Below are 56211 nucleotides of genomic sequence, written 5' to 3' on the forward strand. Positions count from 1 at the left end.
GGCTCACCCCGTTCACCGGGGCGCTCGCGCTCGGCATCGCCGGCATCGGCACCCAGGGCAAGTGGGTGTACGAGACGATCGAGTCCGTGCAGGAGGGAGCATCGGAGGCTGTCCGCGCCGCGGGCGGTGGCACGGCCGAGGTCACCCGCTGGGCGCTCTGGCCCGCCGCCGCCCCTGCCCTGCTCTCGCTCGCGCTCTACCGTTTCGAGATCAACCTGCGCACCTCGGCGGTCCTCGGGCTCGTCGGAGCCGGCGGGATCGGCAGCATGCTGGCCAACTACACCAACTATCGGCAGTGGGATACAGTCGGGATGCTGCTGATCGTGGTGGTCGTGGCCACCATGACGATGGACGCGATCTCGGGGGCGATCCGCCGCCGGATCACCCAGGGGCCGGGCGCCCGGCCCACGCGCACCACCCGCACCACCCGCACCACCCTTCCCGCCCGCACGACGAGGAGCCGCAATGTGGACAGGGTCGGCTGACGCCCCACCGACGGCGCGCATCGCGATGCTCGCGCCGTCGCTGCAACCGAGCGAACGACGCGTGGCCGAGACGGTCGCCGTCGACATCGAGGCGAGCATCGAACGCACCGCGCAGGAGGTCGCCGACCTCGCCGGGGTCGGGCGGGCGACCGTCATCCGGACGGCGCAGTCACTCGGCTACGAGGGCTACCCGCAACTCCGGGTCGCCCTCACCCGCGAGGTCGCCCTCGGCACGCCGGCGGCGCGGAACGACGGCGACGACACCATGCTCGGCTCGTTGCGCGGAGCCATCGACCGGTTCGCCGGTCGGCTCGGGCAGACGACGTCGGCCATGACCGAGGAGACGCTCGAGCGCTTCGTCCAGGTGCTCGACGAGGCCCCGCGGCTGCTCATCGCCGCGAACGGCCTCTCCTCACCCCTCGGCTCGGACCTCGCCATGCGCCTCATGTCGGCGGGGCGCCCGGCCGAGTACCTGCCCGACACCATCGGCCAGCGGATCGCGGCGACCCACCTGGGGCCGGGTTCGGCGTGCCTCGTCCTCTCCGGCTCGGGGGCGAGTCGCGCGTCCGTCGAGGTGGCCGCCGCCGCCCGCGCCAGCGGTGCCACGGTGCTCGCGATCACCTCGTTCCCCCGATCCGCGGTCGCCGAGCTCGCCGAAGTGGCGCTCATCGTCGCCCCCATCGACGCCACCTTCCGGGACGAGCTCGTGCACACCTCGCGGGCCGCCATCATGCTCGTCACCGAGTCGGTCGTCGGCCTGCTCGTCGCCCGGCGCGGCGAGCGCGCGCAACGCGCCCAGTCGGCCACGCTCGCCGTCATCAGCGACTCGCTCTCGGACGACGCGTCGGGGTGATCCCGGGCCGGGGTCCCGATCGGCGAGAATGTTCCCCATGCCCCAACACCGAGTGCGTCGTCAGCTCCTCACCGCCGCGATCGCCGTCGCCGCCCTCGTCCTCACCGGCTGCACCGGCCCCTCGGCAGCGCCGACCCCCGACGCCGACGCCACCCTCCGGGTCGGGCTCGTCCTCGAACCGTCCGATCTCGACATCCGCACGACCTCCGGTGCCGCGCTCGAGCAGATCCTCATCGACAACGTCTACCAGGGGCTCGTCTCCCGCGCCGAGGACGACCGCATCGTCGACACGCTCGCGACGAGCCACGAGATCAGCGCCGACGGCCTCACCTACACCTTCGTCCTGCGCGACGGGGTCACCTTCCACGACGGGGCTCCGCTCACCGCCGCGGACGTCGTCGACTCACTCACCCAGGTGCAGCAGGACGCCTCGTTCGTCGACCACCTCGCGCTGGAGCAGGTCGAGAGCATCACCGCGGTCGACGAGGGCACCGTCCGATTGCAGCTCGGCTCCCCCGACGCCAACCTGCTGTGGGCACTCACCGGCCGCGCGGGCCTCGTGTTGCAGCAGGGCGCCACGAACGACCGCTCCACGACCGCCGTCGGCACCGGGCCGTTCACGCTGCAGGCCTGGAAGCAAGGGGACAGCATCACCTTCGAGCGCAACGACGCGTACTGGGGCGACGCCCCGAAGCTGCGGGAGGTCGTCTTCAGCTACATCCCCGACGCCGCCTCAGCCGTGAACGCGACCCTCGCGGGCGAGCTCGACGCGCAGATCGGCCTCGACGCCAACCTGCGGGACCAGGTCGCACGCGCCGAGGGCTTCACCGTCACCGAGGGCAAGACGACCGACAAGTACACCCTCGCCTTCAACAACCGGCGCGCGCCGCTCGACGACCCGCGCGTGCGTGAGGCGCTCCGCACGGCGATCGACCACGCCGCGATCGTCGAGGCCGTCGGTGGCGCCGCCGTCGAACAGTACGGTCCCATCCCCGAGCTCGACCCCGGCTACGAGGACCTCACCGGGGTCGTCGACTACGACCCCGATCGGGCGAAGTCGCTCCTCGCCGAAGCCGGGCAGGACGACCTCGCCCTCACGCTCGTCATCCCGAACCACTACGGGACCGCGGCGTCCAAGGTGCTGGTCTCCCAGTTCGCGGCCGTCGGCGTCACCCTCACCGTCGACAGCGTCGAGTTCCCCACCTGGTTGAACGACGTGTACACGAACCACGACTACGACCTCAGCTTCGTGAACCACGTCGAGGCCCGCGACTTCCAGAACTGGGCGAACCCGGATTACTACTACGGCTACGACAATCCGCGGGTGCAGGCGCTGGCCGCCGAGGCGAGGACGGCGACCGACCCCGCGACGGCGGACGCGAAGCTGCGGGAGGCCGCCGCCCTGGTGTCGAACGACCACGCCGCCGACTGGCTCTACACCGCGATCACCCTCACCGTGGTGCGCGACGGGGTGACCGGCTTCCCCACGGACTTCGTGAGCGAGCACCTCGACCTGTCGGACGTCGCGGTCGCCGACTGATCCAGGAGCCGCTCGTGCCGCTCGTCCTGCTGTCTGCTCGGACTACCGGGGCGTGAGCGGGGTGATCGACCGGCTGGCCGGGACGGTCTCGCCGTTCTTGCTGCCGCCGATCACCTTGCCCTCGTCGCGGTTGTAGACGAGGTCGTACTCCGTGACCTCGTCGGAGAGCCAGGCGCCGATCCACCCCGTCTGGGTCTTCCCGGCGGGAACCGCCTGCAGCGGGGTGTAGCCGGCCGCGGACATCGCCGTCACGAGCTCCTTCGGGTTGCCGAGGCCGAGGGAGATGTAGTCGAGGTTGCCGTTGCGGCGCGTGATGGAGGCCACCGAGGGGTGGACGCTGCCGCCGTAGACGTCTCCCGCCTCGAGCTTCACCTTGATGAGCACCGGGTGGATACCCGCCGTAGAGCCTGCCGGAGCCGGGAAGTCGGTGACGATCGCCAGCGGGGTCACCTTCGTCCCGTCGATGTCGTCAGACAGGGTGGTCTCCACGACCGGGGTGCTCGGCGGTTCGGACACGGTCGGGGTGGCCGACGCCGTCGGTGAACCCGCTCCGGCACCACCCGGCGAGGACGCGCATCCGCCGAGGGCGAGTGCGGAGATCACGACGATGACGGGGAGGAACCGGGTTCGGGCGGTGTGCGAGCGCATCGACCCATCCTGTCATCCGATGGGCCAAGCCCACCAGCGCGGCCACTACCCGCGCTGTCCACCCCGGGTCGCCGAGGACGCCAGGTCGTCCTTCGGGAGCACCGTGCCGTCGGCCAGTGCCCGCGCCCACGCGTCGGTCGTCGCGACCGCGGCGAAGTTCGAGTCGAGGATGGCCATGAGGGTGGTGTGGACCGTCTCGGCGGTCGCCGACCCGGCCGCGTTCTCGATCGCGATCGCGCCGGTCGCGTCGGACAGCACCTCGACGGCGATGCCGAGCTCCTCGGCCGCCGCTGCGGACGCGATGATGCAGTTGTTCGTCATGTAGCCGACCAGGGTCACCGTGTCCGCGCCCTGCTCGCGGAGCCAGGCCTCGAGGTCCGTCCCGGCGAAGACCGAACCGTACTGCTTCACGACGGGCTTCCAGGACGGCTGCGCCCGACGCGCGACCTCGGGATGCAGCTCGAAGGCTGCGGTGTCCGGGTCGAACACGGGAGCGCCACGGCCGGCGGAGTGCTGGACGACGGCGACCGGGAGGCCGGCGTCCGTCGCAGCGTCGATGGCCGCGCCGATCCGTTCGACGGACTCATCGCGCGGCGGGTACTGGATCGCGAGTGGACCCGCGAAGTACTCCTGCTGGACGTCGACCAGGACCAGGGCGCGGCGGGTGGTGTTCACGGGGTGTCTCCTCTGTTCGGTGCTGGCGTCAGGACGACGACCGGTCCATCGTCTCCCGGAGCCGACGGCCACACCATTGGCACGAATGCACAATACTGATGAGATCAGGCCAGATCGGAGCCGACCATGCGCATCGCCATCCACGCCTTCGACGACGTCACCATGTTCCACCTGTCCGTGCCGCAACTGGTGTTCGACGAGGTCCGCCATCAGGGCCTCGCCGACTGGGAGTCGTTCCTCCTCGCCGACCATGCGGGATCGATCCGCACCGCCGAGGGATACACGATCGCCGACGTCCGGGGGTTGGCGGCGATGACCGACGCCGACATCGTCGTCCTCCCGTCGTGGACGGAAGACGGGAGCGCGGTGTCGCCGGAGCTCCGGGCGGCCGTCCTCGACGCCCACGGACGCGGCGCCACGATCGTCGGGCTGTGCCTCGGAGCGATCGCCGTCGCCGACACCGGACTCCTCGACGGCCGGACGGCTGCGACCCACTGGCACGCCGCGGGGCACCTGGCGGAGCGGCACCCGGCGGTGACCGTGGACGCGACCGCCCTCTACGTCGATCACGGCGACGTCCTCACCTCGGCCGGTACCGCCTCGGGTCTCGACGCCTGCCTGCACCTCGTCCGCACCCGGCTCGGTGCGGAAGCGGCGAACCGCGTCGCCCGGAGCCTCGTCGTCGCTCCGCACCGCGAGGGCGGCCAGGCGCAGTTCATCGAACGACCGGTGCCGCGGGCCGAGGCGCAGGATCCGATCGCGGTAGCGACGGCGTGGGCGTCGGCCCACCTCGACGAACCGCTCACCGTCGATCGCCTGGCCACTGAGGCACATCTCAGCCGGCGGTCCTTCGTGCGCGCCTTCCGGTCGGCGATCGGCACGACCCCGGCCGCGTGGGTCCGCGCGCGTCGCCTCGACGAGGCCAGACGGCTCTTGGAGACCACCGACCTCCCGGTCGACCAGGTCGCCGTGGCATGCGGATTCACCCCGGTCACGTTCCGCCAGAACTTCGTCGCCGCGTTCGACAGCACGCCGTCGCGGTATCGACGCCGGTTCGACGCGCGCCACCGATAGTCTCGGCGCATGGGGATCAGGGGCGAGGGAAGACGGTCGTTCGGCATCGGTGCGGGGATCGCGGTGGTGGTCGTGTTGACGGCCTCGTCGTGCGCCTCGACGGCGGCTCCGGGCGCGTCACCGACGTCCGAGGCTCCGAGCTCCTCGACATCGACCGAGCTCCTGGCGTGCGATGATTTCGCGACGCTCGACACCGTCGCCGCCGTCCTCGCCGCCGAACCGGCCGACGTCGTCGAAGCGGTCCAACCGTCCGACGCCGTGGACCAGGCCGTCCTGACCGCTGCCGGTGGGCTCGCCTGCTCGTGGCGGGTGGGCACCGCTCAGCAGTCGATCGGCGACGGCGCCGGCGACTGGGCCTACCTCTCGATCGAGATCCTGCCGGACGCAGCCGACGACTGGGCCCCGCCCTACGCCGGCGACACCCCGTCGGAGGACACGAGGACGATCGCGGGCGTCGAAGCGACCACCGCGTCGGGCGAGACCGGCTGGCGTGTGTCCGCGCCCGTCGGCGAGGCCTGGGTCGATCTGTCCATCACCGCCGCGGGACTCACCAGCACCGGGAGCCGCTTCGACGACGCGCCCGCCGGTGAAGTCCTCGACAACCTCGCCATCGCCGCCGAGTCGACCTTCACGACGGTGGAGCCTGCCTCGAAGGCCCAGCTCGCCTGGCCCACGCTGACACCGCGGGAGGGCGACGCCACCTGTGACGGCGGGCTTGACGAAGCCGGCATCGCGGCAGCGCTCCAGTACGGCGACACCCCCACGACGTACACGGTCATCGATCCACGCACCCAGCCGATCGTCGATCTGGAGGATGCGGCGAGCGCACGCGTCGGTGCGTTCAGCTGCGAACTCTTCGCGGAGGGCTTCGGCTACACCGACATCCTCGTGGTCCGAGGCGGTGCCACGATCATCGACGGGCTGGCAGCGCAGCCCGACATCGCGGCGGCGCTCGAGCCCGTCGCCCTCGAGGGTGCGGTCGACGGTGAATCAGCCCTCGTCGCGCGTCGCAGCGACGGCCCGCGCTCCCCGCTCTCCTTCACCGTCGGTGACACGTTCTACACGGTGAACTCCGGCGACGGTGCGCGGACGGTCGCGGAGGCGATCATCGCGCAGACGCGGTGACGGCACTCGTCGCCTGAGCGGCGCTCCCAGGTGTACGTGGTCCAGAGCGCCCCGACGGGATCGATCCCGACGCCGTGATCCGGCTGATCGCCGTGTAGATTTCGATCCACACCATCACCCCGGAAAGCAGGCGACGTGCCACTCCTGGAACACGAGGCGACCCGACCGGGTCGGCTCCGGGTCTTCCTCCGCGCTCAGCTGCCGTTCACCGTCGCGACCGCCGTCGTCGCGGTCGCGATCGTCCTCGCGCTCCCGCAGCACGCCACCTCGCCGCTGTTCCTCGGTGGCCTGTCGGTGGCGGCGCTCAGCACCCTGCTGTCCGTCCTCGTGCCCTGGGAACGGTGGTCGAGCAACACCATGGCGTGGATCGCCCTGCTCGACCTCGTCGCCGTGGCGTTCCTCCGCACCGAGCTGGTCCACGTCGTGCCGGCGGTCAGCTTCCTCTGCGTCTTCCCGATCCTCTGGCTGGCCTACGGCTTCACCCAGCGGATGATGGTGGTCGCCGTCGCCGGTGCACTGCTCATCGCCGCGTTCCCCTTCATCGTCGAACGACGCGTCCCGACCACCCCGCTCGACTGGCTGAGCCTTCTCCTCCTGCCGTTCCTCACCATCGGGATCGCCATCGCGGTGAACATCGGCGCCCGGCAACTCCGGCGGACACAACGCGCCGTGCGTCAACACGCCACCGAGGTGGAGGAGTCGCTCGCCCGCGCACTCGACGCCGAGACGCTGGCGGACGCCATCCTCAACACCGTCGAGGCGGGCGTCGCCTTCTACACCCCTGACGGCCAGCTCAGACTGTCGAACCAGCGAGCGGCCGACATGGTCGCCGCCGTCGGCTTCCGGCTCGACACGCCCCCGTACGCGGGCACGCACGTCCTCGCCGCCGACCGCAAGACGACCATCCCCGCCGAGGAGCAGATCATCCCGCGAGCCCTTCGTGGCGAGGAGATCGCCGGACACATGGAGTGGTTGGGCCCGGTCGGCGAGCAACACGCGATCCTCGCGACCTCGAGCCGGGTGGTCCGTCCCGACGGCGAACTCCTCGGGACGGTCGTGGTCGCGCACGACGTCACCGAGCTCGCGAACGCCGTCAGCGTGCGCGAGGAGTTCCTCACCACCGTCTCGCACGAGCTGCGCACGCCGTTGACGTCCATCCACGGCTACCTCGAACTCGTCACCGACGACGCCGAGGTCGACGCTCCGCAGTTGCTGCCCGCGCTCGCCGTCATCCGGAGGAACGCCGAGGCACTGGAACGCCGGGTCCAGGAGTTGCTGACGGCCTCGGACACCACCGTCGTGCTGCAGCGGAGCGACGTCGACCTGGCCGTCGTCGCCGCGGAAGCCGTCGCCGCTGCGGAAGCCACGGCTCCGAACGCGACCATCACGCTGTCCGCCGACGGGCCGCTCGTCGCCGCCGTGGACGCCGTCCAGGTCCGCCGGGCGGTCGCCGAGCTCGTCGTCAACGCCGCGAAGTTCGCCCCCGACGGCCGCATCCAGGTGACGCTCACCAGGGCGGAGCAGTCGGTGCAGCTCCGCGTCGCCGACGACGGGGTGGGGATGACCGCGGACGAGCTCCGTCAGGCCTTCGACAAGTTCTACCGCACGCCGTACGCGAACGAGCGCGCCGTCCAGGGGGTCGGGCTCGGCCTGCACGCCGCTCGGGCCATCGCCGAAGCGCACGGCGGATCGCTCGTCCTCGCCAGCACGCCCGGTGTCGGCACCGAGGCGACGTTCACGATTCCCGCCGCGGGCCCTGCGGCCCCATAAGCCGACCAGGCCCGCCGTCGCGGATGGGCCCGCGAATGGGACGGCCGGCGGATGCCGAGGGGCGGACGAGCGGCCTGCCACGACGACCAGGGGCACCCCGCTCACGCGGGACACCCCTGGCAAACACTCGCCTCGATTACGCCTTGATGAACGCGAGGAGGTCCGGGTTGATCACGTCGGCATGCGTCGTGAGCATGCCGTGCGGGAAGCCCTCGTAGATCTTCAGGGTGGAGTCGCTCAGCAGCTCGTGCTGCTTGAGCGCCGCGTCCTTGTAGGGCACGACCTGGTCGTCGTCACCCTGCATGACGAGCACCGGCACCGTGATGGCCTTGAGGTCCTCGGTCTGGTCCGTCTCCGAGAACGCCTTGATGCCCTCGTAGTGCGCGATCGCACTGCCGGTCATCCCCTGGCGCCACCAGTTGGCGACGACGGGCTCCGACAGCTCCACACCCTCCCGGTTGAAGCCGTAGAACGGGCCGGAGGCGACGGCCTGGAAGAACTCGGCACGGTTCGCAGCCAGGGCGCTGCGGAACCCGTCGAAGACCGAGATCGGCGTGCCCTCGGGGTTCGCGTCGGTCTGGACCATCAGCGGGGGCACCGAGGAGACGAGGACCGCCTTCGCGACCCGGCCCTGCGGCTGCCCGTACTTTGCGACGTACCGGGCGACCTGTCCGCCGCCGGTCGAGTGGCCGATGTGGATCGCGTCGTGCAGGTCGAGGTGCTCGACGACGGCCGAGACGTCGCTGGCGTAGTGGTCCATGTCGTGCCCGGTGCCGATCTGCGAGGAGCGCCCGTGCCCGCGACGGTCGCTCGCGATCACCCGGTAGCCCTCGGCCAGGAAGAACAGCATCTGCGCGTCCCAGTCGTCGGACGACAGGGGCCAGCCGTGGTGGAACACGATCGGCTGGGCGTCGGTGGAGCCCCAGTCCTTGTAGTAGATTTCTGCGCCATCGTCCGTGGTCACAAACGGCATGATCAACCTCCGCGTTCGAGTCGGCCCCGAACCGCTCGGAGCCAGTGGGTGAGTGGTGTCCCCGCTCCCCGGTGGATGAGCAGGCGCTTCACGATATCCAGCTGGATCGGGGCGCGCCCGGGCCTGCAGGGATGTCTCGACAGCTGTCGAGACGAGCTGCTGACCCCGTCGGATCGGGGCGGGGTTGCGAAGCCTCCGTCGGGCGGATAGCATCACGTCATACGATTAACCGACTCGACGACGAGGACCCCATGGCACGCAGGAAGCAGACGGTCACCATGTGGCAGGTCGCCGAGCGCGCCGGGGTGTCGCAGGCGACGGTCTCCCTCGTCCTCAACAACATCGAGGGCAATCGGGTCGCCGAGGCCACCCGGAACCGTGTCCTCGACGCCGTGAAGGACCTCGACTACCGCACGAACGCGTTCGCGAAGTCACTGCGCAGCGGCGAGTCCGGCATGATCGGCTTCATCTCAGACGAGGTCGCCAGCGCACCGTTCGCCGGCCAGCTCCTCAAGGGCGCCCAGCTCGCAGCCTGGGAGACCGGGAATGTGATCCTGAGCGTCGACACCTACAACGAGCCCGACCTCGAGGCAGCGGCGATCGACATGATGCGGTCCTACCGGGTGCGGGGCGTCGTCTACGCGTCGATGTACCATCGCCTCGTCGAGCTGCCCGCGTCCCTCGACGGGATCCCGACCGTCATCGTCAACGCCCAAGACCGCGCGGGCACCGTTCCGAGCGTCTTCCCCGACGAGGAGCTCGGCGGGTACGCGGCGACGCGGCACCTGCTCGAGGCTGGCCACACCCGCATCGCCATGATCAACATCCAGGACGTCGACAGTGACCTGCCCGCCGGGATCGGCCGCCTGGCCGGGTTCCGGCGAGCCCTCGCGGAGGCCGGCGTCCCCGAGCAGCCGGAGTGGATCAGACACGGTTCGGGCATCGTCGAGGACGGCCTCGAGATCACAACCGCGCTGCTCACCGCCGATGACCGCCCGACCGCGATCTTCTGCGGCAACGACCGCACCGCGTGGGGCGCGTACCGAGCCATCGAACGCCTCGGCCTCTCCGTACCCGACGACTGCGCGATCGTCGGCTTCGACAACCACGAGATGATCGCGCCCTACCTCGACCCCGGACTGACGACCGTCGAGCTGCCCTATGAGCAGATGGCGCGCGCCGGTCTCGAGATCCTGCTCGCCGGAGGCGGCGAACAGCCCAGCAGAACCCCGATCGAATGCTCACTGATCCCCCGCGGATCCGTGTCGAAGGCGAAGGTGCCATCATGACCACCGCATCACCACCCCGCGTCAGCGCGAAGCCGCGAGCCGTACGGCCCCGTCGAGGGCCGCGCGAGCATCTGAAACGAGCCCTGCGAAGTTGGCAGTTATACGTATTACTGCTGCCGGCGACCATCTCCGTGCTGCTCTTCAAGTACTGGCCGATGTACGGCGCGCAGATCGCCTTCCGCGACTACAACCCGGCGGACGGGTTCGCCGGCAGCCGGTGGGTCGGACTCGAGCACTTCGCGCGCTTCATCGAGTCGTTCCAGTTCGAACGCCTGCTGGCCAACACGCTGACGATCAACGGCCTCGGGCTGCTCATCGCGTTCCCGGTGCCGATCATCCTCGCGCTCATCGTGAACCAGCTGCAGAGCGAACGGTTCAAGAAGTTCACGCAGACCGTGCTCTACTCCCCCTCGTTCATCTCGGTGGTGGTCGTCGTCGGCATGATCCACCTGCTGTTCTCACCACGAGCGGGCATCGTCAACAACGCCCTCGTGGCGTTCGGCGGGGAACCGATCTTCTTCATGGGCTCACCCGACTGGTTCCGTCCGCTCTACATCGGCTCGGACATCTGGCAGAACGCGGGGTTCTCGATGATCGTCTACCTGGCGGCGCTGACCGCGATCGACCCGGCACTCCATGAGGCGGCGCGCGTCGACGGCGCCAACAAGTGGCAGCGGATCCGCCACATCGACATCCCCGGGATCCTCCCGGTGATCACGATCCTGTTCATCCTCGCCATCGGCAACCTCTTCAACCTCGGGTTCGAGAAGGTCCTGCTCATGCAGACCGACCTCAACCTGCCGACGTCCGAGGTCATCCAGACCTACGTCTACAAGGCCGGATTGCAACAGGCGCAGTTCAGCTATTCGGCCGCGATCGGCCTCTTCAACTCCCTGATCAACCTGGTCCTGCTCCTGACGTTCAACTGGATCGCCAGGCGAGCAGGCCAATCGAGCCTTTGGTGATGACGCGATGACGCACACGATCTCCACCCCGCCCCAGCAGTCTGAACGGCGCACCGTCCGGACGCCCGTCCGCCCCGGACCGCCACCCGCGCGGCCGGACCGCCGAGGCCGCCTCGCCGACCCGCTCTTCAACGTGGTCGCGATCGGCACCCTCGTCCTCGCGATCTGCGCCATCATCTACCCGCTGTACTTCATCGTCATCGCGTCGTTCAGCGAACCGGCGGAGATCCTCAACGGCAACGTGTGGCTCTGGCCGCAAGGGTTCACCGTCGAGGGCTACGCCCGGATCTTCGCGGACGCGACCATCTGGCGAGGCTTCGCGAACTCCGTCCTCTACACGGTCCTCGGCACGGCCATCAGCGTGATCTGCATCCTCTGCGGCGCCTACGCTTTGTCGCGCAAGGACCTCTACGGCCGCACCGTCTTCATGCTGTTCTTCATCATCACGATGTTCATCGACGGCGGGCTCATCGCCCGGTATCTCGTGGTCCGCGACCTCGGCATGCTCGACACCGTCTGGGCCGTCGTGCTCCCGGGGGCGGTGGGCGTCTGGAACCTCATCATCGCCCGGGCGTTCTTCGAGAACAACGTGCCGGCCGAGCTCCGCGAGGCCGCACAGCTCGACGGGGCGAACGACTTCCGGTTCTTCCTGCAGATCGTGTTGCCGCTGTCGAAGCCGCTCATCTTCCTGATGATCATGATCCACCTCGTCGCGAACTGGAACGCCTTCTTCGACGCCCTCATCTACCTCGACGACGAGAGCAAGTACCCGCTCCAGCTCGTGCTCCGCAACGTGCTGATCCAGTCCGAGGTCACCTCCGCAGGAGGCACCGGCGGCCTCGACTCCTACGCCGCCGCCCAGCGCATCGGCGAGCTGATCAAGTACGGGATGATCGTGATCTCCAGCATCCCGTTGCTGATCATCCTCCCCTTCATGCAGAAGCACTTCACCAAGGGCGCCCTCCTCGGCGCGGTGAAGAGCTGATCCGGCGCGCCTCCACATCCGCCGCCCGTTCACCGCGGCATCGCCCTCCCACCAGCATCCCCGTGCCAGCAGCACCACCGTCCCAGCACCATCACCACACCGAAGGAAAACCATCATGAGACACCGTCGTTTCACCGCCATCACCGCCCTCGCGGCGGGTGGCGCCCTCCTCCTCGCCGGCTGCACCGGCGGCGGAGGATCCGCCGAGGTCGCGGACAAGTCCGACGACTTCGGCTTCAACCAGACCGGCCTCCCGATCGTCGACGACACCCTCACCCTGTCGTTCGGCGGGACGAAGTCCGCGCTCGCCCCGAACTACGGCGACATGCAGCTCGTCCAGCAGTGGCAGACCGACACCAACATCGCCATCGACTGGAAGAACCTGCCCGAGCAGGTGTACGCCGAGAAGAAGAACCTGATGCTCGCCAGCGACGAGCTCCCGGACGTCCTCTACAACTCGGGGCTCACCGACGCCGAGATCGTCCAGAACGGCGAGAACGGCACGCTGCTGCCCCTCGAGGACCTCATCGAGGAGTACGCACCGACCCTGTCCGGCATCCTCGAGGACCGCCCGGACATCCGCGCGGCGATCACGGCGTCCGACGGCCACATCTACACACTGCCCTCCGTCGAGGAACTCGGCATCCTGCAGTACCCGAACTTCCTCTACATCAACACGGCCTGGCTCGACGCGCTGGGGCTACCCATGCCCAGCACGATCGACGAGTACCATGCCGCCCTCGAGGCGTTCAGGACGCAGGACCCGAACGGCAACGGCAAGGCCGACGAGATCCCGCTGTCGTTCCGGACGGACTCCTTCTGCGCCAACCCGAACGACCTCATCGCGGCCCTCGGTGGCCAGCCCGAGAACAACGACCACCGCATCGTGCGTGACGGCGAGGTCGAGTTCACGGCCAACACCGATGGCTACCGGGCCGGCGTCGAAGCCCTGTCCGACTGGTACGCCGACGGCCTGATCGATCCCGAGTCGTTCTCGCAGGACGACCTCGCCTACCTCTCGAAGGGCAAGGCCGACACCGCGGTCCTCGGCTCCTTCTTCTGGTGGGAACTCAAGGAGATGGTCGGTGAGGACCGGATGGGCGACTACGCCATGCTGGGCGTCCTCAAGGGTGTCGACGGCGAGCAGCTCGCGAGCGTCGCGAACAACCAGGAGATCAACCGCGGCGCGATGGCGATCACCCGGGCGAACCAGTACCCGGCGGCCACCATGCGTTGGGCCGACCGGCTCTTCGACCCGGTGATGAGCGCTCAGGTGAACTGGGGACCGGTCGGGGTCACCCTCGAGGAGAACGCCGACGGCGTCCTCGTGCAGATCCCCGCGCCGGCGGGCGAAGCCGAGGGCGAGCGTCGCCAGAAGGTCGCACCAGGCGGCCCGAAGATCACGACGACCGAGGACTTCGAGACCGTGGTCGCCCCGGAACCGCGGGCGAAGGAGCGTCAGGACCTCGTCAACGAGTTCTACGCCCCGTTCAAGGCCAACGAGGCCTACCCGCCGGTCATGCTCTCCAACGACGAGCTCGACGCGACGTCCTTCGCCGTGACCGACATCAACACCCTCGTCAAGGAGAAGTTCGCCAGCTGGATCGTGAACGGCACCGTCGATGACGAGTGGGACGGCTACGTCTCGCAGCTCGATTCGATGGGGATCGACGACGTCATCGCCACCTACCAGCAGGCCTACGACCGCTTCCAGGACGGCGGCGAGTGACCCGTCGGGGGCGGCGTCCGCGCCGCCCCCGACTCCTCCTCCCCCACCACACCGATCCACCGCCCGCACACCGACCGACATCCGTCAGGAGCACCATGACCACGCCCTCGACCGCCACTGAGCGGTCCCTTCGCCCGACAGCCCACTTCACCGCCGAATCCACCTGGCTGAACGACCCGAACGGGCTGGTGTTCCACGACGGCGTGTACCACCTCTTCTTCCAGAACAACCCCACCGGATCCACCTGGGGCAACATCTCCTGGGGGCACGCGGTGTCCTCCGACCTCGTCACGTGGGAGCACCGTCCCGTCGCCATTCCGGCCGAGGACGGCGAGATGGCCTTCTCCGGGAGCGTCGTCGTCGACCACCGCGACACGGCCGGGTTCGCGATCGACGACCGTCCGGCGCTCGTCGCCGTCTACACCGCGGCCCGCCACCCGGAGGGCGACACTCCCGGCTCCCAGGCGCAGGCCCTCGCGTACAGCACCGACGGCGGGGAGGTCTGGACGCGGTACGCCGGCAATCCCGTCCTCGACATCGGGTCGACCGAGTTCCGGGACCCGAAGGTGTTCTGGTTCGGCGACGACGGCGGCCACTGGGTGATGGTCGTCGCCGATCCGGTGGAGCACCGCATCGGGTTCTACACCTCGCCGAACCTCATCGACTGGACCCTCGTCTCGCACTTCGGCCCGGCGCACGCCACGGGCGGCGTCTGGGAGTGCCCAGACCTCTTCCCCCTCCGCATCCGCGGCACGGACGAGGTCCGGTGGGTCCTCGTCGTGAGCCTCAACCCGGGCGCGATCGCCGGTGGGTCCGGCACCCAGTACTTCGTCGGCGACTTCGACGGACACGTCTTCACCGCTGAGCGGCTCAGCACCTCTGCCGATCCGGCCGAGTACGACTGGCTCGACTTCGGCCGCGACTACTACGCGGCCGTGTCGTTCAGCGATGTTCCAGACGGACGCCGACTCATGATCGGCTGGGCGAGCAACTGGGACTACGCCAACGAGACCCCGACGGGACCATGGCGGTCGGCGATGTCACTCGCTCGCGAGATCTCGCTCGTGCGCACGGAGGACGGCCGGGTGCACGTCGCGCAGACGCCCATCCTCCCGGGGGACGACGTCACCCGCTTCGAGCTCGACGTGCCCTGCGCCGACGGCGTGCACACGACGCTGACGCTCACGCCGGAGAAGAGCACCGACGAACGCTTCGTCATCACGGTCGACGGCTCGGAGCGCAGGATCAGCTGCGACCGCACCGACGCCGGGAACACGACGTTCCACCCGGCGTACGCCTCGGTCGACTGGGCCGCACTCCCGACCGACACGGGCGACTCCGTGCAGCTGACGATCATCGTCGACGCCCACCTCGTCGAGGTGTTCGTCGGCGACGGCCGCGTGACGTTCACGGAGCAGGTCTTCCCCGCGGCACCGTTCACGCGGCTCCACCACGGCGAGATCGACGAACGCGGTTGAGCGACGGGCACCGAGCGGCCGGAGCTGAGGGTTCCGACCGAGCGTCTGGCGCCTTCCTCGGCTTCGAGATGCTGTTCGTCCGGTCGCGTGGTGGTACTACCGCGTCGAACGACGGGCCCAGAAGCTGCGAATCGCCCGGGGCCCGCCGCGGACGCTCCGCTGAGCCGGGCTCCGGCCTAGCCTGAGTGTCGTGAGCACTCCATCGAACGCCAGCGGCCTCGGGCCAGAGCCCAGGTGGGCCGGCCCGGACTGGGAAGCCAGCGTCGACGTCCACCGACTCGATGCGCTGCGCTGGAGCATCGAGCAGGAGATCAGCACGCTCCGGGGGTTCAGGCGCCGGCTGAAGACCGACGGCGAGTACTCCGTCTTCGGGCTGGTCCTCGGCATCCCGTTCCTCGTTCCGCAGCTCTTCGGAGCGATCGAGGCGTTCACCTCGGCACCCGAACCAGGCATCGGCGCGCTCGGGGAATGGATCTCTCGGCCGGCGGTCGCCGGTTGGGTCGCCGTCGGTCTCCTCCTCATCGTCGTCTCGGTGGTGTCCATCCAGGCGCGCGTCCGGCGGGAGTTCGCGATCTACCGGCGAGCCGGCTGGGTGGCGTTGCAAGCACCGACGGGCCTGGTCGAATGGACCGGCGAGGGCTCGCCGCGGATCGCCTACGACCATCGACTGGTCGGCGGCCCCAGGGAAGTGCGTCCACAGGATCTCGGTCGGGCGTTCATGCTGGTGTCGGGCCCCCGCATGCCGTCACCGGTGTTCGCACCCGCCCTGCGGGCGGTTCGGGCGACGACGGTCGCGCGCCGGCTGGAGATCTATCGACTGGCGGTCCTGCGGCAGCAGATCGGCTCCCTGCGTGCCATCCCCGCGCCGCTCGTGTTCGAGCGGACGGACGGGTGCCTGTTCGGTGCGCAGCACGACGGATGGCTCACGGTGGTGATCCCGCGTCCAGTGCAGGACGGCCAGCGGATCCGCCTCGCCCGGGTCAAGTTGACCCGCGCAGAGCGGGAGAGCCTCACCGTCTGAGGCGGCCCGACGTGTCGAAGGCGCTCGTCTCCCGGCGGGCGTCGCCGGGAATCCTCCGATCGGTCGATGGTCCGCTGTCGGCCTGGTGCCTACCGTTGCAGGATGCCCCGAGACCTCGCTGCGGACCATCCACCCCTGATCGGCGACAGCCGACCCGACCGCGACGGGCTCGTGCGTCGACGCCGGCTCCGAGCCGCTGGAGTCCTGCTGCTCGTCCACGTTGTCCTCATGGAGGCGCTCGTCGCCTGCGCGCTGCCGGTGATGCTCGTCCTCGGGGTGAGCCCGGCGGCTGTGCCCGCTGGGATCGAGGTGTTCGCGCTCCCCTATCTGAACGAGAACCTGGCATTGATGATGGTGATGAGCGGGATCTTCGGGATCCTCCGCACGATCGGTGCGGTCGTCGTCCTCCGGAATCGCGCCTGGGGATTCGAGCTCTCGGTCCTCAACAGTGCTGTCACGCTCGTCCTGATGATCTTCATGTTGCCCGCCGGTGTCGCCGACGGGCTCCTCGCCGGTGCGGCGTTGACGCTGCTCCTCATGGCCAGATGCGGCGAGCGCCCGATCCTTCAGGCGCCGTGAGGAGATGAGGGACCGAAGGGACAGCAACGTCGGGCCCGCACGGTGCCGTTTCCACGAGCGATCCCCGCTTGGAACCGATGAAGCGGGAGGAGCGGGCCACGCAGGTTCAGTCCCCCGACTGCCACGCGACCCGCACGATCGTGATGATCGTCGATGCCAGTGCCCCCAGTGGCATCGTGCAGGCAGTCCGACCGGCCTCGTCGGACGCCTTCCCTCACGGGTGGGACTCGTCCCGGTGCGCGAGCCCCCGACTCCCCGCCGGTCGCACGTCTCCCCGCAGGAGCCACCCTGCCATAACTAAGCGGATCGCACCAGTTAGTGGTCGGGTCCTTCGACAGCGCTCACCCGATCCCCCGACCCATGGAACGCGGAGACCGCGACTGGTACCTTCAGAACCTCGCCACGGCCATCGCTTCACGACGGTCCGACCACAGGCGCAGAGTCGAGGAGATCCGGATGCCGGCTACACGTCGCATTCCGACACAGGAGCGCGGTCAGGCGACGCAGCAGGCTGTCGTCGAGGGAGCCGCGAAGGTGTTCGACCGCATCGGGTTCGGGAACGCGAGTCTCTCGATGATCGCGGAGGCCTCGGGCGTCTCACAGGGTTCGATGTACTTCCACTTCAAGTCGAAGGAGCAGATCGCCCTGGCGGTCATCCACGAGCAGCACGCCCGATCCTTTCCGGTCATGGCGCAGATCAGCGCGCAGTACGACGGGGTCCTCGAGCGACTCATCCGCGCTTCGCGGGCCATCGTCGACCAGCTCGAGCACGACCCGGTCGTCCGTGCCGGCATCCGACTCGCCCTCGACGAAGGCTCGCTCAGCGCACCCGCGGGCGACTTCTACGAGGACTGGATCGCCGGGACTGCCCTCGAACTCGCATCCGCGCTCGACGAGGGCGAGCTGCAGAGCTCGATGGAGGCGCCGGATCTGGCGCGGACCCTCATCGGCTTCTTCACCGGGGTGCAGCTCACCGCCCAGGCGACCCTCGGTCGAGGCGACGTCGCCGGGTCGGTCGACCGGATGTGGCGGCTCACGATCGACGCCATCGTTCCCGAAGCCGGCCGAGCTGCCGCGAACCGGATCCGCGAGCAGGCGTTCGAGCAGTAGCTCCCTGCCGAGGCTCGGTCGGGCGCGGTAGCCTCGTGCGGCAAGCGCGCTGACCGCGAAGGAGAAGCATGACCGAGGTCGCCGCACCGCTGCTGGAGATGCTGTGGGAGAACGACGATCCCGTGAAGGTCATCGCCGCACGGTTCGGGCTCGACGACGCCACTGCGGCAGGCAGCTGGGTCGCCGCAACCGTCGGTGAGCACTGGGGCGTCGAGGTCGAATCGGTCACGCGGATCGTGATGAGCGGCCACAACGCCCTGGCCTGGATCAGCGCGGCGTCCGGACCGTTCCTCGCGAAGTGGTCCGTCCTCCCGACGAAGTTCCCTCGGCTGACGGCACTGACCCAGCTCACCGCCTGGCTCGGTGAACAGGGACTGCCCGTGTCGGCACCCGTGCCCTCCCTCGACGGGCGGGTGCAGGTGGAGACCGGCGAGCGGACGTCGATGAGCCTCCAACGCCAGATCACCGGGCTCCTCCTGGACGTCGCGGAACCCAGCAGGTCCGAGCGGCCGGGGCTGCTCTCGCCAGGCTGCACTCCGCCTTGGCTCACTACCCGAGCACCGGGGACATCCATGCGTTCACTGGTCCGCCCAAGCCGCTGGCGGCACGGATCACCGACTGGCTGGAGTCCGGCCGTTCGGGTGTGCTGACGCCCGCAGTGCGTGAGCAGATTATCCGGTTCGTCGCCCGCGCGCCGTCCGAGGAGTTGTCGGCGCAGCTCGTCCACGGGGATTTCCGGTCCTCGAACATCCTGTGCACCGGACACGACGTCACGGCGGTCTTGGACTTCGAGGAAGCCCGATTCGACCACCCCGTCATGGAGTTGGCCCAATCGGCGGTGATGTTGGGGACCCGTTTCCGAGACTGGGGACCGGTCCCGCCCGACGTCCACACCTGGCTCCGCGAGGGGTACGAATCCGAGCGCCCGCTGACGAGGGCGGAGGCCGACTGGTGGAACCTCCTCGTGCTGTGGTTCTCCTTCCTCCTCGTTCCTCCGGGAGAAGATCCGACCGGATGGGGCCCGGCGGCGCGTGCGCTCCTCCCCGAGATGACCACCTGACGCGGGGCGTCGACTGACACGTACCGCGGACGTTGCTGCCGGTGCAGGCTCAGGTGAGGACCGGCAGCGCCCAGCCACTCAGGACCGCACCCGCGGCGAGCACCGCCCCAGCCGCACAGACGAGGCCCGCACTGATCCTCCTGGCGAGACCGAGACGGCCGCGCAGCCGTGTGACGGTGTCGACGTACTCCTCCAGCTCCCCCGCGAAACGACGCAGCAGCGCATCGTCGGCAGGCGTTGTCGGAGTAGCGGTCGTCGGCTCGGACAGGCGTTCCACCGCGCGCGCACACGCTGCTATCCGCAGCTGCACCGCGCCCGCGACCTGCTGAACGATGACCCCTCCAGCCAAGATCAACGCACCGAACGAGGTCACCAGGATCGGCAGCGTTTGCGCCAGTTCCGCCTCCGAGTAGTCGTCGAGCGGACCGACGTACGCCGCGCCCAGAACGAAGCCGACGCCCAACACCGCCACGACGACCACCAACGCACCGGGCCAGGTGGTGAGGGGCTCATCGACCAGCTTCCGGAACCGCTGGATGTTCTGCACCTGAACCATGCATCGAACCTACCGGCGTCAGGAATCCTCGTACAGCGCCGGTCGGCTCGTCTGGTGCGCCGGGCACCCATCCGATTACCACTGGTAACGTGGTACCTCTCGGTGACCAAAGGAGCGCGATGACCTCGAACCCGCCCGTATGGAACGTGATGCTGGACACCTGTCCGTCTCGCACCTCGCTCGCCAGGATCGCGAACAAGTGGACCGCCATGATCGTGATCGCGCTGAGCGAGGGTCCCGCGCGATTCGGAACGGTCCGGCAGGCGGTCGGTGGGATCAGCGGGAAGGTGCTGGCCAGCACGCTTCGTGACCTCGAGCGCGACGGCATCCTCACGCGAACCGCCTACGACGAGATGCCGCCGAGAGTCGAGTACGAGCTCACACCGCTCGGGCAGACGCTGCGGGAGCCACTGATGGCGTTGGGTCTGTGGGCCGAGCAGCACATCGAAGAGGTCCTGGGGGCACGAGACGCGTTCGACGACCGACGTGCCGACGAAACGGGTTCGACGCCGGAGTCCGAGAAGCTGCCGCGAAGGGGCCTCTGACCCGGCCGGTTACCTTGATGTAACCGGGGCCCGGTGTGCGCTACTGGGCTCATGAACATTCTCGTACACGGCGCCACCGGCGCCCAGGGCGGCCCCGTCGCCGCCAAACTCATCGAACTCGGCCACACCGTCAGGGGCGGCGTCCGCAACCCGCAGGCGTATTCGGCTGGAAATGCGATCGCTCTCGACCTGGACGACGTCTCCACACTCACCACGGCCTACGAGGACGTCGACGGCGTCTTCGTGCACCTGCCGCTCGGTTCCCCCGAGCAGCTGCAGGCCTGGGCGAAGACCATCGCCATGGCGATCGGTTCGGCTCGGCCCGCGCGGGTGGTGGTGTCGTCCAGCGGGTACCCGGTCGATTTCACGGCAGAGCACCCCAGCGCGATCGTGACGCTCCTCCGTGGGCTCGAGGGAAGCGGCGTGTCGACGGCGGTCATCGCACCACGGTTGTACCTGGAGAACCTGCTGGCCCCGCACATCGTCGGCGCCGTCCGGACCGACGGCGTGCTGCGGTACCCGCTCCGCGAGGACTACGCCGTCTCCTGGTCATCCCACCTCGACGTCGCAGACGTCGCCGCCGGCCTGTTCGCCGACACCGACATCACCGGAGTCGTCGATCTCGGTGCGCTGCCAGGCCTCCTCGGCGCGGACCTCGCCCGGAGCTTCGGCGAACACTTCGGCCGTGAAGTGCGGTTCGAAGCGCAGAGCCCCGCAGAGATGGGCGCGGAGATGGCCGTCCTGATCGGCGAAGAAGCGATCCAGCCGGTGGTCGCGATGTACACCCACCGCTTGACCCAACCGTCGGACGTGATCGACGAGTCGAGCAGCGCTCAGGAGCGACTGGGGATCGCGCCCCGCTCCGTGTCGCAGTGGCTCACGGATATGGGAGTCTGACCCGCCGCGCGGCCGCCGACCCTGAACTCGCCCCGTCCAGCCGACACTGGACGGGGCCAGCGGACTAGAGTTCAGGCCAGGGGCGAGTGCGCGACGATGCGGAGGACCGGTGAGTTCTGAGACCTTCGTGTTGCTCGCCGTCTCCGTGATGGTCGCCGGGTCGTGCGCGCTGTTGTTCGTCGTCGACAGCCGCCAGTCGCTGTCCGGCCGGTACATCAACCTCTGGCTCACGGCCTCGATGCTCGCCGTGCTCTGCACCGCGTCCTACCTCGCCGCGACGGCGCTGGGGGATCCGCCGCTGGCCGTGGCGTTGGGGAACGGTGCGATGGTCGGAGCTGTCGGGTTCGTCTGGTTGGGCTGCCAGGCGTTCAACGGTCGACGGGTCCGGTTCTGGCAGGTCATCGCCGTGGCACTGATCGCCATGATCCTGACGTTCCTCCCCGATACCCACACCCCGAACTGGGCGGGCGTCATCCCGAAATTGCTGGGCCTGAGCCTCTTCGCCACCCTGACCGCGGTCGAATCCCGGAGAGGTCTCTTCGGATCGTTCCGGGTGAGTTGGGCGATGACCATCGTGCAGGCGCTCCATGCGTCCTACAGCGCAGCACGGGCCGTGATCTTCGGTCTCGGCGGTCCCGATGGTGGCGCGTTCGAGCAGTATTTCAACACCGAGATCACAACGGTGATCAACCTGGTGTTCGTGGTCGTCACCACCTTGGTCCTGGTGTTCCTGCGGGTCGAAGAGCTCTCCAGTCGGCGCGCGAGCGGAGGCCCCGGTTCCTTCACGACGGCCCGTCGACTCCAGGCACTCCATCGGGAGCACCCCGGTTCCGTGATCCTCTCCGCCGAGATCGTCGATCTGACCGTGGTCAAAGCCGCCTACGGCGTCGCGCACGCGAACGAGCTGGTGAGCCGGCTCATCGACAGTGTCGTCCAGTCGAGCCCTGGTGCCCTCGCGGTCGCCAGCACCCGCCGAGGCACGGTCCTGCTCCTGCTGCCGCAACAGCACGAGCGCGAGGATCGGGAGGTCGGCGCTGCGATCGAGGACGCCTACTGGAAGCTGTCGGTCGCGCTGGTCGACGGCTACGCGAGCACCCTGCGGATCACGACGCTCTGAAGGGTGCCGCGACCGCTCGTGCTGCGATCGCTAGCGCTTGTCGCGTCGGAAGCGGGCCTCGCGGCTCGCAATGTGCACACCGAAGCCCGTCGTCCCGGCAGCGAAGGCGGTGATCACGACGAGGATCGCGAGCTCGTCGCCTGCGGCGTAGGCGAACGCGGCGACGAACAGCGTGATCACAGCCGCGACCACGAGCAGCGCACCGACGATCTCACCCCGGCTCCCGAACATCTCCCGCATGCCCCCAAGCGTGCAACAGGAGCCGTCGAATCACAACATCCGACAGGTGGATCCTGGTCACGACCGACGCGGCGTGCGCTCGCTAGGAAGGCTCGCTAGGCGAGTTCCAGAACGGCGGTCGATCCGAGCACCATGCCGATGGCCGCTTCGGTCTTCGCGTCGTCGGTGTACGCGCCCAGCCGGATGTCTCGGCGACCACCGCTGATGAAGGTGAGTTCCACGAAGACGGTCTCGACGGCCTCTGAGCCCTCGACGTCCTCGTCCCGGTACAACTTCGTCTCCCACGAGACGCTCACGATGCTCTCGGTGTTGAAGAATTCGCGCTTCTTCCCGGTGCCGACGTCAGCAAGGAACCATGCCATGTTTGTCCCACATTCTCGGGCCGAAATTCGACCAGTGATCGTATTCTACCGGCGACGTCGACGCGAACCGCTTCGGACGGTTCGCCGGCGAACGGTGTCCTGCCAGAGCATCCCTCGCTCGCTCGGACCGCCGTACGGTGGATCCCATGGACATCACCGCCGTACCCGGATCCCCGTCGGCCGATCCGGGAGCACCGATGACGCTCCCGGAGTTACTCGCCGTCCTGAACGCCGGCGAGACCATCGCAGGCGGTTCACCCGGGCACGCGGTCATGCACGACACCAGCCAGGAAGCCCTCCGGATCGCGGGCGAACTCAACACCGGGTACCACCCACCCGCCCGGGTGAGGGAGTTGCTGGCCGAGCTGACCGGCCGTCCCATCGATGAGACGGTGACCCTGTTCCCGCCGTTCACCGCCGACTTCGGCAAGAACATCCGGATCGGCGCCCGGGTGTTCATCAACTCCGGATGCCGCTTCCAGGACCAGGGCGGTATCTCGATCGGCGACGACTGCCTGATCGGGCACAACGCTGTCATCGCAACGCTCCAGCACGGTATGGAGCCCAGCAGGCGGGCCGACCTCATCCCCTCCCCCGTCGTCATCGGGCGGAACGTCTGGCTCGGAGCCAACGTCACCGTCCTCCCCGGGGTCACCATCGGTGACGACTCCGTCATCGGTGCCGGCTCGGTCGTCACGAAGGACATCCCGGCCGGGGTGATCGCCGTCGGTTCCCCCGCACGCGTCGTCCGGGCCATCGACGGCTGACCGCCAGTGCGCGGCATCCAGGCTCCGCCGAGTGCAGGCCACGTCACGCGGAGCCCGCACCGCCGCTCGCCCTGTCGCCTCGTGGAACCGCCGACCGACCCGAACCGCATTCGACCACATCAGACCGCGAAGTCGCTCGGCCACCCGTGGTCGGCGAGGGACCGGCGCACACGTTCCACGTCCTCGTCGCTCGGCAGCTCTGCGGTGACCTGGGCGATCGCCGTGGCGACGTCGACACGACTGAGCGACGGGTCGCCCTCCGCCGCGAGGCGCGCACCCACCTCGGCGACCTCAGCGTCACTCAACCGCCTTCGGAGGAGCGCCACGAGGGGGACGAAGTCCTGCTCGGGGAGCCCCGCGGGGTACCCGGCTCGGAGCCAGCGCACGATGCGGGCGACCAGCCCTCCGCGCTCCCCGAGCAGGTTCGCGCGACCCGCGCCGGCGTCGGTGTGATCGGCCGCTTCCGCACGGACGTCGTCCGGGCTGCCGAGCGGCCACCCCGCGCTCGCGAGCCGGGCTGAGACCCGGACGAGGTCCTCCGGGAGCGCCGGTCCGAGGAGGAGCTGTTCGACACGCGCCCGCAGACGGTCCTGACCGACGGGCTCGCCGACGGCATCGGCGTTCTCCGCTTCGACGACCAGTCCCGCGACCACCTGGTCCAGCTCCTCGGGGGTGAGGCTCCGTCGAAGGATGCCGAGCAGCGGCACGTAGTCGTGTTCGGGCACGCCCGTCGGGTATCCGGCGCGGAGCCAACCGACGACCCGCGCCACCACGCCGGACCCACCACTCGCGACCTCGACGCCGTCCGCGTCTCCGCCGGTCTCGTGCGACATGCTCAGTCCTTCGGGGTGAAGGTCGGGATGACGTGGTCGAAGCTGACCTCCTGCCCGAACCCGGTGGCGACGATGATCGTGAGTCCGACCAGCACCGCCGCGACGACGACGGCGAAGCACAGCACGCCGATCGCGCGGAGCAGCGCCGGCGGCAGCGCGGGCGGCAGCGCGGGCGTGCCGGACCCATTCCGGTCGGCGGAACCGGCGCCACCAGCGACCGCGAACGAGCGGACACCCACGGCGAACAGCGTGGGAAGACCCGCGCCCAGTACGAGTGCGATGACGGCCACCTGGGCGGCGGCCTCGAGGAAGAGCATGAACATGTCCGTCGTCCTTACGCTGCGGTCTGCTGCGACGAGCGGGCGGGGGCGTCCTGCCAGTCGTCGTTCACGTTATGGGATCCGATGCTGTCGCGACGCGATCGGAGGTAGATGAAGAGCGCGACGCCGGCGAGGATCGCGACCATGAGGATTCCGCCGATCGCACCACCCACGAGGTGGCCGACCCACCACATCACCGCGCCCATGAGCGCGGCGGCCGGGAGCGTGATGACCCAGGCGATGACCATCCGCAAGGCCACGCGCCAGCGCACCTGAGCCCCCGGTCGGCCGACCCCGGAGCCGAGGATCGATCCGGTCGCGACGTGGGTGGTGCTGAGCGCGAAGCCGAGGTGGCTCGAAGCGAGGATCACGGCGGCGGAGGAGCTCTCGGCCGCCATGCCCTGCGGGGTGTTCAACTCCACGATGCCCTTGCCGACGGTGCGGATGATCCGCCACCCACCGATGTACGTGCCGAGCGAGATCGCCAGGGCACACGCGAGCTTCACCCAGAGCGGAACGGACTCGGTGTCGTCCCAGCCGCCGGCCGCGATGAGCGCGAGGGTGATGACGCCCATCGTCTTCTGTGCATCGTTCGTGCCGTGGGCGAGCGAGACGAGTGACGCGCTGCCGATCTGCCCGATCCGGAACCCGCGGTGGAGACGCCCCTGCGCGATGTTGCCGATGACGCGGAAGACGAGCCAGGTGCCGATGGCCGCCACCGCGCCGGCGAGCACGGGCGACATGAGCGCCGGGAGGATGACCTTGCCGACGACGCCGTCGAGCTTGGAACCGTCACCGGCCCAGTTCACGCCGTTCAGGCCGAGGCCCGCGAGCGTGGAGCCGATGAGGCCACCGAAGAGCGCGTGTGACGAGCTCGACGGCAGCCCGAGGAGCCAGGTGAGCAGGTTCCAGATGATGCCACCGATGAGGCCGGCGAGCACGATGAGCAGGAGCGCCGAGCCGCCTCCCTCGAGGAGCGCCGGATCGGGAGCGCCCGACGAGTCCTGGATCTTGACGACCGCGTTCGTGACGGTGAGGGCGACCTCGATGCTGAGGAACGCGCCCACGAGGTTCAGCACCGCCGAGAGGGTGACGGCGACCTTCGGCGGCAGCGCGCCGGTGGCGATGGAGGTCGCCATCGCATTCGCCGTGTCGTGGAATCCGTTCGTGAAATCGAAGGCGAGTGCCGTGATCACGACGAGCGAGAGCAGGATGATGGGGTCCACGGCGACGAGCTTGCTCCTCGATCGCTGGATCGACAACGGGTGCTCGGGCGGATTCACCGACTGTTCACGTTTCGTGGAAACCGTCGGCCGATTCCGCCCGTTCGGTCTCTGGCGGGCGGCCTCGGCAGTGCGATGACGCGGAGCCGACACCCTCAGCCAACAGGTGCAGGTTCCTTCTTCGGCTTGACCTCAAGTGAACTTGAGGTTTTACGGTTGTCGAGTGGCAGGACTGCTACACGGCGAACGTCGAGTTCTTCGACGATCGGATCGCCGGGCGGCACACCCAGGACGGGGATGCTCGCCTTCGATGATCCGATCATCGCCGCGCTTGAACCTCAGGGGGAACACGCATGACCGTCGCTGAACCGCGAGTCGCCATCGTCGGGGCAGGCCCGGCCGGCATCTACGCCGCCGATATCCTCCTCGGCCTCGCACCGGCAGCCTCGATCGACCTGTTCGAGAAACTTCCGGCGCCCTACGGCCTGGTCCGGTATGGGGTCGCCCCGGATCATCCGCGCATCCGCAAGATCACCGACGCCTTGCACGACGTGCTGGTGAGCCCGCGCATCCGCCTGCTCTGCAACGTCGAGATCGGCGTCGACGTCGAGATCGAGGAACTGCGGGCGGCCTACGACGGGGTCATCGTCGCGACGGGTGCCGACCTCGATGTCCGCCTCGACATCCCGGGGATCGACCTCCCCGGATCCTTCGGCGCCGCGGCCTTCGTCGCCTGGTACGACGGGCACCCGGATGTCGGGCGCACCTGGCCTCTCGAGGCGGAATCGGTCGCAGTGCTCGGCGCGGGCAACGTGGCGCTCGACGTCACCCGGATCCTCGCGAAACACGCCTCCGCGCTGACACACACGGACACCCCCGATGCCGTACTGGATCAGCTCGCCGCCAGTCCACTGCGCGAGGTGCACCTGTTCGCCCGGCGAGGCCCGGCCGATGTGCGCTTCTCGGCGATGGAGCTGCGCGAACTCGCCGAGCAGGACGACGTCGACGTGATCGTCGACGCGGAGGAACTCGTCCTGGATGAGCACGCCGAGCGAATGGTCGCGCAGTTCTCGCAGCGCCGCGTCGTCGTGCGCACGATGACGGAGTGGGCCGCGCTCGGTCCGGCGGTCCGGACGGCCTCGCGCCGCATCCACCTGCACCTGCGTCAGCGTCCGGTTCGTCTGCTGGGCGCGGACCGCGTGACCGGCATCGAGATGGAGCGCACCGCATCGGATGAGCTGGGACGGATGGTCGGAACCGGCGAGCTGCTGCGCTACGACGTCGGAGCCGTGTACCGGGCCGTGGGCTACCGCTCGGCCGCGGTTCCCGGGATGCCGTTCGACGCGGATCGCGGAGTCGTCCCCCACACCGACGGGCGAGTCGTGGACGGGGCGGGAGTGCCGATCCCACGGCTGTATGCCACCGGCTGGATCAAGCGCGGGCCGATCGGGCTCATCGGCTCGACCAAGTCGGATGCTGCGCAGACCGTCCGTCACCTCGTCGACGATCTCGCCGAGACCGAGCCCATCTCGCGCTGGGAAGAATCGATCGATCGACTCGACCACGCTGTCGACCTCGGCGGCTGGCTGCGCATCGACGCCGCCGAGCGCAGCGCCGGAGCTGAACGGGGACGGGAGCGGACGAAGATCGTCGACCGCGATGAGATGCTGGCGCATGCGAAACAGGAACAGACGACGGATCAGCGCCGCCGCGGCGTGACGGGAACCTTCCGCTGATCGGTAGGTCGTCCAGCACCGCGCTCAGCTGTGCGTCGTGTTCGCCCGGATCTCCTCGACGGTCATCTCCGGTGCGCCGCCGGCGGCAGCCTCCGGGTCCATCCAGACGAAGTCCCAGTGGTGGCCGTCGAGGTCGTCGAAGCTCTTCGAATACATGAAGCCATGGTCCTGCTCGCCGGCAGGTGTCGCTCCGCTCGCGATGGCCTTCTCGACGATCGAGTCGACGTCGCCTCTGCTCTCGGCGCTCAGCGCGAGCTGCACCTCGGTGGAGGTGGTGGCGTCGATGATCGTCTTGCTCGTGAACTCCGCGAAGAACTCCCGGGTGAGCAACATCGCGGTGATCGTGTCGCTGATGACCACGCTCACCGCGTTCTCGTCGCTGAACCCCTCGTTGATCGAGTACCCGAGTGCCTCGAAGAACACCCGAGACCGGACCAGGTCGTTGACGGGCAGATTGACGAAGATCATGGTGGGCATCAGGGCCGTCTCTCTCGAGGGCGCCGGCGGCACGGTGCCGTCGATCGTGTCTGCATCATCGCGAGGGTGGCCGACGACGTCAAGAGGAAATCGAGTAGGGACGGCTTGAACGCCGTCACGCCTGTGCATGAGCTGTCCGACCGTTCCTCAGGCCGGAGTGACGGCAGGTCGGATCGCTGACGCGATGAGTCCGCGTCAGCCCTTCCGCCGACGGAGGATGCTCCACCAGACGAGCCCGGCGAGGCCGATCGCGAGGTACACCGCGCTGAGGATGTACCCTCCGGCGCTGCCTCCGCCCATGGCCGTGGTGATCGAGACGAGGAAGGCTGCGAGCAGTCCGAGTTCGGACGCTTCGTCTCGGCGAAGCGACGGGACGCCGGCCTCGCACAGCGGGAGCTCGCACAGCACGTGTACGTCACCGAGTCCGCGGTGTCGAAGTGGGAGCGCGGGCTCTCCTATCCAGACAACTCGCTCGTCCCGCTGTTCGCCGTACTGGTCGCGACCCAGCCTGCATCGGATGGCTAAGGTCCCGAGAGACAGCGGGGCAGAAGCTACGGCGAGACGACAAGAGGGCGGCGCACCCGAAGCGCCGCCCCACACACCAGAGCAGCGGCTCACGCGGAACCCGAATCCGTGTTCGCAACGCCGCTCCGGTTGGAAGCGATGCTAGGCCCACTGCACAGCGTGCGCAAGGTATTCCGGCTATCTAGCAATACCGGCGTAACGAATCGCTTCGACCAGTGACCGAGCGCCGCCATCCGCTGGGGACGCCGGGCAACGGAGACCCTCAGTGCTGCACGTTCAACCACCGTCGCCGTGCCGGTCTCGGCTTCCATGAGTGAATCCGACGGACGCTGTTCCGCTGAGCGCTTCATCACCTGCAGGTGCTTCTGGGGTCTCCGCGAACTGCGTGCGGTGCAGCTCCTCGTATCGGCCACTCAGGGCCAGGAGCTCCTCGTGCGTACCCCGCTCCACGATCGAACCGTCCTCGACCACGAGGATCAGGTCTGCGCTGCGGATGGTCGAGAGGCGGTGGGCGATCACCATCGCCGTTCGGCCCTCGAGGGCCTCGCTGAGCGCCGCCTGCACAGCTGCCTCCGATGTCGAGTCCAGCGCCGCCGTCGCCTCGTCGAGGATGACGACACGTGGCTGGGCGAGGAGGAGCCTCGCGATGGTCATTCTCTGGCGTTCGCCACCCGACAGCCGGTACCCGCGTTCGCCGACCATGGTGTCGAGCTGGTCCGGCAGCGACCGGATGAGCGGCTCGAGTCGCGCACGGCGAACGGCGTCCCACACCTCCTCGTCGGATGCCTCCGGCCTGGCCAGGCGCAGGTTGGAGAGGATGGTCTCGTGGAACAGGTGGCCGTCTTGGGTCACCATGCCCAGGGTGTGCCGCATGGAGGCGAAGCTGACGTCGCGAACGTCGGTGCCCCCGAGGCGCACGGCGCCGCTGTCGACGTCGTACAGGCGTGAAAGGAGTTGGGCGATCGTGGACTTACCGGCGCCGGACGTCCCGACGAGGGCGACGGTCTGGCCCGGCTCGATGCTGAAGGAGATGCCGTGCAGCACCTCGTCGCCGCCGCGGGTGTCGAGCGTCGAAACCTCTTCGAGCGAGGCGAGCGACACCTTGTCGGCGGACGGGTAGGCGAAACGCACATCGTCGAACTCGACGGACACGGGTCCCTCGGGGACGGTGACGGCGTCGGCCTTCTCCTGGATGAGCGGCTTGAGATCCAGCACCTCGAAGACGCGCTCGAAGCTGACCACAGCGCTCATGATCTCGACCCGGGCGTTCGCGAGGCCGGTCAGGGGCACGTAGAGCCGGGTGAGCAGGAGCGCCAGGGTGACCACCTCTCCGGTGTCGAGCTGGCCGGCGAGTGCGAGGGTGCCGCCGAGCCCGTACACGAGCGCGAGGGCGAGGGCGGACACGAGCATCAGCGCGGTGACGAAGACGAACTGCAGCATCGCCGTGCGTACCCCGATGTCTCGCACGCGGGCGGCGCGCACGCGGAACTCCTCGGCCTCTTCGTCAGGCCGGCCGAACAGCTTCACGAGGGTGGCGCCGGGTGCCGAGAACCGCTCGGTCATCTGCGTGCTCATCGCCGAATTGTGGTCGGCTGCTTCGCGACGCAGCGCTGCGAGGCGACGACCCATGCGGCGCGCGGGGATCAGGAAGATCGGAAGCATGATCACGGCGAGGACCGTCACGAGCCAGGACGTGCTGAGCATGACGATCAAGGTGAGGATCAGCGCCACGATGTTCGTGACCACGCCGGACAGCGTGCCGCTGAAGGCCTGCTGAGCGCCGATCACGTCGTTGTTGAGGCGGCTCACCAGGGCGCCGGTCCGCGTTCGGGTGAAGAATGCGATCGGCATCTTCTGCACGTGGTTGAAGACAGCGGTGCGCAAGTCCAAGATCACGCCCTCGCCGATCCGTGCCGAGAACCATCGCGTCACGAGCGACACGGCGGCATCGGCGAGAGCAACGAGGGCGATGACGACGGCGAGCCACACGATGGTCGTGACCGCTCCCCGGGCGACGATGACGTCGACCACCTTTCCGGCGAGCACCGGCGTCGCGACCGCGAGGAAGGCTCCCCCGATGGACAGCGTGATGAAGATCACGAGCTTCGACCGGTAGGGCACCGCGAACGTCAGGATCCGCTTCACCGACTCGCGGGAGAAACCGTGCTTGCCATCCTTGGCGGACGAGATCTTGTAGAGCGAGCTCCAGGCCGCGCTTTCCATGCTCATTGCGGTTCCTTCCGTGGGCGCCAGCCCTAACGTAGATGCCGGGTGTCCAAACCCGAAATCCTCTTCACCTGCACCGTGAAGCACAGACGCGATCCGATCGGACCGCGATAGTAGGGTGCCGATCGTGACGAGACGGAAGTGTGGGTGTCGAAGGAGGCGGCATGATCGCAGAACTGAACAGACTGGTCGAACTGGTCGAAGGTCGTCTGGACGACGACCTTGACGTTGCATCCTTGGCGAGGGAACTTGGCATGACGGAGTACCACCTCCGTCGGATGTTCTCGTCGCTTGCTGGGATGCCGCTGTCGGAGTACATCCGGCGGCGCCGTATGTCGGTCGCGGCAGCAGACGTTCTCGGAACCGACGATCTGCTGAGCATCGCGGTGCGCTACGGCTACGGATCGACCGAGGCCTTCGGCCGAGCGTTCCGATCGGTGCACGGCGTCAGCGTCGGCGACGTCAAGCGAGACGGCGGCCCCCTTCGAACACAACCGCAGATCAGGTTCCGCCTGACCGTAGAAGGGAACATCACCATGGACACCCGAATCACCGACCGGCCGGCATTCCTGCTCGCCGGCCACGCCACCCGCGTGCCGCTCATCCATGAAGGCATCAATCCACACATCCAAGCCCACATCGCCTCACTGCCGGCGGCAGAACACGCACGCCTCAAAACTCTAAGCGACACCGAACCGGCCGGCCTGCTCCAGGTCAGCGCCGACGTCGACCCGGACTACACCGAGGGAAGCGAACTGACCTACCTGCACGGCGTAGCCGTCACGGGCGCGGCCCCGGTGCCCGACGATCTCGACACGATCGAGGTTCCGGCCGGCTCGTGGGCGGTGTTCCACACCGAGGGCGAGTACCCGGCCGCGCTGCAGGAGGCATGGGCTGCGACCGCGACTGATTGGTTCCCGTCGAACCCATGGCGACTCCGGCCCGGCCCGTCCATCGTCGCGGTGCTCGACCGTGCCGACGACTTCAGCACGGCAGCTTGCGAGCTCTGGCTCCCCGTCGAGCGCGCTTGACGGAGTGGACCTGTCGGCCGCGGGACGCCGGCAGGTCCGCCGCCCGGCTCAGGACTCACAGGCGTCGAAGTCCGCCTGGGTCGCACCCTCAGGAGTGATCACCCCGACACCACTACGCTCCGGGTCGGCGACGTCGAAGCCGCGTTCGCGCAGACAGATCGCCAGCTTGAGCTGTTGTTCATCGAACTCCTGGATGGTCAGTTGCTTCACGTCGGAGGGCGGCGGCGGGCCCACCTGCTTCTCGCATCGGACCGAGGCGGCGTTGAACGCCTCCTCATCGGTGACGTTCGGGCTATAGGAGCCGTCGGGGTCGGGATCCGGGTAGTCGATCCCCTCGTCGCGCATGCAGGACGCGAACTCGAGCTGCCAATCCTGTTCCGACTGTGCGGACGATTTCCCGGCGCCATTGTCGGACGTGCCCTGCGTTGTGCTGCCACAACCGGCGAGGACGACCATGAGCAGCGGGGCGGCGAGCATCGCTGCGGCCAAGCGGGGCCGGGGTACCCGCACCGTCGCGCTGCTCTGACGGCGGGAAGGAAGTGACGTGAACATGTTTTCTCCTGGGTGATCGACATCGGTTGTCGATCCACAGCTCAGCACTCCGCGTGTTGCAGAAACGTGTGGTGAAGACCCAACACTGGCGCAACCCCTGCTCTGGTCAGCTGGACCACATCTGCCGGACACCTGTGGCAGACCTCGCTCCGCCACACCAGCGGCCCGACAGCGCCACCGGAAGGAACCCCCATGCATCCCACTCTCGACGCCGAACCGGATCTCCACGCCGACGACCAGCCCACCGAGCGAGGACCACGACGCCGCGGCGCACTCATCGTGAGCATCACGGTGTTCGCCCTGTTGCTCGGCGGCGGCGCGGCGTTCGCCGTCGTGCAGCAGAACGGCAGCACCGCACCGTCGAAGGCGTACACCACCGTGGACACCTCGACGGCCAAGGTCGAACGCGGCGATCTGTTCGGCATCAGCCCGACACCGGGCACCATCGACTACTCCGACAGCCGTGTCATCGGGGCGGGCGCGAGCGGTACGGTCACGGCGACCGCGCCGGTCGGCAGTCAGGTGTCACTCGGGAACGGTCTGTACTGGATCGACAACGTCCCCGTGCTCCTGCTGCACGGACCGCTCCCGGCCTGGCGTGCGTTCGGGACCGGGATGACGAACGGACCCGACGTGCTCCAGTTGGAGACGAGTCTCGCCGGTCTCGGCTACTTCGATCGCACCCCCGACCTCGAGTTCGCCGAATCCACTGAGCGCGCAGTCAAGCGGTGGCAGCAGGCGCTCGGGCTCGGGCAGACCGGCCGACTCGAGCTCGGCTCGGTCGTCTTCATGACGGGCGACGTGCGCATCGGTTTCATTGCAGCCGCGATCGGCACCCAGATCGGCCAGGGCGGACCCCTACTGACGGTGACCTCGCTGAACAAGCAGATCGAGGTCGACCTGAAGACCTCTGACCAGCGCCTGGCCGTTCCCGGAGGCGCGGTGACGATCAGTCTGCCGGGCGGCACGAGCACGACCGGCACGGTCATCACCGTGGGCGCCTCCACGGAGCGCGAGGCGAACGGGCAGAAGTCCATCGTCATCCCGGTCTCCGTCTCCCTCGACGAGCCAGCGGCCACCGCAACACTCCAACGGAGCAGCGTGACCGTCGGATTCCCGTCCGAACGTCGCGACGACGTGCTCTCGGTTCCGGTCGAGGCACTCATCGCGCTCGACGCCGAACGCTACGGCGTCGAGATCGTCGCCGGCGACGGGACGACGAACCGGGTACCGGTCACGACCGGCCTCTTCGCCGACGGCAAGGTTGAGATCAGTGGTGACGGCGTAGCCGCGGGTGACGACGTCGTGGTGCCGGAAGCATGAGCGACATCGTGCGACTCGAAGGAGTCGGCCGGAGCTACGGCAGCCCGCCGGTCCACGCCCTCACCGGCGTCGACCTCACCATCACGGCAGGCGAGTTCGTCGCCATCGTCGGACCCAGTGGTTCCGGGAAGTCGACGATGCTGAACCTGATCGGCACCCTCGACCGTCCGAGCAGCGGATCCGCCTTCATCGACGGTGAGGACGTCCAACGCCTCCCAGACACGAAACTCTCCGCACTCCGCGCTCACCGCATCGGGTTCGTGTTCCAGCAGTTCCACCTCGCCGAGGGGACCAGCGCGATCGACAACGTCGCAGACGGCCTCATCTACACCGGCGTCCCCCGCTCCGAACGACGCCGACGCGCCATCGCCGCGCTCACTCGGGTGGGACTCGGGCACCGGCTTGACCACCGACCGAACCAGATGTCCGGTGGCGAGCGGCAACGGGTCGCCATCGCCCGCGCAGTCGTCGGCGACCCGCCGTTGCTCCTCGCGGACGAACCGACCGGCAACTTGGACTCGGCCTCCGGTGCCACCATCGTCGAGCTGCTCACGGAGCTGAACGACGCCGGTACCACCGTCGTGGTCATCACGCACGACGTCGAGCTCGCAGCACAGCTCCCGCGCCGCGTGTCCATCCGCGACGGCCGCGTCGTCGCAGATGCAGGAGTGGCAGCATGAGCCGCGAACCCGGACGCACCTCGAAGTTGCTCGCACGCGACGTCCTGCACCTGGGGACGACGGGCCTTCGCTCCCGCCCGACCCGGGCGGTCCTGTCCGCCCTCGGGATCGCCATCGGCATCGCCGCGATGATCGCCGTCGTCGGCATCTCCTCGTCCAGCCAGGCGAGACTCAACCAACAGCTCGAATCCCTCGGCACCAACCTGCTGCGCGTCACCGCCGGAAAGAGCTTGTCCGGCGAAGATACGAAGCTGCCGCCGAACACCGCCGCGAAGGTCAGCCAGATCGAGGGTGTGCAGTACGTCGGGTCGACCGCGAGTCTGAGCGAGCGGTCGGTCTACCGCAGCGAACTCATCGAACCCGGCCGGACCGGCGGGATCGGGGTGCATGTGGCGTCAGCAGCGTTGGCCGAGGTCGTCGGGGCGGAAGTCGTCTCGGGCGCGTGGTTCAACGCAGCGACCGCTTCCTATCCGACCGTGGTGCTCGGTGCGACCACCGCGAAACGACTCGGGATCATCGAGCCCGGTGGGTTGATCTGGCTGGGTGGGCAACGGTTCACCGTCATCGGCGTGCTCGCACCGGTCGTCCTCGCCGAGGAACTGGACACGTCCGCCCTGATCGGCGAGGGGATCGCCGCAACGTTGTTCGGGTTCGCGGGCAACCCGACCACGGTCTATGAACGCTCGACCGACGAGAGCGTCCCCCACGTCCGGGAGCTGCTCGGACCTACCGTGAATCCCGAGGCGCCTCAGGAGGTCAAGGTCTCACGGCCCTCGGACGCGCTCGCCGCGAAGAACGCCGCCGACCAGGCCTTCACCGGACTCCTGCTCGGACTCGGGTCCGTCGCGCTGCTCGTCGGCGGCATCGGCGTCGCGAACACGATGGTCATCTCGGTCCTCGAGCGCCGCCGGGAGATCGGTCTGCGACGAGCGCTCGGGGCGACACGGGGGCACATCCGTTCCCAGTTCCTGACGGAAGCGCTCCTGCTGTCCGCACTCGGCGGCATCGCGGGAGCAGGCCTCGGCAGCCTGGTGACGGTCATCATGGCGACGGCATCGGGATGGCCCGTCTCGCTCCCGCCGCTCGTGCTCGTCGGAGGCGTGGGAGCGACCCTCGTCATCGGCGCGGTCGCGGGACTCTATCCCGCGATCCGCGCGTCCCGGACGCCTCCGACGGAAGCGCTCAGCAGCTGACGTATGAACTGTCCAGGGACTCTCTCTGTGCGGGCACAGACACCCGAGGTTGATGGCGATGACGCCCCATCAGCGTTGACGTCGGCGTGGCTGCGAGGCCGGGCTCCAATCCGCCTCGCAGCCGTACCGACGTCCGCACCGGCGAGGTCGACGCGGGCGGGCCTGCCGATCGAGGTTCTGATCGGACCGTCAGTAGGCTTGCAGGGTGCGAATACGTCTCCTGGACATCGACGACTCCGCAGCGCTCGTCCCGTTCCTCGACCAGCTCGGCTACCCATCCTCAGAACCGTCCATCCGGGGACGCACTGCGTTCCTGCTATCCGACCCGACAGCCTGTTGCTGGGTTGCCGAGGACCACGACAGGCTCGTGGGTCTCCTCACCGGACACCTCAGCTGGCACATCGAAATCGATGGTCCCGCAGCACGGTTGACGGCGCTCGTCGTCGACGAACAAGCGCGGGGCCGGGGAACGGCACGCTTGCTCGTGGCTGCATTCGAGGACTGGGCCCGAGACCACGGGGCCACCAAGGCCGGACTCAGCTCGAACACGAGTCGCGAGGACGCCCACGCGGCCTATCAGACGCTCGGTTGGACACTCACGGCGCTGAGCTTCACCAAAACCCTGTAGGCAGCTACCGCAGAGACCTTCTCCGCTGTCACCGCCGACGCCGACGCGGACGGGTCGGCACGACCCGTCGATCGGCCTCCGGGCGAAGCGGTCGGCAGGGTGCGCCCTCGGGAGCGTCGTAGGGCTTCACATCCTGGAACCGCACTCGCGTCTCCGTCATGGCCACCACCTCTCGTTGCCGCGATTCTGCCGACGGTCGTCTCCGGCATCGTCGCCTTCGTCACGGAGGCGTCCTAGGGGATGACGTACACCTCGACCGCGAGGTCGGCTGGGATGTCCGTTGGCGCTCGCCATTCGAGCACGACCCATTGGAGGGCGACACCCGTCGTGTCCCGGGTGAGACTGTCAAGGCTCATCCCGGTCGGGGGTTCGAGAATACTCGGCGAGGGTGAACACACGACCAGGAGACAGCCCCACCGTCCGCCGTTCGACCAGTACTTCTCTGCTCCGAAGCTGGAGGCTCGTCCAGGCGTTCCCGTTGCCGGGACTGACGCACCCGAATTCGAGAACGCGGTGGTCAATGCGGCCCCGTCTCCTGGGCGGAGCTCACACAGTTGGGATCCGCAATACGGGTCTGACCCCGCGCTGCCCGTCGACCGAAACGACTCGAGTAACCAGCTGTATCTCATGGTGACTTTGTCGGCCTGAAGAAAACCGCGCCCACCGAGGCTGTTCAGTCCGCGATGCAGGTCGCGCAGCTCAGCACCAGGGTTTGTGGATGATGTCGTGTTCGCGTTGACGATGCCACTCGATGCCGGATTGAGTCGGGCGGCCGCGAAGGAGCCGAGTACGGGTGCCGTGCTCCAGGCGAATTGCTGACCGTTGTTGTATTCCCCTCGCCACGAGGTCGCCTTGATCATTCCGGCGAGGTGGCTCGTGTCGCTGCAACTCCACAACCGGACGCCCAGCTGGCCGCGGGCTCCCGCGATTGCTTGGACCGGGGCGAAGCTCGAATCACGCACGACCGGAAGTTCGAGTACGCGCATCGTGGTGGATCCGCCGCCGGCGGCGGGTACCGCGACGGACGGGAATTCCTTGAGCGGATACACGTTCGGGTGCGTGGCGGCGGACGGCACCGCGCACCAGTCGCCAATCGTTGCAGCCGAGGTCGAAACGTTCGCCTTCGAGGTGAGGTAGGCACCCGTTGTCGCTGCGGGGATGCCGACCAGCACGAGCAGCGCCATGAGGGCTGCAGCGATGACCACGCCGAGTGGACTTCTCCGAGGCGCGTGCTGGAGGGCTGCGACGGCCGGAATGCTCATCCTCCTACCGCCCAGCCTGAGTGAGGGTACCGTCCATCGTGAACGCGCCGACGGTGGTTCTCATGGAACTGCGTAAGTATGTCGCGGCGTCGGTGGAAGCGGAGCTGGTGGCGATCACGACGGTGAAAGCCAAGACGCAGCTCCCTCCCGGAGGCAAAGCGGTCGTGGAGGAGACAGGCATGCTGATGGCTCCCGGCGTGGTTGTGAGCGCGCCGACAGAACACGGTCCGGAAAGAACAGCGGGCGTGATCGAAAGCAGGTTCTTCGCTGCGAGATCCGCCCAGAACGTCCCCGCAGCGAACGTGCTCGCGAGCGTTGCCGGCGTCGCCGAGGTCGAAGCGTTCGTGAGCGAGAAGGTGAACTTCTGGCCGCGCTGACCGGGGACATAACCGGTGCTGCCCGCTGGAACGATCGAGCCACTGCTTCCGCTACTTGTTGCGATCCACTCCGACGATTGGGTGATGGAGAGGGTGAGCCCCCCGGCGGTCACGGACTTCGGGGGCTGGGTCGTGGTGTCATTGAGAAAAGCGAAACTGCCCGGCGTGCCACTGAGGAGGATGATGCCGGCTGTGAGCGCGATCGCCGCGACGGCAAGTGGGGTGAGCACGCTCCGACGAGCTCTCTCCTGGATTCGGGACATCGTCCTACTTGGATCTATTCTGCGTGAGGGTGTACTCGATTCCAATGCTCACCGTCCCTCCTGTGGCGTCTCCGTATTGCCCGTCAGCGCCCCATGGGTAGGAGATTTCGATCACGACGGGGACCGTGCGCTTCCCGTCTTGGCCGGAGAAGGTGGGAACGGCACCGGCGGTACCGTCGATTGAGACCACCGTAACGGACAGGGCTTTCGAGAGAGCGGTGTCTGCCGGCTTCGGGTTCGCTGGAATGCTGAGCTTCGGGGTGACCTGAAGAGTCGCCGTGAGGGTTTGGCCCACCAGCTCGATCGGCAGCGCTGTCGTTCCTGTCAGCACGTCACCCGGCACGAGGGCCGTGTTGGAGAACGGGACGCTGAAGGTGCTCGGGCGGCCGGGGATCCGCTGGCTCAAGCGCCAGTCGACGGAGCCTGAAGTGAGCGGCCCCAGGTCGAGGGTTCCGGTTTCGATGCCGCGTTCCGGAGACACTGCTGATTCCTGCCACGTCGCGAGCGTTCCGGACCCGCCGAAGAGCAGCCCGACTCCGAGTGCCCCGAGGAGGGCGGAAACCGTCAGGCCGCGTGTGGTGGATCGCATCATCAGCCTTCCCTCGAGTGCTGCTGCGGGGCGCCGTCACCTCCGCTGAACGGCGGCCAGGTGTCCGGTCACCGGTGGCGTCCAGACTAGCTGGCTGCAGGGACCTGCGTGAGCGTGTACTTCGCGGAGAATACGGCCTTGGCGACCTCAGCGTCGTTGTACTGACCCGTGGTGCCGAAGGGGAACGTGACGCTGATCACGACAGGGACGGTGGCGTCCTGGGTAGTCGTGGCCGTTGAACCGGCAATGCCATTGACCGAGACGACCTTCACCTGGAGCGCCCCTTCGAGGGTGGCGTCGCCGTCGACGATCGCGTCGGTGACATCGAGCTTCGCGTTCATGTTCTGTCCGGTGACGTCGACGGGAACGGAGACCGTGGTCGTGAGGACGTCACCGGGGACGATCGGGCCGGTGAAGGACTGTGCAGCGCCAGCGCCGTTCTTGATGCTCCACGCATCTGTGATGGTGCCGAGAGCGAGGCTACCGGTCTGGATCTCCTGCGACGTGGCTGCGTTGTCCGTCCAGTAGGCGAGGGTCCCCGCGCCGCCGAGAAGAAGCGCGACGCCGACACCACCAGCGATCGCGGCGATCGCGACCTTCTTCGTGGAAGAGGACTTCACAGCGGTGGCGGTGGTGGCGTTCATGTTCATTCTCTTTTCGATGCAAGTGGGACTGGCTGGAGCTCGGCGCTGTTCGCCGGTGATTCCCATCAAAGGACACCGACCGCAGGGTTGAGCCACCCAGAGACGAAGGCGTTCCTCAAGATCGCCTCAAGATCGGCGGAGATCCTCCCCCATCTCAGCATTGGCTCAGGATCTGCTTGAGAGCGCTCTCATTAGCCCCGGACGCCAGCGTGCGTGACTGAAGCATCTGCATGGTCTGACCACGTCTGCCCAGCGTGCTCAGCGCCGGCCGGGGCGCCCGCTGACGCAATCAGGAGCGACGAGCACGCACCATCGTGCGGACACCAGAGAACAGGGCAAAAGCGATGAGGCCGATGCCGATGACCCGCGCACCGAGAGTTCGCGCGTCGCTCGTCACCCCTGAGGTGAGGTAGCCGAGGAACGGGGCCCAGTACCAGGCCTCTCCCCTCACCTGCACAGCACGCACGAGCTCGGGGTCGGATGCGTCGTTCGCGTCGCCTTGCGTTCGGAACTCGAGCCCCTCCTGCGTGACGACCGTCTCGATGATGCGATGCGTCACCACCTCGGGCTCCCCCGAGCGCAGCTGGTAGGTGACGACGTCACCGACCTCGATCGTTGCAGGGTCTACCGGTCGGACGACCACCATCGTGCCCGGCGGCATCTCGGGACGCATCGACCCGGTGAGGATCGTGTACGGAGTGGAGCCTGTCACGCGCGGCACCGCCACGAACGCGACGAGAAGCACGACCGTGACCACAACAACGGTCCAGCTGGCAACGCGGAGTAGGACGCCGCCGATGCGAGCCGGCGTCCAGCGTTCCGTCTCCTGAGAGAGACGGTCGGCCGCGGCCTCGGTGCCCCGTTCCTCGTCCTGGGCTGGGGCGGCGTCGGAGCGCTTGGAGGCGACGTGAGCACCGACCTGTCGTGTGCGCCTCGAGCGGCGCTTGCGCGTCAACTCTTCGCCTGTCGCAGGCCCGCGATCATCATCGGCGTCGGCGCTTCCGTCCTTCGTCGTCACGCCATCAGGCTACTGCTCAACGTCGCGGGCTTGTTCGACCGTCTCGCGCCGCGGACGAGCGCTAGTTGAATAGACCGCCGAGGAGTCCTTGTCGGCCATCGCTCGAGCCGCTGTTCCCGCTTCCGCTGGCGGCCTGGGCCGGCTTGGGGCGCCCCTCGCTGGGCTGCACGACGACGAACCCCGGTCCGTGGAACGCCAGTTGGAAGGCCTCTCCAGTGCCGCCGCGCAACATGGAGCGGAACGTGGTCGTACTCACGATGCTCGGCGTCAGGTTCGACGACCAACATACGGCGGCCTGCGGATCGACGTAGGTGGGCTGTTGCGAGCAGTCGAGGACGAGTGGTTGGCCGTCGCACGACACCGCGACGGTGCCGCGCCCGGAGATCTGCAAATTGAACAAGCCGCCGGCCATCATCCCGGCACCGCGCATCATCGTGATGTCCCAGTCGAGGGTGTGGTCGAACGCGAGGAGACTGTCCCCGTTGACGGTGAGCCCTTCCTCCGCGAGTTCGACCGTGAAGATGTCCTGTGCGTCCCGGGCGAGGAACACCTCACCCTGGCCGGACATGCGCATGAGCGGTGCGCCCTCGCCAGTCACGGCCTGCTTCAGAAATTTGGTCATGGAGCCGGAGCTCTCATGCTCGAACTGGATCTCCCCCTGGTAAGCGACCATCGCGCCCTTCGCGGCGATGACGTCGAGCCCGCGTGTGTCCACGCGCAGCATCTTGCTCGACTGCCGAACCCAACGTTGTCCCGGGGCGGCGCTCTCACGGTTCGCTTCAGCGAACAGTTCACTCTGCATTGTGCTCTCCTTCGACTGGTCCTGTGTTGCTGGTCCACAGCATGGCTGAGCCGGCTGCACGGTTCAATGGGGAGCCCTCCCCATCTGTCGGAGCAGTGAGGATGATCGAGCTCTCGGCGGCGCCTCGCCTTCAGTGCACCGTCGATGCGGCTCTGGTGCTCCTCGTCGCCGTGATCGGGTGCGGACAATTGGGAACACCTGCTGAGGGAGGAAGAGGCCGTCGGCGATCATGTCGGCGCACCCATCAACGTCCCAGAACTCCACCCATCAGCAAAGCTCAGTACGTGCAGGAACGCGGAAACCGCCGGTAACGAAGGCGACCACCTACTCGGGCCCGCTGCAGGCCGATCGGCGAGTCGGGTCAGACGGGCCCGATCGTCAGGGACGACCGTCGCGATCGAGAGCATGTCGCGGCGTCGTCCGGGTAAGCAAGCGTCCCCGCCCGCAGCTACGATCGTTCGCATGGTGTTGGCGTCGCCGTTTCGAGCATCAGTTTTCCGCCTCGGCACGAGAACGGGTTTCGGTTGAGACAACTGCGTTGCGGACGATGACCAAGAGTCCCCAGGCGAAGGCGATCGTAGCGAGCACGAATACGATCGCCCAGAGCCACTGCCAGAGGTCTGGCGCGGTCGGCTGATCCAGCCGGACATCGCCCGTCTCGTCGTGCACCCACGCTGCGACGGACGCACCGACCGGGGCGTCGTCGCTGCGCACGACGGCCCGCTGCGCACCGTCCGCTGTCGGATAGGTCACGGTCACCGTCCGGTACTCGGTCCAGTGACGGTTGCGGCTGTTGCCTTCCATCACCCGTTCCGTGTCCTCGCCGATCACCTGTGCACTCACCGATGTGTGGGTGGCGGTGAGATCAGTGACGAGACGCTGCACTGCGGTGGCACCCAGCAGTCCGGAGAATCCCGTCAGGATGACGAGGACGAGCACGGTGACCACCCGCCCGGACACGGACGATCGCGGTTGAGCGTTCACGGCCCGGCCGGCGGCTCGAAGCCTTGATAGGCGTGGACGGCAGCAATCGTCTTCGCCACCTGGGCGTCGATCCGCTCGAGCGGCCAGGTGGAGGAACCACCGCAGACATGCATCGACGCAAGCACCGGAAGGTCGTCGGCGCTGATGCCGGCGTGATATGAGACCGGGTGGGATGCGTATTTGGCTGCTTCGTCGGGTGGGAGCTCGAACTGCCGCTGCAAGTGCTCTCCAGCGAGGTAACCAGGCGGGCGCCAGAAATCAGCAGGAACGAATCGGTACGGCGCGAGCTCCGCTGTGACGGCATCGTTCGCCTGCTGACCGGCGAAGTAGTAGCCGGCGTGCACGATCAACCGCACGGGCTCGTAGATGGTCTCGTTCCCGGTGTGCGGAACGGGTGCCATTGTGCGGGCGAGCGCGAAGAGTCGTTCGTATTCGCCGTAGACCGCGAGGAACGCCACCACCTCTTCCACTTGGGAGAGCTTGACCTCCCGGGTGAACGAGAACGACCTCGCTGCGGTCTTGGCGTACTGATGCACACGGCGCGGCAACGCCAGCCCGCTGGTGTCCAGGAGCTCCACGATCTGCGGAGCGACGGCATCCGAGAACGCACGGAGTTCCTGCTTCGTCGCCCAACCCGAAGCCGGTTCAGTGCTCATCGTCCGCCACCTCCCGGGGCGACGTGGAACCGTTGTAGGAAGTCGTCGTCGACGATGCGCCCGACGGTGTCGGACACTGCCTGGGTCATGAGCTCGAGTTGCTCGCCCAGCACGCCCTCCCGGTACAGGGTCGCAACCGTTGCGTCGGCAGGAACCGCCGGCACCGTCGGATAGTCGGGCAGGCCTTCCACCTCGAGCGTCCGCTGCTGGTCGTCGGGCAGCGCCTTGAGTGCCAGGTACAGGTGATGCAGGTTCTCGAGACCGCCCTGATCGATCCGCTCGGCGATGACCCGCCCACTCACCGACTGCAACGGCCCGTCGAGGATCCACAACGCTTTCGCCGCGTCGAGTCCTGGGTCGACGAGCTCGGCGGAGAAGTCATCGGTGAGCGCCGCGATCTGCTCCGGCACGGCTGCGAGGATGTCCCCGAGGACCGGCCTCCAGGCCGGGGACGAGTCCCAGAGCTGTTGTGCGAAAGGAAGCGGAACGATCTCGGTGCTGAGCGCATCGGCGAAGTACGCCCGCGGATCACTGATTCTCCGAGGCGTCACCGTCGTCGGGTACCAGTCCGGCAAGAACTCACCGGTCCTCGGGAATGTCTCGAGATCGCGGAGATAGGAGTCGTCGTTGAGCAGGTCGCTCTCGGACGGTACCGATTCGAAGATGTCTCGTCCGTTCCCGTACAGGTGGACCCTCCGGTCGTAGTTGAACGTGAAGTCGAAATCACCCGACGGCGCAAGCTCGACATGCGCTGAAAGCCAAGCGCCACGTTCCGGCAGGTACATCGATTCTCGAAGTTTCGAGAATGCTCTCAGGATGGAATGCGGTAACCGGATGCGTTGTGAAGAACCGTCCGGACGGGTGACCGTGTTCCCGGCACTTGCGACACCGCCGACCTGCGCGTACCAGAGCGAACCGTGGTCCCATTCACCGTCGATGGCATCGGAGAACGTGCGCACGATCTCCGCCTGCAGCTCCACGTGCTCGATCACGAGCAGACATCCCGGATCTCAAGGCTGGCCGCAACCAACAGCTGACTCGTCATCCGGTGCTCTCTCCCGCTCGTCCCTGAATGCATGTTCACAGCCTGGCCGAACCGTTCGAATCGCTCAATGGGGACAACTCCCCCGACGAATGAACCGTGACACTCGAGGCTTACCCACCCGGAACGTCCACGACCTCGATCAGCTCGGCGTGACAGGCAAGCTTCCCCAGCACACCGGTGGTGTTCCGCAAGACCGGCCGCCCCGGTCACATCCTCGTCCGTGAAGGCTCGGCTTCCCGAGAACGAGGAGCGTTCGCAGCGGCACCTACGAGGCGGGTCCTTCCTCCACCGGCGGCTCCCAGCGGCGATCATGGCCGGCTCGGTATTCGTGGGCGCTCAAACGAGTGTGCGCCCCTGGACGCGTGCCCGGCATCAAGTTGGCGAGAGCAGTCCCGCCCTGTCGATTTGCGTCCGGACGAGGACCCAGCCGCGGGGTACCTTCGAGAGCTCCGCGACAGCCGCCAGGAGGCACTGAAGGCTGGTGTGCCCGAACACTCCGCAGAGCCGCCACCACTCAGCTCGAGCGGAGGGATCACTGGACTGACTCGGAAGCTCTCCAGGAGAGTCCTCCGTCCACGCTCAGCCCTTGCCTACCGCGACAGTCATCCGCCACATCGACCACTATCCGGCGAAGGTTTACAGCTCTAGAACGGTGCGTCGCCGCGGGACCTCCGCTGCTCGACCAGAATGGCACGTGCTCCTGCGGAGCCTGACGAGTCCGTCCAGATGTTTCGGGATCGCTCGTCGCAGCTGCATGGTGTCCATGGGCCTGGTCGGGCCGGTCAGCCGGTGGCGATGAAGGCCCGCCCGTTCGTGGACACCGTCACCGGCTCCCGCCCAGGCGAGACGAACACCGCTGTCCCGTACTCGAGCACCATGGTCTCCGTGCCCTGTTCCACCCGCGCCGTCCCGGCGGTGACGACGATTACCGCCGCCTCTCCGCCAGCGAGGCCGGTCGCCGTCCCGGGGCCGATCCGGGCGAGGAGGAAGTCGTCGACCGGCACCGGGTACACGACCCCACCGCCGGTGCGCGCAATCGGCTCGACGAACGGGATCGGCAGTGGCTCGAAATTGAGAACGGCGAGGAGCTCCGGCACGTCGACGTGTTTCGGCGTCAGCCCTCCACGCAGCACGTTGTCGCTCGACGCCATGACCTCGACCCCGAAGCCGGAGAGGTACGCGTGGATGTTCCCAGCGGGCAGGAACAGCGCCTCACCCTCCTGCAGGGTCACCAGGTTGAGGAGCGCCGCGACGACGATGCCGGGGTCCCCCGGGTACTCTTCGGCGAGCTGCAGGATGAGCTCGCGCTCGGCCGACCAACGTGCCGGACCGTCGTCGTCCCCGAGACCTTCGCCGACCGTGCCGGTACCGGCGGCACCGACGAGGGCTGCGACCGCGCCGGGCATCTGTCGTTCGAGCACTGCCCGCACCGTCGATTCCAGCCCCTCATCGACCAGCTGAGCCACGAGCGCCTCGAGCACAACCCGGTCCGGCACGTCGACGAGGCTGGCCAGATGCGTCAGCAACTCGCGCGACTCCTCGACCGCCCGGAATCCGCAGAGGGCACGGAAACCGTCCTGCAGAGCGACGATGATCTCCGGCTTGTGCCAGGCGTCCTTGTAGTTCCGATGCGGCGCGTCCAGCGGCACGCCGCGCGAGTTCTCGTCAGCGAACCCGGCCCTGGCCCGGTCGGGGGTGGGGTGGACCTGGAGGGAAAGCGGCCTCGCAGCAGCCAACAGCTTCAGCAGGAACGGCATCCTGGAACGCCCACCGAGAGCCGCGTCGGGGTCCGACGCGATCCACTCGTTGAGACTGCTCGAAAGACCGCGATCCTGACCGACGAGTTCGGTCACGCTGCCGGGGTGTGCCCCGAGCCAGAGTTCCGCCTGAGGCGAACCGTCGGCGGGCACGCCGAGCATCTCCGGGATCGCCGTCGTCGACCCCCAGGCATATCGCTTGGGGTCGCTGGTGATCCGGTGTAGCCCCATCAGCGCACCCATCGGCGACCGCGGGCCAGCAGCAGGCCACCGATCGCGAGGAGCGCGAGCGCACCGACGATCCAGGGCGTGGCCTCCAGGCCGGTGCGGGCGAGGTCTTCCGTCGACACCGTCGTGTCGGTGCCGCCCGCTCCGCCGGGTTGCCCCGTGCCCGGCTGCCCCGTGCCCGGTTCCGGCTCCACCGCCGCGACCGTCGTGACGATGTCATCGACCAGCAGGGTGCCGGCGCCCTCGCCACCGAGGTAGAACCCGATCTGGGTGACGGAGGTCGGGTCGAACGCCGCCTCGCCGGCCCACGCCGGTGGGGCGAAGGAGGAGAACGGGATCTCGACCAGCTGCCAGCCCTCGCCCTCGATGGGCGCGACCGTCTCCCAGTAGGTCCCTCGCGTCACGAACTGAACGGTGACGTCATCGCCCGGTGTCCCCTGCACCCAGAACTCGAGCCCGGTGTAGCCCCACCAATCCTGTGGCGTCTGGAATGTGCGGACGACACCGGCGTATCCGGGACCGGCGAGATCGTACGCGGCTGTCATCGCCTGCGTTCCGGTGTCCGGGTTCGTCGTGATCGACGGGGTCACCGCACCGCCCCCGGTATTCCGCACGTAGGTGGCCTGCAACGCGGCGTCATCGGCGTAGGACTCGAAGTCCTCGACGACGAGCGGCTCGCTCGGGAGGGGCTTCATGAGGAAGTCCGCCGCTCCCGTGCTCGAGGCGGTCGCCCCTGCTCCGTTGACCGCGGTGACCGACCACCAGTACCGCTGTCCTGGAGTGAGGGCGACCGTTGGCGTGATGGAGGGGTTTCCGATGCCGTCGACGACGACGACCGGGTTCCCGAGGTCGACCTGCGCCGCAAGCGTGAAGCGGTAGTACGCCGCACCGGTCGCCGGCTCCCAGGTGAAGGTCGGGGTCGCGGTCACGTCGACGGTGCCGGATGCGGGCGAGATCGATGCGAACGCCGCCGGTGGCCCGCTCGGGGCGTCCACCGCCGACCAGATGGTGGCTCGCGAAACGCTCGCGCCGGCGGCGAGCGTCACCCTGAGGTACGGCCCCACCAGATCGCGCGCGGCCACCGTGCCGTCGGGTCCGACCTCGGACGGTGCGGTCTCCCAGGCCGAACCGTCAGCGCTGGACTCGACCACGACCGACCCGGATGCGATGAAGGACGCCGCCAAGAGCCGGTCCTGCTTCCAGGTGACGCTGGCTCCATCGGAGGCTGCGACCACACTCGTCCCATCCGCCCGTGGAACGATCGTCGTGCCGTCGTGCGCCTCGGTGAGCAGCCAGGACTCGAGCGGGTCCACGAGCACGCGGGTGTCGGTCTCGGTCGCGAGCGGGTCCGACAGCGCCGCATCGGCTCCGGCCCCGTCGATCGCGACGACGCGGTAGACGGCTCCCGTCGGCGAGGTGAAGTCCGTCGCGGACCCGGCGTCGGCCCGGAGCGTGCCGGTGTCCACCGCGGTCCACGAGGTCCCGTCGAGTGAAAGCTCGAGCCGGTATGAGACCGCGCCGCCTGCCCCGCGCCATCGGATCGTGTTGATGCCGTCCGCGCGGTCGACCGCCGTGATGAGCGGTGTCCCGACGGCGGGAGTAGCCGGCTCTGCACCGATCGCGGCCGCGTAGGCGGTGATCGCGGAGACCCGGGCGCGCTCGGCATCGGTGGCACCGGGTGCATGGATCGTGAATCCGTCGTCGTGCGGGACGAGCCCGCCACGGTCGTTGTTCCCGAACAGCGACCAGAACAGCATGCCGGTCACGTTCGGGTCGGCGACCAGCGGTTCGAGGAGTGCCGGGCTCGCAGCGGTGGAGGCGTACTCGCCAGCCAGGTACACCTTGCCCGCGGCGGTGACCGTGGCCGCGTCAGCCGACACGCGTGCGGCGGTGGGCGGGTAGTAGTGCACATCGACGATGTCGAGTTCCGGCACGGAGAGCGTGTCCGGGTCGATGTCGAATCGCCGACCGGCCGCGACGAGCTGCTGCGGGGCGCGTTCCTTGATGAACGCGACCTGCCGGTCGATCCACGGGGCGGTCATCCCCTCCAACTCGTTCCCGAGCTCCCACGCCATGATCGTCGGGTCCTCGATGTACGGGACGCCGGTCAGCGCGTTCGTCCGCTGCAGGATCGCGTCGACGTAGGCCTGGTAGGCGGCGATCGGCCGCTCGTCGGTGTAGAAGTCGGCCGACGTCAGCCCGAACGGGGTCGTGAAGTCGCGATGCCCGCCGTGGTAGTACTCCCACTCGTCGGTGAGCGGGAGCACGAGGCGGATGCCGAGCTTGCCGGCGTATGCGACGGCGAAGTCGATCGTCGCGAACGCCTCCTCGTTCATCTGCCCGAGGCTCGGCATGATGGCCAGGGGGTTCGCGCCGTCCTGGCCCGTCGAGGTCATCATGTGTGTCCGAACCACGGTCGAACCCATCCGGGCCGCCGCGTCGAGGGTGTCGGCGATGCGGAAGGCCGTCGGGTAGTCGACCCCGCCCACGTTCTCGTCGAGACCGAGCCAGTAGATGTTCGGGCCGCTGAACCGGAAGGTCTCACCGTCGAGCACGAGGCGGGAACCGTCACGCTCGACGAACGAGGTGTTGAGTGAGGTCCAGTCGACCGGGGCGGCAGCGGCCGGTGCCGCGAGCGCCGGAAGCAGCGCGGCGGTGACGGCCGCCGCGACCATGCCGGCGGCCAGGCGGCCGCTCGTGTTGCGGTGGGGTGGGCGGGGGTCCGGGGTGCGGTTCATCGTGCCAGGCTCCTTCGTCTGGGATGGTGCATCGGGTCGTGTGGTGGGAGGCCGAGTGCCTCCGGTCGGTGGATGAGTGCTGCAGCGCCGAGGATCGGCCCCGCACCGTCGAGCGCAGACCCCGTGACGACCACGCCGGCCGCGTAGTCGAGGACGATGGCGTCCTGCACCGCGGCGCGGACCAGGTCGAGGTAGTCGGTGCTGACGGCCGTGAACCCGCCGCCGATGGCGACCGCTTCGAGGTCGAGGAGGGTCGCGGCACTCGCGATCGCTTGCCCGACCGCGGTGGCCGAACGGACGACGGCGGACCGCGCGACGGGATCCCCCGCCGCCGCGTCGACGGCGAGTTCCTCCCCGGTGTGTCCGTCCCATCCGTGGGTTCGCGCCCAAGCGACGCTCCGGGGGCCGGACGCGATGCGCTCGAGCGTCGCGTCGTCGGCCGGCTCCCCCGGCATACGGGAGGCGATCTGTACCTGGCCGATGTGGCCGGCGTTCCCGCTCCTGCCGGCGATCAGCCGTCCGTGCAGGATGATCCCGCCGCCGACACCGGTCGAGACGATCATCGCCATCGAGTTCTCGGTACCGCGGGTCGCTCCGAGCCAATGCTCCGCGAGCGCGATGCAGGTGCCATCGAGACGGACCACCACCGGGGCGTCCGGCAACAGCCGTGCGACGTGTGTCCGGAGGTCGAAGCCGTGCAGTCGCGGGAGGTTCTTCGGGCTCACGGTGCCTCGGCCGAGGTCGACGGGACCCGCCGAACCGATGCCGACGCCGACGAGCGCGGAACCGTCCGGCAGGTGCGCGACAGAAGCGAGGACCACTCGGTCGACGGCGTCCTCCAGCGCACGGCGTCCGGCATCGGGCCCCGTCGGCGCCCGGTGCGCACTGCCGTCGACCACGACGCCCTCGGCCGTGACGAGCGCGGCCTCCACTTTGGTGCCGCCGAGGTCGAGCGCGAGCGCGACCGACCCCGACGGATCCCGCTCCCCGGTCAGGTCCGCCAGGGTCACCGCGCCCAGTCCTCGACCAGTTGGTTCGCGGTGCGCACGACGCGGGTCGACAGGAGCTCGTCCTCGTCGAGTCCCACCTCGGTCCGCACGTTGAATGTCACGTGCTCACCCGGCAGGAGGGTGACGAGCTGGTCGTCGACGACGGCGGTCGGGTCCAGCTTGTCAACGAGCAGCGTGAGGTCGCGGAGGAACGACTCGGCGGTGATGGTCACGGCGTAGCCGTCGTCCTGGCGGGCGACCTCGGCGCTGAACTGGGGGGCGGGGATCGTAGAATCACGAGCCTCGGCGAAGAACCAGAAGCCGCGCTCAGCCCCGAGTGTGGCGACGAGCATCTCGTCGGCCGCCGAGCTCATGACCGCGACCGCTTCGGGGATCTCGACGAGTGTCGAGGAGCGTCGGTCCAGGGCGACGGGGACACGCACCGAGGTGAGCTCGGTCCCGTCGAACCGGAGGCGTCGGATGACGAGGTCGTCCGCCCAGGCGTCCGGGCCGTCGTTGAGCACGGCGACCACGAGGGACTCCCCACGCGGCTGCACAGTCACGAGCCGGTCTGCGTAGACGTGCCGCAGGGCGTAGAGCAGCGGCTTCGCGCGCTCGTCGCCGTCGACGGCCGCCCAGGACGTGACGGGCCAGCAGTCGTTCAGCTGCCAGATGATCGACCCCATGCAGCGTGGGCTCCATGACCGGAAGTGCTCGATCGCGACGGTCACCGCGTTGGCCTGGTTGAGCGACATCGCCCAGTGCCAGTCCTCGGTGTCGTCCGGCAGCGGCAGGTGGGCGACGAGTCCGTCGGTCAGCTTGTCGTTCCCGTCCGTCGCCTTCTGGTGATGGATCATGCCGGGCGACTCCGGCGTGAGCGGGGAGTCCGAGATGGCCCGGTCGATCGTCGACCACGTCGCCGGACCCTGCCAACCGAACTCGGCCACGAAGCGAGGCGAGACGTCGCGGTAGGCGGGGTAGTCGACGCGGTTCCACAGCTCCCACAGGTGCACGGATCCGTGGTCCGGATCGTTGGCGGGGATGTCCGGCGTTCCCGACCATGGGCTGCCCGCTGTGTAGTTGCCGGCCGGGTCGAGCTCGGCGACGAGCCGTGGCAGCAGGTCGAGGTAGTAGCCCATGCCCCACGTGCGGCCCTGGACCCGCTTCTCCCAGCCCCACTCTTCGAAGCCCCAGATGTTCTCGTTGTTGCCGTTCCACAGCACGAGGCTCGCGTGCGGCATGATGCGCGCGATGTTGTCGCGCGCCTCTGCCTCGACCTCGCTCCACAGCGGTTCCTCCTCGGCGTAGGCCGCGCAGGCGAAGAGGAAGTCCTGCCAGACCATGATCCCGCGCTCGTCGCAGAGTTCGTAGAAGTCGTCGGACTCGTAGTAGCCGCCGCCCCAGATGCGGAGCAGGTTGAGGTTCGCGAACTCGGCCTGGTCCATCCGGCGGGCGAGCCGCGCGCGGTCGACGCGCGTCACGAAGGCGTCATCGGGGATCCAGTTGGCGCCGCGCACCCAGACGGCTTCGCCGTTCACGACGAAGCGGAACGAGGTGCCCTCGGCGTCGGGTTCGAGTTCGACGGCGACGGTCCGGAACCCGATCCGCTTCGACCATTCGCCGAGGCGTGCCTCGTGCTGCCCGAGCAGGACGTCGAGGTCGTACAGCGGCTGCTCGCCGTACCCGCGCGGCCACCAAAGTTCGACGTCCGGCACGGCGAGCTCGAGCACGACGGAATCCGCGCCGGCTGGGAACACCAGATCGGCGTTCACCTCGGCGATCGTCGCTGTGAGGGCGAGCGCCGCGTCACCGTCGCCGGCGCGTTCCACGTCGACGTGCAGGGCCACCTGGCCCTCGCCACCGTCAACCGTCACGACTGGACGCACCGAGGCGAGCCGGGCCGTCGACCACGACTGGAGGCTCACGGGCTTCCAGAGTCCTGACGAGGCGGCGTCGAGTCCCCAGTCCCAGCCGAAGTTGCACGCGGCCTTCCGGATGGCGTTGAACGGGTGGGAGTAGGTGTGGGGGCGGTAGCCGATCTCGAGGCTGGCCAAGTCCGCCGCGGCGATCGGCGAGGCGAAGTGCACGACGAGTTCGTTCTCGCCCTCGCGTAGGACAGCACCGACGTCGATACGGTACGTGCGGTGCTGGTTCCGCGTGGTCGCGACCACCGCACCGTTCACGGACACCGTCGCGATGGTGTCGAGTCCCTCGAAGACGAGGTCGTGCCGCTCGTGGCCGTCCGGCTCCCAGGTGAAGGTGGTGCGGTACTCCCAGTCCGTCGATCCGATCCAGGTCACGAGGTGCTCGTTGCGGTCGAGGAACGGGTCGGGGATGAGCCCGGCGTCGAGGAGGTCGGTATGCACGAGGCCGGGCACCGTCGCGGGGATACTCGTCCCGACGAAGGCCTCGGGGATCGCGCCGCCGACCGCACGCAGGCTCCACCCCTCGTGCAGGAGGCGGGTGGTCAGGGGACGGACGGTGGCGGTGTCGATGATGCTCACTTGGTTGCTCCAGAGGTCAGGCCGTTGTAGATGTATCGCTGCAGGAAGAGGAAGGCGACGAGCGTCGGGATGATCACGAGGATCGTCCCGGCCGCGATGATCTGCCACTGGGCGCCGAACGGTCCCATGAACCGGAACAGCGAGGTGGAGATCACCCCCAGGTCCTGCGACGGCATGTACAGGAAGGGGATGTAGAACTCGTTGTAGATGGCGATGCCCTTGATGATGACCACCGTCGCGACGGCGGGCTTCAGCAGCGGGAGGATGATGCGCCAGTAGATCGTGAATCGGTTCGCGCCGTCGAGCATCGCCGCCTCGTCGAGGGAGACGGGGATCGACTGCATGAACTGCAGGAAGATGTAGATCGCGACGATGTCGGTCCCCATGAAGAGCAGGATCGCGGCGCCGCGGGTGTTGAACAGCTCGAGTGCGGATACCACCTGGAACGTGGCCACCTGGGTCGTGACCGACGGCACAAGCGTCGCCAGGAGGAACAAGCCCATGACGAGCTTCCGTCCGCGGAAACGGAACCGGTCGAGCGCATAGGCCGACATGGTGCCGATCAGGATCGTCCCGGCGACGGACACGAGCAGGATGATCGCGGTGTTGAGGAAGCCGGTGACCATGCCGCCCTGGTCGAAGGCGACGACGAAGTTGTCGAAGTTGAACCAGTTCGACGGCGGGGTGAGCGGCCCGGTCGTCCGCTGCTCGCGGTCGGTCTTGAACGCGAGCATGAAGATCGTGGCCAGTGGGACCACGGCGAAGAGGCTCGCAATGATGAGCGAGGCGTACTTGACCGTCGTCGCGGTGAGGGCGGCGGCACCCTGTGGGCGCTTCGGCCCGCGCCGCGTCCGTCGCAGTGCGCGTCGGGGCTCGGGTGTGGCAACGGAGACCTGTCGGTCGGCGGTGGCGGTCACGATTCGCCTCCCTTCTCGTCGGGGAAGACCCGGCGTTGGACGAAGGTGATGATCAGGACGATCAGCAGCAGGACGACGGCCATCGCAGACGCCAGACCCACCTTCGAGAACTTGAACGCCGTGTTCACGGTCTGGATCACGAAGGTCTCGGAACCGTTGGCACCGCCGGTCATGACGTACGGCATCTCGAAGGCGGACAGTGCTCCGGCGATGGCCAAGATGAACGAGAGGCCGAGGATGCGCCGGATACTCGGCAGGATGATGAACCGGAACTTGTGCCACGAGTTGGCACCGTCGAGGTCCGCGGCCTCGTACTGCTCGGACGGGACCGACTGGATCGCGCCGAGGAACAGGACGAAGTTGAGGCCCATGTACCGCCAGACGGACGTGGCGGCGAGGGAGGCGTTGACGAACGAGGGGTCGCCGAGCCACTGCGGGGTGTCCTGCACACCGATTGCCGCGAGGAGGGCGTCGAGGGTGCCGCCTGGGCGGAGGAAGTAGAGGAAGACCAGCCCGATCGCGACCCCGTTGATGAGGTAAGGGAAAAAGATGACGCCCTTGAAGAGGTTCTTGAAGCGGGTCCGGAAGCTCAGCAGCGTGGCGAGGTACAGCGCCAGGACGAGCTGGGCGACAGCTCCGACGAGGTAGTACAGGCTCACGAAGAAGACCTGGAAGATCTCCGGTTTCGTGAAGATCTGCACGAAGTTGTCGATGCCGACGAACTCCTGCTCGGGCTCCAGTCCGTCCCACGAGGTGAGGCTGTACCAGAACATGTTCGCGACCGGCACGTAGGTGAGGACGATCAGGAAGGCGAGCGGCACCACGAGGAACAGCCACGGCGTGACTCGGGAGCCGGTGGCCTTCGGGGGCCGGCCCGGCCGCAGCGTGCGTGCGCGGCGTGGATGGTTCGTCACCACCGCTCGAGTGGCGGGTGATGCTCCCTGGACTGTGACCATGCTCGTTGCCTTCTTCGCTGAATGTGGTGGTGAGCACCCGGGCCCGCCGTCGGGACGGGCCCGGGTGCCGATCGGAGGGGTGCTACTCGGCGACGTCGGCGCGGGCCGCTGCCCAGCGCTCGTTGAGGTCGGCGAATGCGCTCTCCTTGTCGCCGTCGGCTGCGCCACGGGCGACGTCGATGAGCTTCTGGCGGTAGGTGTTGCCGAAGAGGTCGATCTCAGCGGCGTTCGCGATGTCGTTGATCACGGCCTCCTTGCCCACGGGGTCCGGAGCGAGCTCCAGGTAGGTGACGCCGAGGTCGGAGAAGTCGGCCAGCGTGTCCGGTGCCGGGTCGCTGATGACGGGGCTGATGGCTCCCTGGCTCGCGGCGAATCCGGACTCGTTCGTGAACCAGTCGATCCAGGCCTTCGCGGTCGCCTTGTTCTTCGAGTACTTGCTCACCGCCAGGAACTTGTCGGAGGCGGTGACGGAGGTGAAGCCCTCGTCGGTCTTCCACGGCATCGGCCAGAAGCCGATCACGTCGCGAGACTCGCCGGCCTTCTCCGCCGCGTCCTGCATCTGCGAGACGGCCCAGGAGCCGAGCACCATCGAGCTGATCTCACCCGAGGCGAGAAGGTTCTTCGACTCCTCCCAGTTGGTGGTGGTGGGGTCCGGCTCGCTCAGGCCGGCGGCAACGGTGTCGAAGAGGAGACCGTCGATGTTGTACTGGTCGTTGCCCTCGGTCCACGGGCTGTCGGTGGCGATCATCTCGGTACGGACCTTCGGGCCCTGCACCGCACCGAGGTTGCCCTCGAGCGTCGCGAGCGGCCAGCCGTCCTTGTAGTTCGTGTAGTACGGGATCGAACCGTTCGCCTTGATCTTCTCGAGTGCGGCGAGGTACTCCTCCTCGGTGGCCGGTGGCTCGGTGATCCCGGCCTTCGTCCAGACGTCGCGGTTGAAGACATAGCCCATGGCGGAACCGAAGGTCGAGACGCCGTAGGCCGTCCCGTCGAAGGAGGCCTCGTTCGCGAAGCGGTAGGTCTTGGACTGCTCCTCGGTGCTGCCGAGCGGCTCGAAGAAGTTCGCGTACTGGTCCTTGGTGACGTTCGAGGACGGGATGAGGAGCACATCCCCGTAGTCCTTCGAGTTGAGGCGGATCTTGGCGTCGCCCTCGTAGTCGGTCAGGGCTTCGAAATTGACGGTGGTGCCGGGGTACTGCTTCTCAAACTCGGCCGCATAGTCCTTGAAAGTGGTGTCGACGAGATCGGTGCGGTTCGTGAGGACGGTGATCTCGCCGCTCGGGTCGCCGTCGTCGTTGGCGGCTCCGCCGGAGCAGCCGCTGAGGACGAGTGCCGCGGCCGCAGCCGTTGCGGCGAAGCCGATGATCGGTCTCCGGGACATGGGAACTCCTTCGTTCGTGGGGGCGAAGGGCCGGGTCGCCTCGTCGCTCGTTGTCCAGCATCGTCTGCCGCCATGTTCTCGTCAAGACTAAACATTATTAATTTATATAACGAATCGGTCACAGCAAATCTCGCTGTGGGGCGCGCCGACGCTTCAGGCGCCGGGGACGGAGCCTGAGGTCGAGCGCTCGATGACCACGGCGTGCGGCGCCTCCCGGGTGGTGCCGGGGCGGCCCGCCAGCAGCTCGAGCAGCTCCTCGCCCGCCATCTCGCCGATGCGCTGCACGTCATGGCTCAGCGCGGACATCGGCGGGTCGGACAGCTGGCACTGCGCCGAGTCGTCCCAGGCCACGATCGAAAGATTGTCGGGTACCCGCAACCCGGCCTCCTGCAGCGCCTGCAGCCCGCCGAGCGCCATCACGTCGCTGTCGAACACGACCGCGGTCGGCCTGGGGTCGCGTGCGAGCAACGCCTGCATGGCCTGGACGCCCGAGGTCCGGGAGTAGTCGCCG

57 protein-coding genes and 1 pseudogene (2 of these 58 running past the window's edge) are annotated in these 56211 nt (G+C 68.2%); 28 read left to right on the forward strand and 30 right to left on the reverse strand.

Annotated elements, in window-relative coordinates; all coding sequences use genetic code 11:
- The 3 genes in view from phnE to ITJ57_RS14780 are tightly spaced (at most 37 nt apart) and all read left to right on the forward strand, a layout consistent with a single transcriptional unit that may run on beyond the window.
- Nucleotides 1–485, forward strand: partial view of a phosphonate ABC transporter, permease protein PhnE gene (gene phnE / locus ITJ57_RS14770; protein WP_194670830.1) — the 3' portion only. It extends 406 nt beyond the left edge of the window; only the last 485 of its 891 coding nucleotides appear in the window; its start codon lies off the left edge, out of view; it ends in the stop codon at nt 483–485.
- Nucleotides 466–1338 (forward strand): MurR/RpiR family transcriptional regulator, encoded by an 873-nt coding sequence (locus ITJ57_RS14775; protein ID WP_194670831.1) that lies wholly within the window; start codon nt 466–468, stop codon nt 1336–1338. Before phnE ends, ITJ57_RS14775 begins: the two co-directional genes overlap by 20 nt.
- A gap of 37 nt (nt 1339–1375) precedes the next feature.
- Nucleotides 1376–2878, forward strand: coding sequence for an ABC transporter substrate-binding protein (locus ITJ57_RS14780; protein WP_194670832.1), 1503 nt, complete (start codon nt 1376–1378; stop codon nt 2876–2878).
- A 42-nt stretch (nt 2879–2920) separates the two neighbouring features.
- Here ITJ57_RS14780 and ITJ57_RS14785 read toward each other — a convergent pair whose 3' ends face one another.
- Together ITJ57_RS14785 and ITJ57_RS14790 are read right to left on the reverse strand one after the other, a co-directional pair.
- On the reverse strand, nt 2921–3526 hold the full coding sequence (locus ITJ57_RS14785; RefSeq protein WP_194670833.1) for a hypothetical protein: 606 nt from the start codon (nt 3524–3526) through the stop codon (nt 2921–2923).
- A 45-nt stretch (nt 3527–3571) separates the two neighbouring features.
- Nucleotides 3572–4201, reverse strand: a complete 630-nt coding sequence (locus tag ITJ57_RS14790) for an isochorismatase family protein (protein WP_194670834.1) — start codon at nt 4199–4201, stop codon at nt 3572–3574.
- 126 nt (nt 4202–4327) lie between these two features.
- Here ITJ57_RS14790 and ITJ57_RS14795 point away from each other — a divergent pair, with 126 nt between their 5' ends.
- The 3 genes from ITJ57_RS14795 (at nt 4328) to ITJ57_RS14805 (ending at nt 8170) form a co-directional block, all read left to right on the forward strand.
- On the forward strand, nt 4328–5275 hold the full coding sequence (locus ITJ57_RS14795; protein ID WP_194670835.1) for a GlxA family transcriptional regulator: 948 nt from the start codon (nt 4328–4330) through the stop codon (nt 5273–5275).
- Between the two features lie 9 nt (nt 5276–5284).
- Nucleotides 5285–6400: a hypothetical protein gene (locus tag ITJ57_RS14800; protein WP_194670836.1), complete on the forward strand. Its 1116-nt coding sequence runs from the start codon at nt 5285–5287 to the stop codon at nt 6398–6400.
- A gap of 135 nt (nt 6401–6535) precedes the next feature.
- On the forward strand, nt 6536–8170 hold the full coding sequence (locus tag ITJ57_RS14805; protein WP_194670837.1) for a PAS domain-containing sensor histidine kinase: 1635 nt from the start codon (nt 6536–6538) through the stop codon (nt 8168–8170).
- A 136-nt stretch (nt 8171–8306) separates the two neighbouring features.
- Here the strand turns inward: ITJ57_RS14805 and ITJ57_RS14810 are convergent, their stop codons facing one another.
- A complete protein-coding gene (locus ITJ57_RS14810; protein ID WP_194670838.1) occupies nt 8307–9143 on the reverse strand; it encodes an alpha/beta fold hydrolase in 837 nt (278 codons plus the stop codon).
- Nucleotides 9144–9394: 251 nt separating this feature from the next.
- On the opposite strand from ITJ57_RS14810, the gene ITJ57_RS14815 reads away from it, so the two are divergent.
- From ITJ57_RS14815 to ITJ57_RS19480, 10 genes are all read left to right on the forward strand, one after another.
- A complete protein-coding gene (locus ITJ57_RS14815) occupies nt 9395–10432 on the forward strand; it encodes a LacI family DNA-binding transcriptional regulator (protein WP_194670839.1) in 1038 nt (345 codons plus the stop codon).
- Nucleotides 10429–11397, forward strand: coding sequence for a sugar ABC transporter permease (locus tag ITJ57_RS14820; RefSeq protein ID WP_194670840.1), 969 nt, complete (start codon nt 10429–10431; stop codon nt 11395–11397). Before ITJ57_RS14815 ends, ITJ57_RS14820 begins: the two co-directional genes overlap by 4 nt.
- 7 nt (nt 11398–11404) lie before the next feature.
- Complete coding sequence (locus tag ITJ57_RS14825) at nt 11405–12382, forward strand: carbohydrate ABC transporter permease (protein ID WP_194670841.1); 978 nt, start codon at nt 11405–11407, stop codon at nt 12380–12382.
- Nucleotides 12383–12497: 115 nt separating this feature from the next.
- Nucleotides 12498–14111 carry an ABC transporter substrate-binding protein gene (locus ITJ57_RS14830; RefSeq protein WP_194670842.1) on the forward strand — a complete coding sequence of 538 codons (1614 nt, stop codon included), beginning with the start codon at nt 12498–12500 and terminating at the stop codon, nt 14109–14111.
- A 95-nt stretch (nt 14112–14206) separates the two neighbouring features.
- Entirely contained in the window at nt 14207–15589 is a 1383-nt protein-coding gene (locus tag ITJ57_RS14835) for a glycoside hydrolase family 32 protein (protein WP_194670843.1), read from the forward strand.
- 190 nt (nt 15590–15779) lie between these two features.
- Nucleotides 15780–16610 (forward strand): hypothetical protein, encoded by an 831-nt coding sequence (locus tag ITJ57_RS14840; protein ID WP_194670844.1) that lies wholly within the window; start codon nt 15780–15782, stop codon nt 16608–16610.
- Nucleotides 16611–16712: 102 nt separating this feature from the next.
- Complete coding sequence (locus tag ITJ57_RS14845; RefSeq protein ID WP_194670845.1) at nt 16713–17189, forward strand: hypothetical protein; 477 nt, start codon at nt 16713–16715, stop codon at nt 17187–17189.
- Nucleotides 17190–17645: 456 nt separating this feature from the next.
- Complete coding sequence (locus tag ITJ57_RS14850) at nt 17646–18299, forward strand: ScbR family autoregulator-binding transcription factor (protein WP_194670846.1); 654 nt, start codon at nt 17646–17648, stop codon at nt 18297–18299.
- 68 nt (nt 18300–18367) lie between these two features.
- Complete coding sequence (locus ITJ57_RS19475) at nt 18368–18949, forward strand: hypothetical protein (protein ID WP_228507272.1); 582 nt, start codon at nt 18368–18370, stop codon at nt 18947–18949.
- Nucleotides 18841–19359, forward strand: coding sequence for a phosphotransferase enzyme family protein (locus tag ITJ57_RS19480; RefSeq protein WP_228507274.1), 519 nt, complete (start codon nt 18841–18843; stop codon nt 19357–19359). The genes ITJ57_RS19475 and ITJ57_RS19480 overlap by 109 nt, the downstream gene beginning before the upstream one ends.
- Nucleotides 19360–19408: 49 nt before the next feature.
- Here ITJ57_RS19480 and ITJ57_RS14860 read toward each other — a convergent pair whose 3' ends face one another.
- Nucleotides 19409–19915: a hypothetical protein gene (locus tag ITJ57_RS14860; protein ID WP_194670847.1), complete on the reverse strand. Its 507-nt coding sequence runs from the start codon at nt 19913–19915 to the stop codon at nt 19409–19411.
- Nucleotides 19916–20034: 119 nt separating this feature from the next.
- Here ITJ57_RS14860 and ITJ57_RS14865 point away from each other — a divergent pair, with 119 nt between their 5' ends.
- The 3 genes from ITJ57_RS14865 to ITJ57_RS14875 all read left to right on the forward strand — a co-directional run bounded on the left by ITJ57_RS14865 (nt 20035) and on the right by ITJ57_RS14875 (nt 22474).
- A complete protein-coding gene (locus ITJ57_RS14865) occupies nt 20035–20460 on the forward strand; it encodes a helix-turn-helix domain-containing protein (RefSeq protein WP_194670848.1) in 426 nt (141 codons plus the stop codon).
- Between the two features lie 51 nt (nt 20461–20511).
- Nucleotides 20512–21357 (forward strand): NAD(P)H-binding protein, encoded by an 846-nt coding sequence (locus ITJ57_RS14870; RefSeq protein WP_194670849.1) that lies wholly within the window; start codon nt 20512–20514, stop codon nt 21355–21357.
- A gap of 109 nt (nt 21358–21466) precedes the next feature.
- The gene (locus ITJ57_RS14875) at nt 21467–22474 is read left to right on the forward strand and encodes a hypothetical protein (RefSeq protein WP_194670850.1); all 1008 of its coding nucleotides are present in this window, start codon (nt 21467–21469) and stop codon (nt 22472–22474) included.
- 30 nt (nt 22475–22504) lie between these two features.
- Here the strand turns inward: ITJ57_RS14875 and ITJ57_RS14880 are convergent, their stop codons facing one another.
- Nucleotides 22505–22714, reverse strand: a complete 210-nt coding sequence (locus ITJ57_RS14880) for a hypothetical protein (protein WP_194670851.1) — start codon at nt 22712–22714, stop codon at nt 22505–22507.
- Nucleotides 22715–22809: 95 nt separating this feature from the next.
- Nucleotides 22810–23076, reverse strand: coding sequence for a hypothetical protein (locus ITJ57_RS14885; RefSeq protein WP_194670852.1), 267 nt, complete (start codon nt 23074–23076; stop codon nt 22810–22812).
- A 197-nt stretch (nt 23077–23273) separates the two neighbouring features.
- Between ITJ57_RS14885 and ITJ57_RS14890 the strand changes: the two genes are divergently transcribed.
- Entirely contained in the window at nt 23274–23843 is a 570-nt protein-coding gene (locus ITJ57_RS14890) for a sugar O-acetyltransferase (RefSeq protein WP_194671476.1), read from the forward strand.
- A 119-nt stretch (nt 23844–23962) separates the two neighbouring features.
- Here the strand turns inward: ITJ57_RS14890 and ITJ57_RS14895 are convergent, their stop codons facing one another.
- The 4 genes from ITJ57_RS14895 to ITJ57_RS19850 all read right to left on the reverse strand — a co-directional run bounded on the left by ITJ57_RS14895 (nt 23963) and on the right by ITJ57_RS19850 (nt 26542).
- A complete protein-coding gene (locus tag ITJ57_RS14895; RefSeq protein ID WP_194670853.1) occupies nt 23963–24676 on the reverse strand; it encodes a DUF3349 domain-containing protein in 714 nt (237 codons plus the stop codon).
- 2 nt (nt 24677–24678) lie between these two features.
- Complete coding sequence (locus ITJ57_RS14900; protein WP_194670854.1) at nt 24679–24999, reverse strand: hypothetical protein; 321 nt, start codon at nt 24997–24999, stop codon at nt 24679–24681.
- A gap of 11 nt (nt 25000–25010) precedes the next feature.
- Nucleotides 25011–26222 carry an inorganic phosphate transporter gene (locus tag ITJ57_RS14905; RefSeq protein ID WP_194670855.1) on the reverse strand — a complete coding sequence of 404 codons (1212 nt, stop codon included), beginning with the start codon at nt 26220–26222 and terminating at the stop codon, nt 25011–25013.
- Between the two features lie 152 nt (nt 26223–26374).
- Nucleotides 26375–26542: a hypothetical protein gene (locus ITJ57_RS19850; protein WP_194670856.1), complete on the reverse strand. Its 168-nt coding sequence runs from the start codon at nt 26540–26542 to the stop codon at nt 26375–26377.
- Between the two features lie 30 nt (nt 26543–26572).
- On the opposite strand from ITJ57_RS19850, the gene ITJ57_RS14915 reads away from it, so the two are divergent.
- Nucleotides 26573–27955: an FAD-dependent oxidoreductase gene (locus ITJ57_RS14915; RefSeq protein WP_194670857.1), complete on the forward strand. Its 1383-nt coding sequence runs from the start codon at nt 26573–26575 to the stop codon at nt 27953–27955.
- A 24-nt stretch (nt 27956–27979) separates the two neighbouring features.
- Here ITJ57_RS14915 and ITJ57_RS14920 read toward each other — a convergent pair whose 3' ends face one another.
- Together ITJ57_RS14920 and ITJ57_RS14925 are read right to left on the reverse strand one after the other, a co-directional pair.
- The gene (locus tag ITJ57_RS14920; protein WP_228507276.1) at nt 27980–28432 is read right to left on the reverse strand and encodes a VOC family protein; all 453 of its coding nucleotides are present in this window, start codon (nt 28430–28432) and stop codon (nt 27980–27982) included.
- A 195-nt stretch (nt 28433–28627) separates the two neighbouring features.
- Nucleotides 28628–28840: a hypothetical protein gene (locus ITJ57_RS14925; protein ID WP_194670858.1), complete on the reverse strand. Its 213-nt coding sequence runs from the start codon at nt 28838–28840 to the stop codon at nt 28628–28630.
- Between ITJ57_RS14925 and ITJ57_RS19855 the strand changes: the two are divergent.
- Nucleotides 28832–28957 (forward strand): annotated as a pseudogene (locus tag ITJ57_RS19855) (hypothetical protein); the annotation flags it as partial. The gene ITJ57_RS14925 and the pseudogene ITJ57_RS19855 sit on opposite strands and share 9 nt — an antisense overlap.
- Before the next feature lie 276 nt (nt 28958–29233).
- On the opposite strand, the gene ITJ57_RS14935 reads toward ITJ57_RS19855, so the two are convergent.
- Nucleotides 29234–31186 (reverse strand): ABC transporter ATP-binding protein, encoded by a 1953-nt coding sequence (locus tag ITJ57_RS14935; protein WP_194670859.1) that lies wholly within the window; start codon nt 31184–31186, stop codon nt 29234–29236.
- Between the two features lie 161 nt (nt 31187–31347).
- Here ITJ57_RS14935 and ITJ57_RS14940 point away from each other — a divergent pair, with 161 nt between their 5' ends.
- Nucleotides 31348–32214, forward strand: a complete 867-nt coding sequence (locus ITJ57_RS14940) for an AraC family transcriptional regulator (RefSeq protein WP_194670860.1) — start codon at nt 31348–31350, stop codon at nt 32212–32214.
- 48 nt (nt 32215–32262) lie between these two features.
- Here ITJ57_RS14940 and ITJ57_RS14945 read toward each other — a convergent pair whose 3' ends face one another.
- Nucleotides 32263–32691 (reverse strand): hypothetical protein, encoded by a 429-nt coding sequence (locus tag ITJ57_RS14945; RefSeq protein WP_194670861.1) that lies wholly within the window; start codon nt 32689–32691, stop codon nt 32263–32265.
- 267 nt (nt 32692–32958) lie between these two features.
- Here ITJ57_RS14945 and ITJ57_RS14950 point away from each other — a divergent pair, with 267 nt between their 5' ends.
- The 4 genes from ITJ57_RS14950 to ITJ57_RS14965 all read left to right on the forward strand — a co-directional run bounded on the left by ITJ57_RS14950 (nt 32959) and on the right by ITJ57_RS14965 (nt 36590).
- Nucleotides 32959–34089, forward strand: a complete 1131-nt coding sequence (locus ITJ57_RS14950; RefSeq protein WP_194670862.1) for a peptidoglycan-binding protein — start codon at nt 32959–32961, stop codon at nt 34087–34089.
- Nucleotides 34086–34769, forward strand: a complete 684-nt coding sequence (locus tag ITJ57_RS14955) for an ABC transporter ATP-binding protein (RefSeq protein WP_194670863.1) — start codon at nt 34086–34088, stop codon at nt 34767–34769. Before ITJ57_RS14950 ends, ITJ57_RS14955 begins: the two co-directional genes overlap by 4 nt.
- Nucleotides 34766–35962, forward strand: a complete 1197-nt coding sequence (locus ITJ57_RS14960; protein WP_194670864.1) for an ABC transporter permease — start codon at nt 34766–34768, stop codon at nt 35960–35962. Before ITJ57_RS14955 ends, ITJ57_RS14960 begins: the two co-directional genes overlap by 4 nt.
- Nucleotides 35963–36167: 205 nt before the next feature.
- On the forward strand, nt 36168–36590 hold the full coding sequence (locus ITJ57_RS14965; RefSeq protein ID WP_194670865.1) for a GNAT family N-acetyltransferase: 423 nt from the start codon (nt 36168–36170) through the stop codon (nt 36588–36590).
- Between the two features lie 233 nt (nt 36591–36823).
- Here ITJ57_RS14965 and ITJ57_RS14970 read toward each other — a convergent pair whose 3' ends face one another.
- Entirely contained in the window at nt 36824–37852 is a 1029-nt protein-coding gene (locus ITJ57_RS14970; RefSeq protein WP_194670866.1) for a hypothetical protein, read from the reverse strand.
- Between the two features lie 62 nt (nt 37853–37914).
- On the opposite strand from ITJ57_RS14970, the gene ITJ57_RS14975 reads away from it, so the two are divergent.
- Entirely contained in the window at nt 37915–38229 is a 315-nt protein-coding gene (locus ITJ57_RS14975) for a hypothetical protein (protein ID WP_194670867.1), read from the forward strand.
- Between the two features lie 267 nt (nt 38230–38496).
- Here ITJ57_RS14975 and ITJ57_RS14980 read toward each other — a convergent pair whose 3' ends face one another.
- From ITJ57_RS14980 to ITJ57_RS15050, 15 genes are all read right to left on the reverse strand, one after another.
- Nucleotides 38497–39084: an alternate-type signal peptide domain-containing protein gene (locus ITJ57_RS14980; RefSeq protein WP_194670868.1), complete on the reverse strand. Its 588-nt coding sequence runs from the start codon at nt 39082–39084 to the stop codon at nt 38497–38499.
- Nucleotides 39085–39167: 83 nt separating this feature from the next.
- Nucleotides 39168–39725: an alternate-type signal peptide domain-containing protein gene (locus tag ITJ57_RS14985; RefSeq protein ID WP_194670869.1), complete on the reverse strand. Its 558-nt coding sequence runs from the start codon at nt 39723–39725 to the stop codon at nt 39168–39170.
- 289 nt (nt 39726–40014) lie between these two features.
- Nucleotides 40015–40743 carry a signal peptidase I gene (locus tag ITJ57_RS14990; protein WP_194670870.1) on the reverse strand — a complete coding sequence of 243 codons (729 nt, stop codon included), beginning with the start codon at nt 40741–40743 and terminating at the stop codon, nt 40015–40017.
- Between the two features lie 61 nt (nt 40744–40804).
- Nucleotides 40805–41545 (reverse strand): AIM24 family protein, encoded by a 741-nt coding sequence (locus tag ITJ57_RS14995; protein WP_194670871.1) that lies wholly within the window; start codon nt 41543–41545, stop codon nt 40805–40807.
- A 489-nt stretch (nt 41546–42034) separates the two neighbouring features.
- Nucleotides 42035–42493, reverse strand: a complete 459-nt coding sequence (locus tag ITJ57_RS15000) for a hypothetical protein (protein ID WP_194670872.1) — start codon at nt 42491–42493, stop codon at nt 42035–42037.
- Between the two features lie 32 nt (nt 42494–42525).
- On the reverse strand, nt 42526–43185 hold the full coding sequence (locus tag ITJ57_RS15005) for a hypothetical protein (protein WP_194670873.1): 660 nt from the start codon (nt 43183–43185) through the stop codon (nt 42526–42528).
- On the reverse strand, nt 43182–44177 hold the full coding sequence (locus tag ITJ57_RS15010) for a hypothetical protein (protein WP_194670874.1): 996 nt from the start codon (nt 44175–44177) through the stop codon (nt 43182–43184). The genes ITJ57_RS15005 and ITJ57_RS15010 overlap by 4 nt, the downstream gene beginning before the upstream one ends.
- Nucleotides 44178–45012: 835 nt before the next feature.
- Complete coding sequence (gene manA / locus ITJ57_RS15015) at nt 45013–46218, reverse strand: mannose-6-phosphate isomerase, class I (RefSeq protein WP_194670875.1); 1206 nt, start codon at nt 46216–46218, stop codon at nt 45013–45015.
- A complete protein-coding gene (locus tag ITJ57_RS15020; protein ID WP_194670876.1) occupies nt 46218–48953 on the reverse strand; it encodes a CIA30 family protein in 2736 nt (911 codons plus the stop codon). The genes manA and ITJ57_RS15020 overlap by 1 nt, the downstream gene beginning before the upstream one ends.
- A complete protein-coding gene (locus tag ITJ57_RS15025; protein ID WP_370582439.1) occupies nt 48950–49963 on the reverse strand; it encodes an ROK family protein in 1014 nt (337 codons plus the stop codon). The genes ITJ57_RS15020 and ITJ57_RS15025 overlap by 4 nt, the downstream gene beginning before the upstream one ends.
- Nucleotides 49960–52446 (reverse strand): glycoside hydrolase family 2 protein, encoded by a 2487-nt coding sequence (locus ITJ57_RS15030; protein WP_370582440.1) that lies wholly within the window; start codon nt 52444–52446, stop codon nt 49960–49962. The genes ITJ57_RS15025 and ITJ57_RS15030 overlap by 4 nt, the downstream gene beginning before the upstream one ends.
- Nucleotides 52443–53204 carry a carbohydrate ABC transporter permease gene (locus ITJ57_RS15035; RefSeq protein ID WP_369796511.1) on the reverse strand — a complete coding sequence of 254 codons (762 nt, stop codon included), beginning with the start codon at nt 53202–53204 and terminating at the stop codon, nt 52443–52445. The genes ITJ57_RS15030 and ITJ57_RS15035 overlap by 4 nt, the downstream gene beginning before the upstream one ends.
- A gap of 155 nt (nt 53205–53359) precedes the next feature.
- Nucleotides 53360–54319, reverse strand: coding sequence for a carbohydrate ABC transporter permease (locus ITJ57_RS15040; protein WP_194670877.1), 960 nt, complete (start codon nt 54317–54319; stop codon nt 53360–53362).
- Nucleotides 54320–54401: 82 nt separating this feature from the next.
- The gene (locus ITJ57_RS15045) at nt 54402–55700 is read right to left on the reverse strand and encodes an ABC transporter substrate-binding protein (protein WP_194670878.1); all 1299 of its coding nucleotides are present in this window, start codon (nt 55698–55700) and stop codon (nt 54402–54404) included.
- Nucleotides 55701–55853: 153 nt separating this feature from the next.
- A protein-coding gene (locus ITJ57_RS15050; protein ID WP_194670879.1) for a LacI family DNA-binding transcriptional regulator crosses the window boundary here: on the reverse strand, nt 55854–56211 show its 3' portion. 512 nt of this gene lie beyond the right edge of the window; 358 of the gene's 870 nt are visible here — the last part of the coding sequence; its start codon lies off the right edge, out of view — the gene reads right to left on this strand; its stop codon occupies nt 55854–55856.

The sequence above is a fragment of the Plantibacter sp. VKM Ac-2880 genome, from assembly GCF_015351235.1.
Taxonomy (GTDB): Bacteria; Actinomycetota; Actinomycetes; order Actinomycetales; family Microbacteriaceae; genus Plantibacter.

Excerpts from the sequence above, each read along its gene's own strand:
- ITJ57_RS14775 (WP_194670831.1), top strand. The coding sequence starts at position 466 with ATGTGGACAGGGTCGGCTGACGCCCCACCGACGGCGCGCATCGCGATG.
- ITJ57_RS14780 (WP_194670832.1), top strand. The coding sequence starts at position 1,376 with ATGCCCCAACACCGAGTGCGTCGTCAGCTCCTCACCGCCGCGATCGCC.
- ITJ57_RS14785 (WP_194670833.1), bottom strand. The coding sequence starts at position 3,526 with ATGCGCTCGCACACCGCCCGAACCCGGTTCCTCCCCGTCATCGTCGTG.
- ITJ57_RS14795 (WP_194670835.1), top strand. The coding sequence starts at position 4,328 with ATGCGCATCGCCATCCACGCCTTCGACGACGTCACCATGTTCCACCTG.
- ITJ57_RS14800 (WP_194670836.1), top strand. The coding sequence starts at position 5,285 with ATGGGGATCAGGGGCGAGGGAAGACGGTCGTTCGGCATCGGTGCGGGG.
- ITJ57_RS14810 (WP_194670838.1), bottom strand. The coding sequence starts at position 9,143 with ATGCCGTTTGTGACCACGGACGATGGCGCAGAAATCTACTACAAGGAC.
- ITJ57_RS14815 (WP_194670839.1), top strand. The coding sequence starts at position 9,395 with ATGGCACGCAGGAAGCAGACGGTCACCATGTGGCAGGTCGCCGAGCGC.
- ITJ57_RS14820 (WP_194670840.1), top strand. The coding sequence starts at position 10,429 with ATGACCACCGCATCACCACCCCGCGTCAGCGCGAAGCCGCGAGCCGTA.
- ITJ57_RS14825 (WP_194670841.1), top strand. The coding sequence starts at position 11,405 with ATGACGCACACGATCTCCACCCCGCCCCAGCAGTCTGAACGGCGCACC.
- ITJ57_RS14830 (WP_194670842.1), top strand. The coding sequence starts at position 12,498 with ATGAGACACCGTCGTTTCACCGCCATCACCGCCCTCGCGGCGGGTGGC.
- ITJ57_RS14835 (WP_194670843.1), top strand. The coding sequence starts at position 14,207 with ATGACCACGCCCTCGACCGCCACTGAGCGGTCCCTTCGCCCGACAGCC.
- ITJ57_RS14845 (WP_194670845.1), top strand. The coding sequence starts at position 16,713 with ATGCCCCGAGACCTCGCTGCGGACCATCCACCCCTGATCGGCGACAGC.
- ITJ57_RS14850 (WP_194670846.1), top strand. The coding sequence starts at position 17,646 with ATGCCGGCTACACGTCGCATTCCGACACAGGAGCGCGGTCAGGCGACG.
- ITJ57_RS19475 (WP_228507272.1), top strand. The coding sequence starts at position 18,368 with ATGACCGAGGTCGCCGCACCGCTGCTGGAGATGCTGTGGGAGAACGAC.
- ITJ57_RS14860 (WP_194670847.1), bottom strand. The coding sequence starts at position 19,915 with ATGGTTCAGGTGCAGAACATCCAGCGGTTCCGGAAGCTGGTCGATGAG.
- ITJ57_RS14865 (WP_194670848.1), top strand. The coding sequence starts at position 20,035 with ATGACCTCGAACCCGCCCGTATGGAACGTGATGCTGGACACCTGTCCG.
- ITJ57_RS14870 (WP_194670849.1), top strand. The coding sequence starts at position 20,512 with ATGAACATTCTCGTACACGGCGCCACCGGCGCCCAGGGCGGCCCCGTC.
- ITJ57_RS14880 (WP_194670851.1), bottom strand. The coding sequence starts at position 22,714 with ATGCGGGAGATGTTCGGGAGCCGGGGTGAGATCGTCGGTGCGCTGCTC.
- ITJ57_RS14885 (WP_194670852.1), bottom strand. The coding sequence starts at position 23,076 with ATGGCATGGTTCCTTGCTGACGTCGGCACCGGGAAGAAGCGCGAATTC.
- ITJ57_RS14890 (WP_194671476.1), top strand. The coding sequence starts at position 23,274 with ATGACGCTCCCGGAGTTACTCGCCGTCCTGAACGCCGGCGAGACCATC.
- ITJ57_RS14895 (WP_194670853.1), bottom strand. The coding sequence starts at position 24,676 with ATGTCGCACGAGACCGGCGGAGACGCGGACGGCGTCGAGGTCGCGAGT.
- ITJ57_RS14900 (WP_194670854.1), bottom strand. The coding sequence starts at position 24,999 with ATGTTCATGCTCTTCCTCGAGGCCGCCGCCCAGGTGGCCGTCATCGCA.
- ITJ57_RS19850 (WP_194670856.1), bottom strand. The coding sequence starts at position 26,542 with ATGATCGGATCATCGAAGGCGAGCATCCCCGTCCTGGGTGTGCCGCCC.
- ITJ57_RS14915 (WP_194670857.1), top strand. The coding sequence starts at position 26,573 with ATGACCGTCGCTGAACCGCGAGTCGCCATCGTCGGGGCAGGCCCGGCC.
- ITJ57_RS14920 (WP_228507276.1), bottom strand. The coding sequence starts at position 28,432 with ATGCCCACCATGATCTTCGTCAATCTGCCCGTCAACGACCTGGTCCGG.
- ITJ57_RS14935 (WP_194670859.1), bottom strand. The coding sequence starts at position 31,186 with ATGAGCATGGAAAGCGCGGCCTGGAGCTCGCTCTACAAGATCTCGTCC.
- ITJ57_RS14940 (WP_194670860.1), top strand. The coding sequence starts at position 31,348 with ATGATCGCAGAACTGAACAGACTGGTCGAACTGGTCGAAGGTCGTCTG.
- ITJ57_RS14945 (WP_194670861.1), bottom strand. The coding sequence starts at position 32,691 with ATGCTCGCCGCCCCGCTGCTCATGGTCGTCCTCGCCGGTTGTGGCAGC.
- ITJ57_RS14950 (WP_194670862.1), top strand. The coding sequence starts at position 32,959 with ATGCATCCCACTCTCGACGCCGAACCGGATCTCCACGCCGACGACCAG.
- ITJ57_RS14955 (WP_194670863.1), top strand. The coding sequence starts at position 34,086 with ATGAGCGACATCGTGCGACTCGAAGGAGTCGGCCGGAGCTACGGCAGC.
- ITJ57_RS14960 (WP_194670864.1), top strand. The coding sequence starts at position 34,766 with ATGAGCCGCGAACCCGGACGCACCTCGAAGTTGCTCGCACGCGACGTC.
- ITJ57_RS14970 (WP_194670866.1), bottom strand. The coding sequence starts at position 37,852 with ATGAGCATTCCGGCCGTCGCAGCCCTCCAGCACGCGCCTCGGAGAAGT.
- ITJ57_RS14975 (WP_194670867.1), top strand. The coding sequence starts at position 37,915 with ATGGAACTGCGTAAGTATGTCGCGGCGTCGGTGGAAGCGGAGCTGGTG.
- ITJ57_RS14980 (WP_194670868.1), bottom strand. The coding sequence starts at position 39,084 with ATGATGCGATCCACCACACGCGGCCTGACGGTTTCCGCCCTCCTCGGG.
- ITJ57_RS14985 (WP_194670869.1), bottom strand. The coding sequence starts at position 39,725 with ATGAACGCCACCACCGCCACCGCTGTGAAGTCCTCTTCCACGAAGAAG.
- ITJ57_RS14995 (WP_194670871.1), bottom strand. The coding sequence starts at position 41,545 with ATGCAGAGTGAACTGTTCGCTGAAGCGAACCGTGAGAGCGCCGCCCCG.
- ITJ57_RS15005 (WP_194670873.1), bottom strand. The coding sequence starts at position 43,185 with ATGAGCACTGAACCGGCTTCGGGTTGGGCGACGAAGCAGGAACTCCGT.
- manA (WP_194670875.1), bottom strand. The coding sequence starts at position 46,218 with ATGGGGCTACACCGGATCACCAGCGACCCCAAGCGATATGCCTGGGGG.
- ITJ57_RS15020 (WP_194670876.1), bottom strand. The coding sequence starts at position 48,953 with ATGAACCGCACCCCGGACCCCCGCCCACCCCACCGCAACACGAGCGGC.
- ITJ57_RS15040 (WP_194670877.1), bottom strand. The coding sequence starts at position 54,319 with ATGGTCACAGTCCAGGGAGCATCACCCGCCACTCGAGCGGTGGTGACG.
- ITJ57_RS15045 (WP_194670878.1), bottom strand. The coding sequence starts at position 55,700 with ATGTCCCGGAGACCGATCATCGGCTTCGCCGCAACGGCTGCGGCCGCG.